At 68.2% G+C, this 55514-nt stretch carries 59 protein-coding genes (1 of these 59 running past the window's edge); 32 read left to right on the plus strand and 27 right to left on the minus strand.

The window, feature by feature from the left end; translation table 11 throughout:
- The first annotated feature begins 489 nt into the window (after positions 1–489).
- Positions 490–1176, plus strand: a complete 687-nt coding sequence (nucS, locus tag NGR01S_RS25225) for an endonuclease NucS (protein ID WP_063041051.1) — start codon at positions 490–492, stop codon at positions 1174–1176.
- A 10-nt stretch (positions 1177–1186) separates the two neighbouring features.
- Positions 1187–1492, plus strand: coding sequence for an Rv1322 family protein (locus NGR01S_RS25230; RefSeq protein ID WP_063041053.1), 306 nt, complete (start codon positions 1187–1189; stop codon positions 1490–1492).
- Between the two features lie 420 nt (positions 1493–1912).
- Here the strand turns inward: NGR01S_RS25230 and NGR01S_RS25235 are convergent, their stop codons facing one another.
- Both NGR01S_RS25235 and mce read right to left on the minus strand, forming a co-directional pair.
- The gene (locus tag NGR01S_RS25235) at positions 1913–2929 is read right to left on the minus strand and encodes a coiled-coil domain-containing protein (protein ID WP_039822873.1); all 1017 of its coding nucleotides are present in this window, start codon (positions 2927–2929) and stop codon (positions 1913–1915) included.
- Between the two features lie 86 nt (positions 2930–3015).
- Positions 3016–3489 (minus strand): methylmalonyl-CoA epimerase, encoded by a 474-nt coding sequence (mce, locus tag NGR01S_RS25240; RefSeq protein WP_039822866.1) that lies wholly within the window; start codon positions 3487–3489, stop codon positions 3016–3018.
- Between the two features lie 418 nt (positions 3490–3907).
- Here mce and NGR01S_RS25245 point away from each other — a divergent pair, with 418 nt between their 5' ends.
- The 3 genes from NGR01S_RS25245 (at position 3908) to NGR01S_RS25255 (ending at position 6443) form a co-directional block, all read left to right on the plus strand.
- Complete coding sequence (locus tag NGR01S_RS25245; protein ID WP_063041055.1) at positions 3908–5086, plus strand: acetyl-CoA C-acetyltransferase; 1179 nt, start codon at positions 3908–3910, stop codon at positions 5084–5086.
- A gap of 78 nt (positions 5087–5164) precedes the next feature.
- Positions 5165–5533 carry a DUF3817 domain-containing protein gene (locus NGR01S_RS25250; RefSeq protein WP_063041057.1) on the plus strand — a complete coding sequence of 123 codons (369 nt, stop codon included), beginning with the start codon at positions 5165–5167 and terminating at the stop codon, positions 5531–5533.
- Positions 5534–5594: 61 nt separating this feature from the next.
- Positions 5595–6443 carry a tetratricopeptide repeat protein gene (locus NGR01S_RS25255; protein WP_063041059.1) on the plus strand — a complete coding sequence of 283 codons (849 nt, stop codon included), beginning with the start codon at positions 5595–5597 and terminating at the stop codon, positions 6441–6443.
- Positions 6444–6903: 460 nt separating this feature from the next.
- Here the strand turns inward: NGR01S_RS25255 and glgB are convergent, their stop codons facing one another.
- Positions 6904–9060, minus strand: coding sequence for a 1,4-alpha-glucan branching protein GlgB (gene glgB / locus NGR01S_RS25260; RefSeq protein ID WP_063041061.1), 2157 nt, complete (start codon positions 9058–9060; stop codon positions 6904–6906).
- 7 nt (positions 9061–9067) lie between these two features.
- Entirely contained in the window at positions 9068–11071 is a 2004-nt protein-coding gene (locus NGR01S_RS25265) for an alpha-1,4-glucan--maltose-1-phosphate maltosyltransferase (RefSeq protein WP_063041062.1), read from the minus strand.
- A 116-nt stretch (positions 11072–11187) separates the two neighbouring features.
- On the opposite strand from NGR01S_RS25265, the gene NGR01S_RS25270 reads away from it, so the two are divergent.
- The 4 genes from NGR01S_RS25270 to NGR01S_RS25285 all read left to right on the plus strand — a co-directional run bounded on the left by NGR01S_RS25270 (position 11188) and on the right by NGR01S_RS25285 (position 16972).
- Positions 11188–11727 (plus strand): hypothetical protein, encoded by a 540-nt coding sequence (locus NGR01S_RS25270; RefSeq protein WP_245664765.1) that lies wholly within the window; start codon positions 11188–11190, stop codon positions 11725–11727.
- 260 nt (positions 11728–11987) lie between these two features.
- On the plus strand, positions 11988–14528 hold the full coding sequence (gene glgP / locus NGR01S_RS25275; protein WP_063041065.1) for an alpha-glucan family phosphorylase: 2541 nt from the start codon (positions 11988–11990) through the stop codon (positions 14526–14528).
- A gap of 440 nt (positions 14529–14968) precedes the next feature.
- Positions 14969–16330 carry an NCS2 family permease gene (locus NGR01S_RS25280; RefSeq protein WP_063041068.1) on the plus strand — a complete coding sequence of 454 codons (1362 nt, stop codon included), beginning with the start codon at positions 14969–14971 and terminating at the stop codon, positions 16328–16330.
- A gap of 99 nt (positions 16331–16429) precedes the next feature.
- Positions 16430–16972, plus strand: a complete 543-nt coding sequence (locus NGR01S_RS25285; RefSeq protein WP_063041070.1) for a DoxX family protein — start codon at positions 16430–16432, stop codon at positions 16970–16972.
- A 10-nt stretch (positions 16973–16982) separates the two neighbouring features.
- On the opposite strand, the gene NGR01S_RS25290 is transcribed toward NGR01S_RS25285, so the two are convergent.
- Positions 16983–19025 (minus strand): ATP-dependent DNA helicase, encoded by a 2043-nt coding sequence (locus NGR01S_RS25290; protein ID WP_063041073.1) that lies wholly within the window; start codon positions 19023–19025, stop codon positions 16983–16985.
- A 126-nt stretch (positions 19026–19151) separates the two neighbouring features.
- On the opposite strand from NGR01S_RS25290, the gene NGR01S_RS25295 reads away from it, so the two are divergent.
- The 3 genes from NGR01S_RS25295 (at position 19152) to NGR01S_RS25305 (ending at position 20972) form a co-directional block, all read left to right on the plus strand.
- Positions 19152–20027: an oxidoreductase gene (locus NGR01S_RS25295; RefSeq protein ID WP_063041075.1), complete on the plus strand. Its 876-nt coding sequence runs from the start codon at positions 19152–19154 to the stop codon at positions 20025–20027.
- Between the two features lie 73 nt (positions 20028–20100).
- Positions 20101–20607, plus strand: coding sequence for a hypothetical protein (locus tag NGR01S_RS25300; protein WP_063041077.1), 507 nt, complete (start codon positions 20101–20103; stop codon positions 20605–20607).
- A 65-nt stretch (positions 20608–20672) separates the two neighbouring features.
- A complete protein-coding gene (locus NGR01S_RS25305; RefSeq protein ID WP_245664774.1) occupies positions 20673–20972 on the plus strand; it encodes a DUF3817 domain-containing protein in 300 nt (99 codons plus the stop codon).
- 15 nt (positions 20973–20987) lie between these two features.
- Here NGR01S_RS25305 and rdgB read toward each other — a convergent pair whose 3' ends face one another.
- The 10 genes from rdgB to clpS form a co-directional block, all read right to left on the minus strand.
- Positions 20988–21596: an RdgB/HAM1 family non-canonical purine NTP pyrophosphatase gene (gene rdgB, locus NGR01S_RS25310; protein ID WP_063041081.1), complete on the minus strand. Its 609-nt coding sequence runs from the start codon at positions 21594–21596 to the stop codon at positions 20988–20990.
- Complete coding sequence (gene rph, locus NGR01S_RS25315) at positions 21596–22369, minus strand: ribonuclease PH (protein ID WP_063041236.1); 774 nt, start codon at positions 22367–22369, stop codon at positions 21596–21598. The genes rdgB and rph overlap by 1 nt, the downstream gene beginning before the upstream one ends.
- Before the next feature lie 44 nt (positions 22370–22413).
- Complete coding sequence (locus tag NGR01S_RS25320) at positions 22414–23178, minus strand: cyclic nucleotide-degrading phosphodiesterase (RefSeq protein WP_063041083.1); 765 nt, start codon at positions 23176–23178, stop codon at positions 22414–22416.
- Positions 23179–23247: 69 nt separating this feature from the next.
- Positions 23248–23967 carry a rhomboid family intramembrane serine protease gene (locus NGR01S_RS25325; RefSeq protein ID WP_084481697.1) on the minus strand — a complete coding sequence of 240 codons (720 nt, stop codon included), beginning with the start codon at positions 23965–23967 and terminating at the stop codon, positions 23248–23250.
- Between the two features lie 70 nt (positions 23968–24037).
- On the minus strand, positions 24038–25000 hold the full coding sequence (locus tag NGR01S_RS25330) for a PLP-dependent cysteine synthase family protein (protein ID WP_063041085.1): 963 nt from the start codon (positions 24998–25000) through the stop codon (positions 24038–24040).
- A 4-nt stretch (positions 25001–25004) separates the two neighbouring features.
- Entirely contained in the window at positions 25005–25283 is a 279-nt protein-coding gene (locus NGR01S_RS25335; protein ID WP_063041087.1) for a MoaD/ThiS family protein, read from the minus strand.
- Positions 25284–25333: 50 nt separating this feature from the next.
- Positions 25334–25756 (minus strand): M67 family metallopeptidase, encoded by a 423-nt coding sequence (locus tag NGR01S_RS25340; RefSeq protein ID WP_063041089.1) that lies wholly within the window; start codon positions 25754–25756, stop codon positions 25334–25336.
- Positions 25757–25951: 195 nt separating this feature from the next.
- Positions 25952–27013: a P1 family peptidase gene (locus NGR01S_RS25345; protein WP_063041091.1), complete on the minus strand. Its 1062-nt coding sequence runs from the start codon at positions 27011–27013 to the stop codon at positions 25952–25954.
- Positions 27010–27579 carry an oxidative stress transcriptional regulator AosR gene (aosR, locus tag NGR01S_RS25350; protein ID WP_063041093.1) on the minus strand — a complete coding sequence of 190 codons (570 nt, stop codon included), beginning with the start codon at positions 27577–27579 and terminating at the stop codon, positions 27010–27012. The genes NGR01S_RS25345 and aosR overlap by 4 nt, the downstream gene beginning before the upstream one ends.
- A gap of 21 nt (positions 27580–27600) precedes the next feature.
- On the minus strand, positions 27601–27963 hold the full coding sequence (gene clpS, locus NGR01S_RS25355; RefSeq protein WP_063041095.1) for an ATP-dependent Clp protease adapter ClpS: 363 nt from the start codon (positions 27961–27963) through the stop codon (positions 27601–27603).
- A gap of 240 nt (positions 27964–28203) precedes the next feature.
- Here clpS and NGR01S_RS25360 point away from each other — a divergent pair, with 240 nt between their 5' ends.
- The 3 genes from NGR01S_RS25360 (at position 28204) to NGR01S_RS25370 (ending at position 30508) form a co-directional block, all read left to right on the plus strand.
- Positions 28204–29454, plus strand: a complete 1251-nt coding sequence (locus tag NGR01S_RS25360) for a nicotinate phosphoribosyltransferase (RefSeq protein WP_245664776.1) — start codon at positions 28204–28206, stop codon at positions 29452–29454.
- Between the two features lie 27 nt (positions 29455–29481).
- Positions 29482–30057, plus strand: a complete 576-nt coding sequence (locus NGR01S_RS25365; RefSeq protein WP_063041099.1) for a nicotinamidase — start codon at positions 29482–29484, stop codon at positions 30055–30057.
- 103 nt (positions 30058–30160) lie between these two features.
- Positions 30161–30508: an MmcQ/YjbR family DNA-binding protein gene (locus NGR01S_RS25370; protein ID WP_063041101.1), complete on the plus strand. Its 348-nt coding sequence runs from the start codon at positions 30161–30163 to the stop codon at positions 30506–30508.
- Between the two features lie 93 nt (positions 30509–30601).
- Here the strand turns inward: NGR01S_RS25370 and NGR01S_RS25375 are convergent, their stop codons facing one another.
- The gene (locus tag NGR01S_RS25375) at positions 30602–30925 is read right to left on the minus strand and encodes a DUF4288 domain-containing protein (protein WP_063041103.1); all 324 of its coding nucleotides are present in this window, start codon (positions 30923–30925) and stop codon (positions 30602–30604) included.
- A 392-nt stretch (positions 30926–31317) separates the two neighbouring features.
- On the opposite strand from NGR01S_RS25375, the gene NGR01S_RS25380 reads away from it, so the two are divergent.
- Both NGR01S_RS25380 and NGR01S_RS25385 read left to right on the plus strand, forming a co-directional pair.
- On the plus strand, positions 31318–31977 hold the full coding sequence (locus tag NGR01S_RS25380; RefSeq protein ID WP_063041105.1) for a PadR family transcriptional regulator: 660 nt from the start codon (positions 31318–31320) through the stop codon (positions 31975–31977).
- Positions 31978–32206: 229 nt separating this feature from the next.
- Positions 32207–33415 (plus strand): FAD-dependent monooxygenase, encoded by a 1209-nt coding sequence (locus NGR01S_RS25385; protein ID WP_063041107.1) that lies wholly within the window; start codon positions 32207–32209, stop codon positions 33413–33415.
- Positions 33416–33466: 51 nt separating this feature from the next.
- Here NGR01S_RS25385 and NGR01S_RS25390 read toward each other — a convergent pair whose 3' ends face one another.
- From NGR01S_RS25390 to NGR01S_RS25400, 3 genes are all read right to left on the minus strand, one after another.
- Complete coding sequence (locus NGR01S_RS25390; protein ID WP_169811967.1) at positions 33467–33691, minus strand: hypothetical protein; 225 nt, start codon at positions 33689–33691, stop codon at positions 33467–33469.
- Between the two features lie 35 nt (positions 33692–33726).
- Positions 33727–34515 (minus strand): HNH endonuclease family protein, encoded by a 789-nt coding sequence (locus NGR01S_RS25395; RefSeq protein WP_063041111.1) that lies wholly within the window; start codon positions 34513–34515, stop codon positions 33727–33729.
- Between the two features lie 563 nt (positions 34516–35078).
- Positions 35079–35663, minus strand: a complete 585-nt coding sequence (locus tag NGR01S_RS25400; protein ID WP_245664766.1) for a phosphate signaling complex PhoU family protein — start codon at positions 35661–35663, stop codon at positions 35079–35081.
- Between the two features lie 198 nt (positions 35664–35861).
- On the opposite strand from NGR01S_RS25400, the gene NGR01S_RS25405 reads away from it, so the two are divergent.
- From NGR01S_RS25405 to NGR01S_RS25445, 9 genes are all read left to right on the plus strand, one after another.
- The gene (locus NGR01S_RS25405; RefSeq protein WP_063041113.1) at positions 35862–36257 is read left to right on the plus strand and encodes a nitroreductase/quinone reductase family protein; all 396 of its coding nucleotides are present in this window, start codon (positions 35862–35864) and stop codon (positions 36255–36257) included.
- 274 nt (positions 36258–36531) lie between these two features.
- Positions 36532–37419 (plus strand): MlaE family ABC transporter permease, encoded by an 888-nt coding sequence (locus tag NGR01S_RS25410; RefSeq protein ID WP_063041240.1) that lies wholly within the window; start codon positions 36532–36534, stop codon positions 37417–37419.
- Entirely contained in the window at positions 37419–38285 is an 867-nt protein-coding gene (locus tag NGR01S_RS25415; RefSeq protein WP_063041115.1) for an MlaE family ABC transporter permease, read from the plus strand. The genes NGR01S_RS25410 and NGR01S_RS25415 overlap by 1 nt, the downstream gene beginning before the upstream one ends.
- A 6-nt stretch (positions 38286–38291) precedes the next feature.
- Positions 38292–39284, plus strand: a complete 993-nt coding sequence (locus NGR01S_RS25420) for an MlaD family protein (protein WP_063041117.1) — start codon at positions 38292–38294, stop codon at positions 39282–39284.
- Positions 39281–40285 carry an MlaD family protein gene (locus NGR01S_RS25425; RefSeq protein WP_084481699.1) on the plus strand — a complete coding sequence of 335 codons (1005 nt, stop codon included), beginning with the start codon at positions 39281–39283 and terminating at the stop codon, positions 40283–40285. Before NGR01S_RS25420 ends, NGR01S_RS25425 begins: the two co-directional genes overlap by 4 nt.
- A complete protein-coding gene (locus NGR01S_RS25430; protein WP_063041119.1) occupies positions 40273–41343 on the plus strand; it encodes an MlaD family protein in 1071 nt (356 codons plus the stop codon). The genes NGR01S_RS25425 and NGR01S_RS25430 overlap by 13 nt, the downstream gene beginning before the upstream one ends.
- Positions 41343–42443, plus strand: a complete 1101-nt coding sequence (locus NGR01S_RS25435) for an MlaD family protein (protein WP_063041244.1) — start codon at positions 41343–41345, stop codon at positions 42441–42443. The genes NGR01S_RS25430 and NGR01S_RS25435 overlap by 1 nt, the downstream gene beginning before the upstream one ends.
- Positions 42440–43504: an MlaD family protein gene (locus NGR01S_RS25440; protein ID WP_084481700.1), complete on the plus strand. Its 1065-nt coding sequence runs from the start codon at positions 42440–42442 to the stop codon at positions 43502–43504. The genes NGR01S_RS25435 and NGR01S_RS25440 overlap by 4 nt, the downstream gene beginning before the upstream one ends.
- Complete coding sequence (locus tag NGR01S_RS25445) at positions 43501–44457, plus strand: MlaD family protein (RefSeq protein ID WP_063041121.1); 957 nt, start codon at positions 43501–43503, stop codon at positions 44455–44457. The genes NGR01S_RS25440 and NGR01S_RS25445 overlap by 4 nt, the downstream gene beginning before the upstream one ends.
- A 34-nt stretch (positions 44458–44491) precedes the next feature.
- Here the strand turns inward: NGR01S_RS25445 and NGR01S_RS31640 are convergent, their stop codons facing one another.
- Complete coding sequence (locus NGR01S_RS31640) at positions 44492–44722, minus strand: hypothetical protein (protein ID WP_169811968.1); 231 nt, start codon at positions 44720–44722, stop codon at positions 44492–44494.
- Positions 44723–44746: 24 nt separating this feature from the next.
- Here NGR01S_RS31640 and NGR01S_RS25455 point away from each other — a divergent pair, with 24 nt between their 5' ends.
- Complete coding sequence (locus NGR01S_RS25455) at positions 44747–45796, plus strand: LLM class flavin-dependent oxidoreductase (RefSeq protein ID WP_063041125.1); 1050 nt, start codon at positions 44747–44749, stop codon at positions 45794–45796.
- A 29-nt stretch (positions 45797–45825) separates the two neighbouring features.
- Here NGR01S_RS25455 and NGR01S_RS25460 read toward each other — a convergent pair whose 3' ends face one another.
- From NGR01S_RS25460 to NGR01S_RS25475, 4 genes are all read right to left on the minus strand, one after another.
- Complete coding sequence (locus NGR01S_RS25460) at positions 45826–46632, minus strand: hypothetical protein (protein WP_063041127.1); 807 nt, start codon at positions 46630–46632, stop codon at positions 45826–45828.
- A gap of 81 nt (positions 46633–46713) precedes the next feature.
- Positions 46714–47427, minus strand: a complete 714-nt coding sequence (locus NGR01S_RS25465; protein WP_063041129.1) for a VIT1/CCC1 transporter family protein — start codon at positions 47425–47427, stop codon at positions 46714–46716.
- A gap of 122 nt (positions 47428–47549) precedes the next feature.
- Positions 47550–48458 carry an alpha/beta fold hydrolase gene (locus NGR01S_RS25470; protein ID WP_218020825.1) on the minus strand — a complete coding sequence of 303 codons (909 nt, stop codon included), beginning with the start codon at positions 48456–48458 and terminating at the stop codon, positions 47550–47552.
- Between the two features lie 24 nt (positions 48459–48482).
- A complete protein-coding gene (locus NGR01S_RS25475) occupies positions 48483–49187 on the minus strand; it encodes a metal-dependent hydrolase (RefSeq protein WP_063041133.1) in 705 nt (234 codons plus the stop codon).
- A gap of 420 nt (positions 49188–49607) precedes the next feature.
- Here NGR01S_RS25475 and NGR01S_RS25480 point away from each other — a divergent pair, with 420 nt between their 5' ends.
- Entirely contained in the window at positions 49608–50159 is a 552-nt protein-coding gene (locus NGR01S_RS25480; protein WP_157107434.1) for an Rv3235 family protein, read from the plus strand.
- Between the two features lie 466 nt (positions 50160–50625).
- Here NGR01S_RS25480 and NGR01S_RS25485 read toward each other — a convergent pair whose 3' ends face one another.
- Positions 50626–51024: a VOC family protein gene (locus NGR01S_RS25485; protein WP_245664767.1), complete on the minus strand. Its 399-nt coding sequence runs from the start codon at positions 51022–51024 to the stop codon at positions 50626–50628.
- 140 nt (positions 51025–51164) lie between these two features.
- On the opposite strand from NGR01S_RS25485, the gene NGR01S_RS25490 reads away from it, so the two are divergent.
- Positions 51165–51761, plus strand: a complete 597-nt coding sequence (locus NGR01S_RS25490) for a TetR/AcrR family transcriptional regulator (protein ID WP_063041137.1) — start codon at positions 51165–51167, stop codon at positions 51759–51761.
- Positions 51762–51864: 103 nt separating this feature from the next.
- Positions 51865–53067: a cytochrome P450 gene (locus NGR01S_RS25495; RefSeq protein ID WP_063041139.1), complete on the plus strand. Its 1203-nt coding sequence runs from the start codon at positions 51865–51867 to the stop codon at positions 53065–53067.
- A 45-nt stretch (positions 53068–53112) separates the two neighbouring features.
- Here the strand turns inward: NGR01S_RS25495 and NGR01S_RS31790 are convergent, their stop codons facing one another.
- On the minus strand, positions 53113–53346 hold the full coding sequence (locus NGR01S_RS31790) for a hypothetical protein (protein ID WP_174551749.1): 234 nt from the start codon (positions 53344–53346) through the stop codon (positions 53113–53115).
- 3 nt (positions 53347–53349) lie between these two features.
- Here NGR01S_RS31790 and NGR01S_RS31645 point away from each other — a divergent pair, with 3 nt between their 5' ends.
- The gene (locus tag NGR01S_RS31645; protein WP_084481703.1) at positions 53350–53715 is read left to right on the plus strand and encodes a hypothetical protein; all 366 of its coding nucleotides are present in this window, start codon (positions 53350–53352) and stop codon (positions 53713–53715) included.
- Between the two features lie 24 nt (positions 53716–53739).
- Here the strand turns inward: NGR01S_RS31645 and NGR01S_RS25505 are convergent, their stop codons facing one another.
- A complete protein-coding gene (locus NGR01S_RS25505) occupies positions 53740–54393 on the minus strand; it encodes an AIM24 family protein (RefSeq protein WP_063041142.1) in 654 nt (217 codons plus the stop codon).
- Between the two features lie 347 nt (positions 54394–54740).
- On the opposite strand from NGR01S_RS25505, the gene NGR01S_RS25510 reads away from it, so the two are divergent.
- Positions 54741–55514 carry the 5' portion of a WXG100-like domain-containing protein gene (locus NGR01S_RS25510; protein ID WP_063041143.1) on the plus strand. The gene runs 2991 nt beyond the window's last position, so 774 of the gene's 3765 nt are visible here — the first part of the coding sequence; the start codon lies at positions 54741–54743; its stop codon lies beyond the right edge, outside the window.

A 55514-nucleotide genomic window follows, 5' to 3' on the forward strand; every position in this document is an offset into this window, starting at 1 on the left:
TTTCCCTCTAGGGGCCCACAAAGTGGGCCCCTAGAGGTATTTCAGAGATGACCTTCCGGGACATATGGCCTCTGATTCGGCCCGAAGCGGTGTCGCGATCCGACTCGGCCCCGTGCGAGATTCGTGCGCTGGTGCCGAGAGCGGTGGGCCCACTGCCCGGCGAACGATCCTTGCTCGCCGGCCGGGGCGGGAACACGGCCCCGGACATACCCCTTCGAATGCCGCCTTCTGTAGCTCTAGTGCAGTTCCCGGGCCTTCGGCTTCCACTCCTCTATCAGGGCACGGCGACGTATCTCGAATTCCCGACGGTCTTTCTCCGGCCACGTATCGGTATCCATGTCCAGGCCGCGGGTCGCTACGAACGCCACCCAGCCGATCGGCGGGGCGAGGCTCTGGGCGTCCAGCGCGCAGAAGAGTCCCGGCGGCCCGGCCGCGGCATGAGGCCGGGCCGTCGCGGATGGGTGATGGACAAGGCCTAGACTCTGCCGGATGCGACTCGTGATTGCACGGTGCCAGGTGGACTACGTGGGGCGGTTGACCGCTCACCTGCCGATGGCCCGTCGGCTGCTGATGATCAAGGCGGACGGGTCGGTGCTGGTCCATTCCGACGGGGGTTCGTACAAGCCGTTGAACTGGATGAGCCCGCCCTGCTGGCTGGACGAGCGGCAGCCGGACGCGGCTGCCGCGCAGCTGAAGGCGCTGTGGGTGGTCAGCAACAAGGCGGGGGAAGAACTGCGGATCGGTGTCGAGGAGATCGAGCACGATTCCATCCACGAGCTGGGGGTGGACCCCGGGCTGGTGAAGGACGGGGTGGAAGCGCATCTGCAGGAACTGTTGGCCGAGCATGTGGAAACCCTCGGTGCCGGATACAGCCTTGTCCGGCGGGAATACATGACCGCCATCGGGCCGGTGGATCTGCTCTGCCGTGACGCCGACGGACGCACCGTGGCCGTGGAGATCAAGCGCCGGGGCGAGATCGACGGGGTCGAACAGCTCACCCGGTACCTCGAGTTGCTGAACCGCGACCCGTTGCTGACGCCGGTCGCCGGGGTGTTCGCGGCGCAGCAGATCAAGCCCCAGGCGCGCACGTTGGCCGAGGATCGCGGGATCCGCTGCCTGACCCTGGATTACGACGCCCTACGTGGGACCGAGAGCAACGAATTCCGCCTCTTCTAGACTTGGGGTCATGCCACGACGAAATCCGCGCAGTGCGCGCTCCCGCGCGGAGCCGCCGCGGATCGGTGGCGGATTCGGTGATGTCTACCGCCGGACGGAATCGGGGCCGGACGGGGACGAGTACGTCGTCCGTACGGTGCCGGGGGCACGTGCGGTGAAGCGCTACCGCTGTCCGGGCTGTGACCACGAGATCATGCCGGGGGTGCCGCATGTGGTGGCCTGGCCGGTCGGCAGCGGCGAGACCGACCGCCGGCACTGGCACGGCGGTTGCTGGAACGGCCGGGGGACCCGGGGGATCACCCGGCGGTGGTCCTAGCGGCGTACCTGCGCGGCCGAGCCCTCCGCGGCCGGCCGAAGCGGAACTCCCGCCGACGGCACGATCTGTCTGTGCCTGTTGCTCGGCGCGGCCACCCATGCCGCCGCGTTCGAGAGCGTTTTCCATGCCTCGCAGCGCCGGACTCACTCGGCTCCGGCCGGCAACGGTGCCTCGAGGACCATCGCAGGGTGCCCGTCGCAAGCCGCCAACGCCCTTGTTCGGTGTCTCGAGTAGCAAACAGCCCGTCGTCGAGAGAGTTCCGAGGAGGGCGGTGGGAGCCGGCGGCGCGTGCGCCACGGAGCGCGGCTCATGTTTCCTCCGCCCGGCCCCGGACTCCGGATATGAGGAAGGCCGCCCCGGTGGGAGCGGCCTTCGGATCTTTCGGTGTTCCGGTGTCGCCGTGTACGTTCCGACAGCAGCTCAGTGGCTGATGTCGGCGTTCTCGCGTTCTTCCTCGAGGATATCGTCGGAATCGTCCTCGGAGCTCACCTCGGGGATGGCCTTCTGACGCGGGCCGTTCACAGACTTGTTGTTCTGACCGCTGCCGATGGACTTACGCGGTTGCTCGGGCACACCGTCGAGCAGTTCGCTCTCCCGGTTCACGGCCGCGAGCATGGCCGGCACCGAATCGAGCTGGCCGCGGATACCGAGCAGCTGGGCCAGGACCCGGCCGCGCAGTACGCGCATCTCCTCGGCCAGTTCCTTCGCATGCGCGATCTTGCGCTCGGAGGTCTGGGTCGCCGAGGTGATGAGGCGGTTTGCCTCGTCGGTGGCGTCCTTGATCCGCTGGGCGGCCTCGGCGCGGCTGGTGGCCTCGAGCTCCTCCATGGCGCGGGTCAGTTTGGTACGCCGCTCGGCCATGGTGACCTCGAAGTCCTGCTGCGTGGCCTTGCGCTTGGCCTCGGACTCCTTGGCCAGGCGCTCGGCGTCGGCCTGGGCGGCATCGATGATCTTGGCGGATTCGGTACGAGCATTCGCCAGCGTCTGCTCGTACTCTATTTCCAGCGCTTCGCGCTTTTCCTTGGTTTCGGCCAGCAGGGATTCGTATTTGCCGCGCATTTCGGTGGCCTGCTGCTCCGCGATGGAAACCATCTCGGCGGCTTCGGCCTGGGCGAGCGCGCGAACCTCGGACGCCTCGTCCGAGGCCAATCGCAACATGCGGGAGATGCGGTCGCTCATCCCCTCCGCGGTGGTCGGCGGTACGGACAGCCGGTCGACTTCCTTGCGGAGCTCGTCGATTTCGTCGCGGGCGTCTTCCAATTGACTGGCGAGGTTCCGCGCCTGGGCGGCGGCGGCGTCGCGGTCGGTGGCGGTAACCCGCAACTCGGCATCGAAGCGGTCGAAATAGTTACGCACCTCGTCTTGCGCATAACCCTTGCGCACAACGGTGAAGGGCAGCGCAACGAAGCGATTGCGATCGGACTCGGGTGACGACATGGCCAACAAACTACAGCCTGAGACCTGCGCATGGTGAGCCGACCGGGAATGTTATCGGAGCGTCTCCTTACAGCCCGATCTCGAGACTAGTGCGTAACATTCGGATCCGGTTCCAGTAACTCGACCAGCACACCGCCAGCATCCTTCGGATGGACGAAATTGATACGGGAGTCGGCGGTTCCGCGTCGCGGCGCCTCGTAGAGAAGGCGCATGCCGCGATCGCGTAGATATGCGGAAACGGCTTCGATATCGGTGACCCGGAAGGCCAGCTGCTGCAGGCCCGGGCCGCTGCGATCGATGAACTTCGCGATGGTGGAGGTTTCGTCCAGCGGCGCCAGCAACTGCAGAGCAGTCGAATCGTCCTCGGCGGCGGGCGCGGACAGCATCGCTTCCTGAACGCCCTGTTCCTCGTTGACCTCCCGGTGGGTTTCGACCAGGCCAAGGTTCTCCGCATACCAGGCGACGGCGGTATCCAGGTCGGGAACTGCGATACCGACGTGGTCGACCGCGACGATGTAGTCGGCGGGAATGAACTCTGATGACGGGGTAGCGGTGCTCACCCTTCGAAAGTAGCGCGTTCCACCGTGCCGCGGTCGCGTACCCGCCCGGATCGGGCTCAAGAGAGGGCGGCCGCCCTCAAATCTCGACGAGGTGTGCCGCGCATCCCTGCACGCCGATCCGGGGGGACCGCAAGCTACCGTGGAGTAGTCCGCGTCGCGCGTCGCTTTCGGGTGACACGCGGTTCGCGGGGTCGAATCGCGCACGTCCCGGGCCGAAACCCGGGAGCCGGGCGAGGCCGTTCCCGGGTCGGTCACCTCTGTGGTCGGCGCCCGCCCCAGTTCCGGAACGCCGGAGTGGGGAACCGGGGTCGCGAGGATCCCGACCCTGCCGAAGGCGGGGCAGATGAACACAGCCCGGGGCCCGAGGGCCCCGGCCCCGCGCCGCCGTAGGCGACGCAACAGATACAGGAGGCTCGTCGTGACCAACTCTGTGATCGTGGCCGGTGCGCGTACCCCGATCGGCCGGCTGCTGGGCGGTCTGAAGGATTTCAGCGGATCGGATCTGGGTGGGTTCGCGATCGCCGCGGCGCTCGAGAAGGCCGGCGTCCGGGGCGACCAGGTCGACTACGTGATCATGGGCCAGGTGCTCACCGCGGGCGCGGGACAGATTCCGGCCCGGCAGGCCGCGGTGGCGGGCGGTATCCCGATGGATGTACCCGCGCTGACGCTGAACAAGGTGTGCCTGTCCGGGATCAATGCGATTGCGCTCGCGGATCAGCTGATCCGGGCCGGGGAGTACGAGATCGTGGTGGCCGGTGGGCAGGAATCGATGAGCCGCGCCCCGCATATGCTCGAGAAGAGCCGCGAGGGATTCAAATACGGTGACGTGACCCTGCGTGATCACATGGCCTACGACGGGCTGCACGATATCTTCACCGACCAGGCGATGGGCGCGCTCACCGAGCAGCGCAACGACGCCGACCCGATCACCCGGGCCGATCAGGACGCGTTCGCCGCGGCGTCGCATCAGCGGGCTGCCGCCGCCTGGAAGAACGGGATCTTCGACGACGAGGTGGCGCCGGTGGAGGTGCCGCAACGCAAGGGGGATCCGGTCGTGGTGCGGCAGGACGAGGGGATCCGGGCCGACACCACCGCGGAATCGCTGTCCAGGTTGCGTCCGTCGTTCCGTAAGGACGGGACGATCACCGCCGGGTCTGCTTCGCAGATCTCCGACGGTGCGGCCGCGGTGGTCGTGATGAGCAAGGCCAAGGCGGAGGAGCTGGGGCTGAGCTGGATCGCCGAGATCGGTGCGGCGGGTGTGGTGGCCGGCCCGGATTCGACCCTGCAGGACCAGCCGGCCGATGCGATCGCCAAGGCGTGTGCCAAGGAGGGTATCGCCCCGGCCGATCTGGATCTGGTGGAGATCAACGAAGCGTTCGCGGCGGTCGGTATCGCCTCGACTCGCAAGCTGGGGATTGATCCGGCGAAGGTGAACGTCAACGGCGGCGCCATCGCGGTCGGGCATCCGCTCGGGATGTCGGGTGCGCGAATCGTGCTGCATCTGGCGCTGGAACTGAAGCGTCGCGGCGGCGGGATCGGTGCGGCGGCGCTGTGTGGTGGTGGCGGTCAGGGCGACGCGCTGATCGTGAAGGTATAGACCGCCCGGTTTGTCTTGTGTGACCGGTGTGACCGGTTCGACTACGACACCGTGTAGTGGCTAGTGCACAATGGGCGCATGAACTTCCTTGGTCTGGGTACCGTTGCCGGCAGGTTCCGCTTCTTCGCAGTGCTCGAGGCACTGTCCTGGCTGGGCCTGCTGGTGGGAATGGCGTTCAAGTACCTCCCCGCGGAGGGTAACGAGATCGGCGTGAAGATCTTCGGCCCGATACACGGCGGCATCTTCGTCCTGTTCTTGCTGGCGGCGCTGCTGGCCGCGCGGGAGCTCGAATGGAACTGGAAGACCACGGTGCTGGCGCTGCTGTCCAGCATCCCACCGTTCTTCACGGTCGTCTTCGAGGTGTGGGCCGTACGCACCGGCAAGCTGGGCGAGCTGAGTGCGGCCGGCGCCACCGAGTCCCCGCAGACCCTCGCGGCCTCCTCGTGACAAACTGGAGCCTGTGACTCGACCAGCATCCCGTCGTCCTTCACCCGCCGCAGCCGCCGCCATGTCCGGGGCGGTGGATCTGTCCGCCCTGAAGCAGCCGCCCGCGGGTGCGCCGGCCGCTACGGGCGACCATACGGTCACCGAAGCGGATTTCGAGACCAAGGTGCTGCGCCGCTCCGCCCAGGTACCGGTCGTGGTGGCGCTGTACTCACAGCGCAGTCCCGGCAGCATCGAACTGGTCCAGCTGCTGGAGCGGCTGGTGGGTGAGGCCAACGGCACCTGGGATCTCGCCGCCGTCGAAGCCGAGAGCAATATGCGGATCGCGCAGGCCTTCGGCGTCCAGGGCATCCCGACGGTGATCGCGGTCGCGGGCGGACAACCGCTGGCCGATTTCCAGGGCAACCAGCCCGAAGCACAGGTCTCGCAATGGCTGACCGCCGTCGTGCAGGCGGTGGAGGGCAAACTCGAGGGCGACTCGGACGCGCCTCAGGAGCAGCCCGCCGATCCGCGGTTCACAGCAGCGGAGGCACTGCTCGAACAGGGCGAACTGGCGGGTGCGGAATCGGCCTATGAGTCGATCGTCGCCCAGGAGCCCGGCAATACCGAGGCCAAGGCGGCACTGCGGCAGGTGAAGTTCCTGCGCCGGGCGCAGGAAATCCCGGAATCGGCGATCGCCACCGCCGACGCGGACCCCGGCAATGTCGCGGCCGCGCTCGATGCCGCCGATGTGGAACTCTTCCAACAGCAGCCCGAGGCCGCGTTCGACCGGCTCATCGCCCTGGTTGCCCGGACCGCCGGTGACGAACGCACCACGGTCCGGACCCGGCTGCTGGAACTGTTCGAACTTTTCGACCAGGCCGAGCCGTTCGTGGTGGCGGCCCGCCGCAAACTGGCCACCGCGCTGTACTGAATCTATGGCGCCGCCTCCGGCGGCGGGGTCGAGGCCCCCTCGGTCCCGCCGTTCAGGCCTCGGGACTCGCGGCTTCGCCGCATGCGATGTGCGGTGGACCGTCCATAGAATGCGACCATTGAGCACCTTCGGCCAAGGGCGGGACGGGCCTCGACCCTTTCCGGGCCTCATAAGACTCGGCACCGAGCGGGGGCTGCCGTTCGTGAAGGCGATCCGAAACAGGGGTGGCCGAGCGGTCGAGTCGGCAGCCGGTCCGGACATCGCATGCCGACGTAACCCGCCTGCGTCGATTTCGGCGAGACGACCCATTTCTGCCTCCCGGTCCCGGTGCATTCCATTTCTCGACCGGTGTTGGCCCTGGGAACTCGGTATCAGAGGCGCGACCCAATAGCTATGGACGCAATGAAGGCGGCCGGGGCCCCGCCAAGTCATCGCTGATCTCCGGGGAACGTGTGGCTGGTCAGGGGCGCGGGATCAGCCAGATGACACTGAGTGGGCCGAGTGTGAGGGCGGCCGAGGCAGGACGGTCGTGCCGGCTCACCGGGTCGGCGTGGACCGTGCCGAGGTTGCCGGAGCCGGTGCCGCCGTACTCGAGCGCGTCGGTGTTCAGGATTTCCGTCCACTGCCCGGCGGCGGGCAGGCCGATGCGGTAGTCACGGTAGGTGGTGCCGGAGAAATTGCAGACACAGGCGACCGTGCTGCCGTCGGCGCCGTGGCGGAGAAACGCCAGGACATTGGACTCGCGGTCGTCGGCGGTGATCCACGAGTGGCCGCCGGGGGTGGTGTCCTGGCTCCAGAGGGCGGGATGATCGCGGTAGGTCCGGTTGAGGTCGGCGACCAGCAGCTGGATACCGCGGTGTAGCGGATTGTCGAGTTCATGCCAGTCGAGACCGTGGTCGTGCCACCATTCGCGGTAGTGCCCGAACTCCTGGCCCATGAACAGCAGTTGCTTGCCCGGGTGGGCCCACATGTAGGCGAGCAGCGCGCGGACCCCGCCGGCTTTGGCGAACTCGTCGCCAGGCATCCGAGTCCACAGTGTGCCCTTGCCGTGCACGACCTCGTCGTGGCTGATGGGCAGGACATAGTTCTCGCTCCACGCGTACATGAGCGAGAAGGTGATCTCGTTGTGGTGCCAGGTGCGGTACACGGGATCCCGGCCCAGATAGCCGAGGGTGTCGTGCATCCAACCCATATTCCATTTCATGGAGAAGCCGAGCCCGCCGACCTCGGTGGCGCGGGTGACGCCGGCCCAGGTGGTGGATTCCTCGGCGATGGTGACGACACCCGGATACGAGGCGCGCAGGCTGTCGTTGAGTTCGGTGAGGAACGCGACGGCCTCCAGGTTCTCGCGGCCGCCCTGGACATTGGGTTCCCAGCCGCCGCCGGGCCGGGCGTAGTCGAGGTACAGCATGGCCGCGACCGCGTCGACCCGCAGGCCGTCGATATGGAATTCCTCGACCCAGAACCGGGCGTTGGCGACCAGGAAGTTGCGTACTTCGGGCCGTCCGTAATCGAACGCGTAGGTGCCCCATTCGGGCTGTTCGCCGCGGCGCGGGTCCGGGTGCTCGTATAGGGGGGTGCCGTCGAACCGGGCCAGGGCCCATGCGTCGCGCGGGAAATGCGCGGGTACCCAGTCGAGGATGACGCCGATACCGCCGGCGTGCATATGGTCGACGAAGGCGCGGAAATCATCCGGGCTGCCGAAGCGTGCGGTCGGGGCGTAGTACGAGGTGACCTGATATCCCCAGGAGCCCCCGAAGGGATGTTCGGCGACGGGGAGCAGTTCGACATGGGTGAAACCGAGGTGGCGTACGTATTCGCTGAGTTCGGTGGCGAGTTCGCGGTAGCCCAGTCCTGGACGCCAGGACGCGAGATGCACTTCGAAGACACTGAACGGGGCCCGCGCCGGATCGGTGTGGCCGCGGGCGGTGAGCCAGCCCGAGTCGGTCCAGCGGTGCTCGGCCGAAGCGACGACGGACGCGGTGGCCGGGGGGACCTCGGTGGCGAAGGCGACCGGGTCGGCGTGATCGGCGATCCGTCCGTCGGCCCCGTGCACCCGGTACTTGTAGCGATCGCCGGGCGCCGCGCCGGGTACGAAGACCTCCCACACTCCCGACGCCCCGAGCGAGCGCATCGGCCAGGTACCACCCTGCCAGCGGTCGAAATCGCCGAAAACGGTGACGCCGCGGGCGTTCGGCGCCCAGACCGCGAAGGAGACACCGGTGACTTCACCGTCGAGACCTCGATAGGTGCGCGGATGCGCGCCCAGTACCTCCCACAGTCGTTCGTGCCGGCCCTCGCCGATGAGGTGCAGATCCAGCTCGCCGAGGGTGGGCAGGAAACGGTAGCCGTCGGCGGTCACGGTGGCCGGTCGGCGCGGATGCACGGTGACGATCCGGTAGTCGAGGATCTCCGGGTACGGCAGCACGGCCGTGAAGAGTCCGTGCCCCAGCGGGTCCAGCGGATGATCGACCCCGCCGACCAGCACCGACACCGACTCCGCGGTGGGTCGCAGCACCCGTACCGCGGTGCCGTCGGGGTGTGGGTGCGCGCCGAGCACTGTATGTGGGTCGGGATGGGTGCCCGCGGCGAGAAGCAGCAGGTCGCGGCGATCCATCACGGCGTCACCGGAACCCGCGCCGGTACGCCAGGGCGGCTCGGGCGTGATGGGGTACCGGGGGCAGCGCGATGATGTGGGAGACCGCGTGCGCGGGATCGAGCCGGATGTAGTTGGTCTGCGCCCAGTGGTACTGCTCGCCGCTGATCTCGTCGTGGACGACCGGGTGGTCGTGCCATTCCCGGCCGACGGCGGGCAGGTCCAGCGACAGCATGCCTTGTTCGGCGGTGAAGGGGTTCAGGTTCACCACGACCAGGACGGCGTCGCCGGTGGCGGGGTCGGTCTTCGAATACGCGAGCAGGTTGTCGTTGTCGATGTGGTGGAAGTGCAGGCAGCGCAACTGCTGGAGCGCCGGGTGCCGGCGGCGGATCTCGTTGAGCCGGGTGAGTAGCGGCTCGAGAGATTCGCCGCGGGCGCGGGCCTCGGCGAACGGGCGCGGTCGCAGCTCGTACTTCTCCGAATCCAGGTACTCCTCGCTACCGGCGCGTACGGCCCGGTGCTCGTACAGTTCGTAACCCGAGTACACCCCCCAGCTGGGGCCCAGGGTCGCGGCCAGGACCGCGCGGATCGCGAACATACCGGGACCCCCGTGCTGCAGGCTCTCATGCAGGATGTCGGGTGTATTGACGAAGAGGTTGGGCCGGGCTTCGTCGGCTTTGGCGGTGAGTTCCAGACCGAATTCGGTGAGCTCGTGTTTATGCGTACGCCAGGTGAAGTAGGTGTAGGACTGGCTGAATCCGCGTCGCGCGAGACCGTAGAGCCGCGCGGGATAGGTGAACGCCTCGGACAGGAAGATCACGTCCGGATCCGTGCGGCGCACCGCGGCGATCAGCCACTCCCAGAAATCGGCCGGTTTGGTGTGGGGGTTGTCGACCCGGAAGATCTTCACGTCGAGCCCGACCCAGTACCGCACCACCCGCAGCACCTCGGCGTACAGGCCGTCCGGGTCGTGATCGAAATCGAGCGGATAGATGTCCTGGTACTTCTTGGGCGGGTTCTCGGCGTAGGCGATGGTGCCGTCGGGCAGCGTGGTGAACCATTCCGGATGCGCGCTCACCCACGGATGGTCGGGCGCGCACTGCAGGGCCAGATCCAGTGCGACCTCGAGACCGAGCTCTGTCGCGGTGCGGACGAAGGCGGTGAAATCGGCCTCGGTACCCAGTTGCGGGTGGAACGCGTCGTGACCGCCCTCGGCCGAACCGATAGCCCACGGTGACCCGACCTCGCCGGGGCCCGCGGTGAGCGCGTTGTTGCGGCCCTTGCGGTTCACCAGGCCGATGGGATGGATCGGCGGCAGGTAGATAACATCGAACCCCATCGCCGCGATCCGGGGCAGTGCGTTCGCGGCGGTCGCGAAGGTGCCGTGCACCGGGGTTCCGTCGGCATCGCGCCCACCGGTCGAGCGGGGGAAGAACTCGTACCAGGACCCGGTGCGGGCCCGCGAGCGTTCCACCAGCACCGAATACTGCGGCCCGCGCGTGAGCAGTTCCCGCAACGGCGTCCGCCGCAGGATCTCGGCGACTTCGTCGGTGAATGCCGGAGCCACCCGCGCCGGGAGCGGGTCGGTGCCGCGGAGCGCGGCCGCGGCTGCCCGCAGCCGCTCGAATTCCCGCTTCGGCACCGCCTGCGCCGCCCGGTCCAGCAGCCGGGCCCCGATTTCCAGATCGTTGGCCAGGTCCGCCGCGCTCTGCCCGACCGCCAGTTTCGCCTCCACCGCCGAACGCCAGGTCGCGATGGAATCCGCCCACCCCTCGACCCGGAAATGCCACAACCCGGGTGCCGTGGGCGTGAAGACACCGTTGAAGACATCGGGTTCGTAGTCGGGGGTCATCGGGACCCGCACCGACCGCGACGAGCCCGGCGCACGCACCGCCAGAGAGGCGCCGACCGCGCCGTGCCCGTCCCGCCACACCACGGCACGTACCGGGAAAACCTCCCCGACCACGGCCTTCGCCGGGTAGCCGCCGGGGACGTGCGGGGCGGTGTCATCGATGGCGATGCGGCCGGTCATCAGATATTCGGCGCGGATACTCTCCCGTTCACGGGGGAGGGAAAGCGCCGTCCTCCTTTCCAGAGGTGTGGTGGTGTCGGGGCAACGTGTCGGTGGGTGTCGCTGGCTTGTTCGGCATGGACGAAGTGGTGCGCTACAGCTACCGGCTGCGGCCGGGGCGCATCGCCGAACGTGCTCTGTTCGATGAGTGGCATCGGTGCCGGTTTCTGTGGAACGAAGCCGTGCACCAACACAAGCCCGGCAGCAAACCGACGTTCGGGAAGCTCGGCAAGCAGCTGACGGAGACCCGGAAACACTCGTCGTGGCTGCGAAATGGCTCGCAGGAGCAGCAGACGCTGCGCACGTTCGCCCGTGCCCTCGACTCCTCGTTCCGGGGTGAAGGCCGGGGGCGTCCGAGAGGCAAAGCCCGCAAGAAGACATTGCCGTCGCTGGAATACACCCGGCGCGGGTTCGGGCTGCGCGGCGGCCGGTCGGTGTTGGCCAAGGGCATCAGTATTCAGGTGGTGTGGTCGCGCGAGTCGCCGTCCGAACCGACGAGTGTGCGCACCACCCAGGATTCGTGGGGGCACCGGTACGCCGCGTTCGTGGTGACCCGTGAGGACAATGTAAGACAAGTGGATCACCTCCTCCGGGATGGTGGTGCGGTTGCAGTCTGAGCCGGAAATCTCCTGCCTTCGGACATGAGGGACGTTAACCGCACTACGTTATTGGCAACGACTGCGGTAGTGGGAACCGGCGCGAGCGAAGTCGGCGGCGTGCCTCTTCTGCCTCCTCCGGATGGTCTACCTCCATGGTCGTGGCCCGCCCCCGATTCTGGACCGACGGAGCGAAGGAGCGCAGGAGGGAACAATCGGGGTCACAGGGCCCCGACCCGCGCGCCGAAGGCGCGCAAATATACACAGCTAAGCTCGGGCGGATGAAGGCACTGCGTCGGTTCACCGTCCGCGCCCACCTGCCGGAGCGGCTGGCCGCGCTGGACGAGCTGTCCACCAATCTGCGCTGGTCGTGGCACGGTCCGACCCAGGATGTATTCGCCGCCCTGGACCCGCGCCGGTGGGCGGAGACCGGGCACGATCCGGTACGGATGCTGGCGGAGGTGCCACCGCAGCGGTTGGACGGACTCGCCGCCGACGCCGATTTCTGTGCGCGCGTGGATGCGGTGGCCGCGGATCTGCGGGCGTATCTGGATCGCCCGGTCCCGGATCCGGGGGTGCGGGGGATCGCCTACTTCTCGATGGAGTTCGGGGTGACCGAGGCGCTGCCCAACTATTCGGGTGGGCTCGGAATCCTGGCCGGGGACCATCTGAAAGCGGCATCGGATCTGGGGTTGCCGCTGATCGGGGTGGGGCTGCTCTACCGGTCCGGGTATTTCCGGCAATCGCTGACCGCCGACGGCCGGCAGGTCGAGCGATACCCGGCACTGGATCCGCAGGAGCTGCCGTTGCGGTTGCTGGCCGCCGACGGCGCGCCGGTGCTGGTGCACGTGGCGATGCCGGACCGGCGCGTGCTGGCGGCACGGATATGGATCGCGCAGGTGGGGCGGGTGCCGTTGCTGCTGCTGGACTCCGATATCGCGGCCAACGATCCGGACCTCCGGTCGGTGACCGACCGGCTCTACGGCGGCGACCAAGGACACCGGATCGAGCAGGAGATCCTCGCCGGTATCGGTGGTGTGCGGGCGGTCCGGGCCTACACCGCGGCGACCGGGCTCCCGGATCCCGAGGTTTTCCATATGAACGAAGGACACGCGGGTTTCCTGGGGCTGGAGCGGATCCGGGAGTATCTGGCCGCGGGCCACGATTTCGATACCGCGCTGGCGGCGGTGCGCGCCGGGACCGTGTTCACCACGCATACGCCGGTGCCGGCCGGAATCGACCGTTTCCCGCTCTCCCTGGTACACCGGTATTTCGGCGGGTCGTCCGGGGAATCGGAATCGCCGCTGCTGCCCGGGATCGCGGTGGATCGGATCATCGCGCTGGGCCGGGAGGACGATCCCGCGGTGTTCAATATGGCCCATATGGGTTTGCGGCTGGCGCAGCGCGCGAACGGCGTCTCCCGCCTGCACGGCGCGGTGAGCCGGAGCATGTTCGACTCGTTGTGGCCCGGTTTCGATGCCGCCGAGGTACCGATCGGTTCGGTGACCAACGGTGTGCACGCGCCCACCTGGGCCGCCCGGGAATGGGGCGACGGGCTCGATACCGGCGACCGGCCGCGGATCTGGGAGGCGCTGGGTGAGCTGGCGCCGGAACGGCTCTGGGAGATCCGCGGGACGCTGCGCGCGAAGCTGGTCCGGGAGGTGCGGCGGCGGTTGCGGGAGTCGTGGCGGCAGCGGGGCGCGGCCGAGGCCGAACTGACCTGGGTGGATTCGGTATTCGACCCCGAGGTGCTGACCATCGGCTTCGCCCGCCGGGTCCCGACCTACAAGCGGTTGACCCTGATGCTGCGCGATCCGCGGCGGTTGCGTGATCTACTGCTGGACCCCGACCGGCCGGTGCAATTGGTGGTGGCGGGTAAGAGTCATCCCGCGGACGAGGGCGGTAAGGCGCTGATCCAGCAGGTGGTGCGGTTCGCCGATGATCCGGCGGTGCGGCACCGGATCGTGTTCCTGCCCGACTACGACATGTCGATGGCCCGCTACCTGTACTGGGGTTGTGATGTGTGGTTGAACAATCCGCTGCGGCCGTTGGAGGCGTGCGGCACGTCCGGGATGAAATCGGCCCTCAACGGTGGGTTGAACCTGTCGATCCGGGACGGTTGGTGGGACGAGATGTTCGACGGTGAGAACGGGTGGGCGATCCCGACCGCCGACGGCGTGTCCGACGACGAGCGCCGCGACGATCTGGAGGCGAGCGCACTCTACGAGCTGATGGAGCGAACGGTCGCGCCGCGTTTCTACGAGCGCGACGCGACCGGCATTCCCCGCCGCTGGGTCGAGATGGTGCGCCACACGCTGCGCGTTCTCGGGCCGGAAGTGCTCGCGGACCGGATGGTGCGCGAGTACACCGAGCGCTATTACCTGCCGACCGCTACGACGGCGCGGCGGGTCACCGCGGAGAATCTGCGGGGCGCCCGGGAGCTCGCCGAGTACCGCAGGCGGCTGGAGAACGCATGGCCGAGCGTACGGGTGGCGCAGGTGGAGGCGGCCGGTCTTCCGGACACTCCGGTAATCGGGGCGCCACTGTCGTTGACCGCGCGGGTGGACCTCGGTGGTCTCGGACCGGACGATGTGACGGTCGAGGCCGTCCTCGGGCGGGTCACGCCCGAGGACGAGCTGACCGACATCGGTACCGTCACGATGTCCTGTACCGGGGCGGAGTCCGGCGACTCCACGCTCACGGTCTTCACCGTCGAGACCTCGCTGCCGTGTGCGGGTACGGTCGGCTATACGGTCCGGGTGCTGCCGGCCCACGATCTGCTGGCCACACCCGCGGAGCCGGGCCGGGTGGTCAACGCCTGACGGTCCGCGTCGGCGAATGAGCGCGACCCGCCTCTCCGCCGCCGGCTCCGGCATGGACGGGCCGGGTATGCCGCCGGGAGCGCCCGCCGCCGGCTCCGTCGCGGGGCACGCGTCCGGATACGCGGAGTCGCGTCTGTCATGTCGGCCCCGCCGGGGTGCCTGTGGTCCGCGAGCCGGGGCCACACCGTCGGGGTGCTGGCGACTTCGTCGTAACAGGTATCGGATACCGTTCCACACTGGCGCTGCCGGGCGCCGGACCTCCCGCTGGGTACTGCGCGCTCACCAGTAGGGGGACATATGGGCTGTCGCCTCTTCCGGTTCGGTTCGGCGCGTACGCGCCGGGTGCCGGCCGGAGCGGTGCCCGGCGAGTTCCTGCCGGACTCCGGTCCGCTTCCCGTCCGCGCGTGGGCGGGTGTTCTATCCAGCCGACTGGAGGTCCCATGGCCACCGATCTTCTGACCCGGACCCGCGGGCGGATCGATACCTACTTCGCTGTCGGGGTGCACGGGTCGACCATGCGCCGCGAGCTCATGGCGGGCACGGTGACGTTCCTGGCCATGTGTTACGTGCTGGCGGTCAACCCGTCCATCCTGGGTGACCAGGGCGCGCTGGGCGATCAGGGCATCCCGACCCAGGCGGTGTTCACCGCGACCGCGGTCTCGGCGGTGGCCGGGTGCCTGGTCATGGGGTTGTGGGCCCGGTATCCGATCGCGCTCGCGCCGGGGATGGGCCTGAACGCGTTCTTCGCGTTCTCGGTCGTGCTGGGTATGGGGATTCCCTGGCAGGTCGCGCTGTCGGGCACCCTCCTCTCGGGTGTGATCTTCCTCGTGCTCGCGTTGACCAGGATCCGGGAGAAGATCCTCAACGCGATCCCGCTGCAGCTGAAACTGGCGGTCGCGGCCGGGGTCGGCGTGTTCGTGGCGTTTCTCGGGCTCAAGAACGCCGGCATCGTGGTCGACAGTGATTCGACGCTGGTGAAGCTCGGCGATTTCACCCAGGGCACGACGGTGCTGGCGCTGTTCGGCCTGGTGGTCACGGTGATCTTTCTGGTCCGCGGCTGGCACGGGGCGGTGCTGTACGGCATCGTGCTGACCGCGGTGGTCGGGATGGTCGCCGGTCTGGTGGATGTGCCCGACGGTGTCGCGGCGCTGCCCCGGGGGCTGGACCAGACCTTCGGGCAGGCGATCACCCATCTGCCCGACGCGTTCACCGCGCAGATGATCGTGGTGGTGCTGACCATGCTGTTCGTCGATTTCTTCGACGCCTCGGGCACGCTCATCGGGGTCGCCAACCAAGCCGGCCTGCTGAACAGCAAGGGGGAGCTGCCACGGGCCGCGAGCGCGTTGTCCGCCGACGCCGTGGGCACCATGGCCGGTGCGGTGATCGGTACCTCCACCACGACGGCGTATGTCGAATCGACGGCCGGGGTGTCCGCGGGCGGTCGAACCGGATTGACCGCGGTGGCGACGGCCGCCTGGTTCGCGGTGGCCATGTTCTGCTATCCGATCTTCTCGGTGGTGGCGGCGTCGGGGGCGGTGACCGCGGCCGCGCTGATCGTGGTCGGGGTGCTCATGGCCCGGTCGCTGGGGGATATCGACTGGTCCCGGCTGGAGTTCGCGGTCCCGGCCTTCATCACCATCGTGATGATGCCGTTGACGTACTCCATCGCGAACGGGCTGGCCATGGGAATGATCTTCTACCCGGTGGTGATGGTGGCCCGCGGCCGGATCCGTGAGGTGCATCCGGTGATGTGGGCGCTGACCCTCATTTTCCTCGGATACTTCTTCTTCCTGGCGGAATAGTCTGAGAGCGGGCCGGGTCGGCAACCGATGAATTGAATAGGGGGACCCCGGTCCGTTTGTTTCCGTGGCCAACTATCCGGATAGCAAGGAGGGGTTCATATGACAGTCGAGTCGACGTTGGACCGCACCGCGGTACCGGCGACCGGAAACCGCACCCTGTCCACCGATATCGGCCTGCTGATCCTGCGGGTGGTCTTCGGTCTGCTCATCGCCTCACACGGCAGCCAGAAACTCTTCGGCTGGTTCGACGGTCCGGGCCTGACCGCGAACAATGCCGCTTTCGAGAAGATGGGCTTCAACCCGGGCAGCTTCTTCGGCACGCTGGCCGGGCTCAGTGAATTCACCGGTGGTCTGCTGCTGGCTCTCGGTGCGCTGTCCCCACTGGGCGCGGCCATCGTGCTGGGTACCACCATCGTCATCATCAATACGACCTTCAGTGGCGGGCTGCTCACCGGCAAGGGGTACGAGCCGGGTCTGCTCTACGCCGTGGCGGCGGCGGCCCTGGCGTTCACCGGCCCGGGCCGTTTCTCGGTGGACGGCAACCGTCCGTGGGCGCGCGGCGGTGTGGTGTGGGGCCTGGTCGCGGTCGCGGTGGCCGCGGTCGCCGCGGTGCTCGTCCTGACCTTCGAATCGGTGCTCTGAGCTGGTCAGATCAGACGGTCGCGGCGGCGGAGAGCCGGCGCAGTGCCTTCTCCACGACGGCCGGATCGGCTGTCTCCCAGTAGGGGGGCAGGGAGGCGCGCAGGAAACCGCCGTAGCGCGCGGTGGCCAGCCGTGGATCGAGAATGGCGACGACGCCGCGGTCGTCGACGCTGCGCAGCAACCGTCCGGTGCCCTGGGCCAGGAGCAGGGCCGCGTGGCTCGCGGCGACGGTGAGGAAACCGTTGCCGCCGCGCGATTCCACGGCGCGCTGCCGTGCCGCCAGCAGCGGATCGTCGGGCCGGGGGAACGGGATACGGTCCAGGATCACCAGACTCAGCGAGGGCCCGGGCACGTCGACGCCCTGCCAGAGCGAGAGGGTGCCGAACAGGGAGGTTTCCGGGTCGTCAGCGAATTTGCGTACCAGGGCGCCGGTGGAATCCTCGCCCTGACACAGGATCGGGGTGTCCAGGCGTTTGCGCAGGACCTCGGTGGCCGCCTTGGCCGCCCGCATGGACGAGAAGAGCCCGAGGGTGCGTCCGCCCGCGGCCCCCACCAGGCGCTCGATCTCGTCGAGGTAGGCCGGGGGCAGGCCGTCGCGGCCCGGCGCCGGCAGGTGTTTGGCGACGTAGAGGATCCCGGATTTGGCGTGATCGAACGGCGAACCGACGTCGAGCGAGGACCAGCGCACGGTATCGGCGTCGCTCGGTGCCTCGGCGCTGTTGGCCATCGCCGGATCGACGCGGCTGTTCGATTGCGGGGGCAGGCCCCAGGTGCGGGCCAGACCGTCGAAGTTCCCGCCGATCTGTAGCGTCGCCGAGGTGAGGACGACCGTTGCGGCGCCGAACAATTGGCTGCGCAGGAGCCCGCCCACGGCCAGCGGCGCCATCCGCAGGGTGCGCCGGGTGACGCCGCGGATCTCGTCGGCCGACAGCCACACCACATCGCGGCGGACCGCCGGGTCGGGTTCGTCGAAGGCGGTGAGCGCGCGGACCGCGCTGTCGTGGATCTCCTCCACACCGGCGATGGCCATGTTACGGCCGGCGGCGGCCTCGGGATCGTTGCCGCCGGAGCCCTGCGGATTGAGCGCGGTGCGGGCGTTCCAGGCGGCGTCCCGGACGAGGGCCAGCACCCCGGCGATGCCCTCGGGCAGCGTGTCCCAGCGGGTCGGCGGCAGTTCGTCGAGCGCGGTGTGCCAGGCCTCGGCGGCCTCCTCGAGCCGGTCGACCTCCCGCTCGTCGATGAGTTTCGCGCAGCGCCGGGCCGCGGTGCCGATGGCGGTGGCGGACAATTCGGCGGTCGCGATCCCGGTGACCCGGTCGACGAGTTCGTGTGCCTCGTCGACCACCACCAGATCGTGTTCGGGCAGTACCTGCACACCGCTGATGGCGTCGATGGCCAGGAGGGCGTGATTGGTGACGACGATATCGGCCTGCGCCGATTCGGCTCGTGCCCGTTCGGCGAAGCAGTCCTGCCCGAACGGGCAGCGTGATTTGCCCAGGCATTCGCGCGCGGACACGCTCACCTGCCGCCAGGCGCGGTCGCCGACGCCCGGGGCGAGTTCGTCGCGGTCGCCGGTCTCGGTATCGGAGGCCCATTCGTTGAGCCGTTTCACTTCGCGGCCGAGCCGCGAGACCGCGAACGCGTCGAACAGTTCGGCCTCGGCGGGCTCCTCCGGGACGGCGCTGTTGATCTTGTTCAGGCACAGGTAGTTGTTGCGGCCCTTGAGGATCGCGAACTCCGGCGTGCGGCCCAGCGGTTTCGTGAGCGCCTGGGCCAGGCGAGGGAGGTCCCGGTCCACCAGCTGGCGCTGGAGTGCGATGGTCGCCGTGGAGATCACCACCGTGCGTCCGGTCCGCACCGCGTACCGCAGGCTGGGCACCAGATAGGCGAGCGATTTCCCGGTGCCCGTCCCCGCCTGGACGGCCAGATGCTCTTTGTTCTCGATGGCGTTGTCCACCGCCGCGGCCATCGTCATCTGACCCGGGCGTTCCTTACCGCCGAGCGCGGTCACAGCGGTCGCCAGCAGTTCTGATACGGGCGGGAGTTCGGGCACTCGGGCAGCCTACTGCGCCGCACCGACAGCTGTGCGCCCAGTCGCGGCCCGGCCTGTCCTGCCCGCTCGGCACCGCAGGCGCGGACCGCCCTTCCCCGCAATCTTACTCAGAAGTAAGGTCTGACCATGGCGTGGAAACCTGATGAGATACCCGACCAGCGCGGACGCATATTCGTCGTCACCGGCGCCAACGGCGGACTCGGAGCCGAGACCACAAAAGTACTCGCCGGCAAAGGGGCCACTGTCGTGATGGCCTGCCGCAACACCGAGAAGGCACAGGAGGTCGCCGATGCCATCGGTGGCGACCTCCGGATCCGCCGACTGGACCTGGCCGACCTGTCCTCGATCCGGGAATTCGCCGAGCAGACCGGGGAATTCGATGTGCTCATCAATAATGCCGGTCTGATGAACGTGCCGTTCTCGCGGACCGTGGACGGTTTCGAAACCCAGTTCGGGGTGAATCATCTCGGCCATTTCGCGCTGACCGGGCTGCTGCTGGACCGGATGCGCGACCGGGTGGTGACCCTGGCCAGTATCGCCCACAAGCAGACCCCCAAGTTATGGGTGGACGACCTGAACTACGAGAACCGCCGCTACCAGCGCAACCTCGCCTACGCCCAGGCCAAACTGTCGAACCTGATGTTCGCGCGCGAACTCCAGCGCCGGCTGGCGGCGGCCGGCTCGTCGAAACGTTCCTACGGAGTGCATCCGGGAGTTTCGGCCACCGAACTGTTCACCCGCACCGAGACCCCGCTGGACTGGGTGAGCAAACCGGTTATCCGGCTGGTCGGGCACGCACCGGCGAAAGCGGCGCATTCGACGCTGTTCGCGGCCACCACACCCGATGCCGATCCCGATACGTACTGGGGTCCGACCCGGTTGTTCCAGTCGCAGGGCCCGGTGGCGGCGTCCCCGTCCACCCGCCTGTCCAAGAACACCGACCTGTGGCAGCGGCTGTGGGCCGAGTCCGAGCGGCTGACCGGGGTCGTCTACAAGTTCTGACCGGCGACGATACGGCTGCCGCGATACCCACCTCACACTACGGCCCGTGTAGTAGACGGGTACCGTGGTAGCCGTGTCCGCAACACCTCGCCGCACCGTGCACCGCCCGGCCCTGGTCCTGCTGGTGGTCGTGCTGGCACTGACCGCGCTGGCCCTGGGCTGGTGGCAGTGGGAGCGGTTCTCCTCGGCGAGCGGCACCGCGCAGAACCTCGGGTACGCGCTGCAGTGGCCGCTTTTCGCCGGGTTCGCGTTGTTCGCCTACTTCCGGTTCGTGCGGTTGGAATCGGAGACCGCCGGCACCGAATCGTCCGGCGTGACCACCGAGGGCGCGAATACGCCGGATACCGAGTCCGGCCCCTCGCGCACCCGTATCGGACTGTTCGCCGGCCGACGTGGTGCCGCGGCGGCCGGCCCGCGGGAGATCCCGGCCGGTTTCCTGCCCGAACGCCCGCGTGCCGCCCGCGACGACGATCCGGTGCTCGCCGAATACAACAGCTACCTGGCCCGTTTGCACGCCGCCGACGGCGCTGCGGGCAGTCCGGCGGGCCCGGCCCGCGATACCGAGAGGAGCGCGGGTTGACCGCGAGCGAAAACGCCACCACAGCACCCGAGGCCGGCGCCGCCGCGCCGGCCGGCGACCGGCGGATCGCGGGGGCGCTACTGCGCTACCGCGTCCTGGCCTGGGTCACCGGTCTGTGGCTGCTGTTCCTCACCGCCGAGATGATCGCCAAGTACGGCTTCGGCGTCGATACGCCCAGCTGGATCGCGGTGGTCCACGGTTGGGCGTACTTCATCTACCTGATCCTCACCGCGGACCTGGCGGTGAAGGTGCGCTGGCCGATCAAACGCACCGTCGGCACGCTGCTCGCGGGCACGGTCCCGCTGCTGTCGTTCTTCGTCGAACACCGCAACACCCAGCAGGTCAAGCGGGATTTCGGGGTCTGACCGCCCGGCGCCGGCTCAGCCCGCCAGCGCGGCGAGCGCCGGCAGGAGCTGGGCCAGCGCGCGGCCGCGATGGGACGCTCCGTCCTTCTGTGCCGGGGTGAGCTGGGCGGCACTGAGTTCGCCGCCCTCGGGGCGGAACAGCGGGTCGTAACCGAAACCGCCGTCGCCCTGCGGCTCCCGCGCGATGGTGCCCGGCCATTCGCCACGCACCACGATCTCCGCGCCCGCCGGGATCACCAGCGCGCACGCGGAGACGAAACGCGCGCCGCGGCGTTCGTCGGGTGTATCGGACAACTGCGCCAGTAACAGCGCGTTGTTGGCGCCGTCGTCACCGTGTCGGCCCGCCCACCGCGCCGACAGCACCCCGGGCATACCGTTGAGCGCGTCCACCGCGATACCGGAATCGTCGGCTATACAGGGCAACCGTGTGGCGCGGGCGCCGTCGCGCGCTTTGGCCAGGGCGTTCTCCTCGAAGGTCGCCCCGGTCTCCGGAGCTTCCGGATACTCCGGTACATCGTCGAGGCCCACGATCTCCAGCCCCGCGACTCCCGCCTCGTCGAGGATGCGGCGCAGTTCGGTCAATTTCTTGGCATTGCGGCTGGCGAGCAGAACCCGACGCGTCATCACTTCTTCTTCGAGGTCTCGGTGGCCTCCGGCAGTACGCCGGGATAGGGCAGGGCCAGCGCTTCCTTCTGGACGGCGAACAACTGTTCGCATCCGGCCAGCGCCGAATCGAGCAGCTTGTCGAGGGTGGACCGCGGGAAGGTGGCGCCCTCACCGGTGCCCTGGATCTCGACCAGGGTGCCGGTATCGGTGGCGACCACGTTCATATCGACCTCGGCCCGCGAATCCTCCTCGTAGGGGAGATCGAGCCGGACCCTTCCGTCCACCACACCGACACTCACCGCGGCGATGGCGCAGGAGATGGGTTGCGGATCCGCCAGCGCACCGGCCGCGCCCAGATAGGTGATGGCGTCCGCGAGCGCCACATAGGCACCGGTGATCGCGGCGGTTCGGGTGCCGCCGTCGGCCTGCAGCACATCACAGTCGACGGCGATGGTGTTCTCACCGATGGCGGCGAGGTCGATACAGGCCCGCAGGGATCGGCCGACCAGCCGGCTGATCTCCTGGGTGCGCCCGCCGACCTTCCCTTTGACCGATTCCCGGCCGCTGCGGGTGTGGGTAGCGGCCGGCAGCATCGCGTATTCGGCGGTGAGCCAGCCGAGGCCCGAATCGCGGCGCCACGGCGGCACCCCCTCGGTAACACTGGCCGTGCACATCACCCGGGTCTGCCCGAACTCCACCAGCACCGAACCCGCCGGGTGCGTGGTGAAGCCTCGAGTTATCCGTACCTCGCGGAGTTCGTCGTCCGCCCTGCCATCGGCTCGTCTCGACACGGGCTCAGCGTAGTGGGGTACCCGTGCCCGGGACATGCCTGGGTCTACACGTCGAACGACTCGCCCGGGGACACCGCGTGGACAGGCCCGGTGAACTCGGCCTTGGCCTCGGCGATGACATCTTCTCGGGAGGTCCACGGCGGAATATGGGTGAGCAGGAGTTCCCCGACGCCGGCCTCCGCGGCGATACGGCCGGCTTCGGTACCCGAAAGGTGCACGCCCGCCGGGCGATCGGCGGGATCGTGGGTCCACGACGCCTCCGCGAGCAGGACGTCGGCACCCTGCGCGAGTTCCTGGACCGCCGGACAGACCGCGGTATCGCCGGTATAGACGAAGGTACGGCCGGCGGGGGTGACGATCCGCAGACCGTAGGACTCCGGCGGATGGAACATCCGCCGCGCGGTGAGGGTGTGGCCGGGACCGAACTCCACCGTCTCGTCCTCTTTCCACGGGTGGAAATCGATCACATCGGACCAGTCGTCGCATTCCCCGCCGACCTCGGCCGAGGCGTTACCGATCCGCAGCGGGGCGTCCGAGGGGCCGCGGACGATCGCCCGCCCGGCGGGGGGAATCGGGTGGTAGCGCCGCCACACCAGCAGCCCGGGAAGGTCGAGGCAGTGATCGGCGTGCAGATGGGTGAGGAAGATCGACACCTCGCCCGGATCGGCGAATCGCTGCAGCGCACCGAGGACGCCCGGTCCGAAATCGATGACCACCGGCGACATATCCGGACCGGTGAGCAGATAACCCGACGCGGGGGAATCCGGGCCGGACACACTGCCCGAGCACCCGAGGACGGTGAGGCGCATGTCACCATGCTGCCACGAGGTTTCCCGACTCAAGACCGCATCCCCCGAAAATACTGGCCGCGCCCACGGTCACCGGGGTGAGGCGAGTGGCCCGGTGTTGAGTTGACGGCGGTGTCGACGTTCATCACTGGAGAGTACCCACCCGGCGAACAGTCCACCCATAGCGCCGAAAAGGTGTCCCTGCCAGGAGATTCCGTCCTGGCCGGGGAGTACGCCCCACAGCAGCGAACCGTAGAGGACCAGCACCGCCAGCCCCAGCACGATCTGCCCGATCCGCCGGGCGAACCAGCCGCGGCAGATGAGATAGGTGAGCCAGCCGAAGACCAGTGAGGACGCGCCGACGTGCACGGTGTTCTCGCCACCGGTCAGCCAGGTGCCCACCCCGGCAACGATCCAGACGATCGCGGTCGCGGCCAGTCCGCGGCGGATACCGGTGGCGAGGGTCAGGAACCCGAGGATCAGCACGGGCAGGGTGTTGCCGATCAGGTGGTCCCAGCCGTGGTGCAGCAGCGGCGCGAAGGCGATCCCGTCCAGGCCGTCGACCTCGCGGGGTTCGATACCCAGCGTCCGGTCGATGGACGAGTCGATCGCCATGTCGACGAACTCGATCAGGTACAGCACCATCAGGAACGCGACGGTCAGGACCCCGGCCCGCGACCAGGTGCGACGGGTGGCGGCGAACCCGCCGGAACCCGGGCCGCCGGAAACCGGCCCACCGCCCGCCGGAGGCCGGAGCGCGGCGATACGGTCGGGGTCGAACGAAGCGCCCAGCGGCCCACCACCGGTCATGACGATTTCCTCCTCGCACGCGCCACCGCTCCCGGCGCGCTGCTTCCGAGGGTACCGAGTTATCGCGCCGTCAGGCCCAGAGCTGGCCGTCGAGGCGTTCCTCGGCTTCTTCGAGGGTGCCGTCGTAGGCGCCGGTGGACAGGTACTTCCAGCCGCCGTCGGCCACCACGAAGGCGATATCGGCGCGGCGGCCCGCGGCGACCGCCTTACGGGCGACCCCGAGCGCCGCGTGCAGGATGGCGCCGGTGGAGATACCGGCGAAGATGCCCTCTTCGAGGACCAATTCGCGGGTGCGGCGCACGGCGTCGTAGGGGCCCACCGAGAACCGGCTGGTGAGGACCGACTCGTCGTACAGTTCGGGAATGAAGCCCTCGTCGATATTGCGCAGACCGTAGACGAGTTCGCCGTAGCGGGGTTCGGCCGCCACGATCTCGATGTTCGGGACCTTCTCGCGCAGGAACCGCCCGGTGCCCATCAGGGTGCCGGTGGTGCCCAGACCGGCGACGAAATGGGTGATCTCGGGCAGGTCGGCGAGGATCTCCGGGCCGGTGGTCTCGTAGTGGGCGAGCGCGTTGGCGGGGTTGCCGTATTGGTACAGCATCACCCAGTCCGGGTTGGCGGCGGCGATCTCCTTGGCCCGGGCCACCGCCTGGTTCGAACCGCCCGCCGCCGGTGAGTCGATGATCTCGGCACCGAACATGGTGAGCAACTGGCGGCGCTCCACCGAGGTGTTCTCCGGCATCACACACACCAGGCGGTATCCCTTGAGTTTCGCCGCCATGGCCAGCGAGATCCCGGTGTTGCCGCTGGTGGGTTCCAGAATGGTGCAGCCCGGGGTCAGCCGGCCGTCTGCCTCGGCCTGCTCGATCATGCGCAGCGCGGGACGGTCCTTGATGGATCCGGTGGGGTTGTGGTCCTCGAGTTTGGCCCACAGCCGTACCGGCTGCTCACCCTCCCACTGCGGGGACAGAGTGCGCAGACCGACCAGCGGGGTGTTCCCGAGGGTCGCGATCAGTGACTCGTAGCGTGCCACGGAATTATCGGGCCCCGCCCGCGACGGCCGGCAGGATCGTTACGGTCGATCCCTCGCCCACGGTGGTTTCCAGGCCGCCGGAGAACCGCACATCCTCGTCGTCGACATAGATATTGACGTACCGGTTCAGCTTGCCTTCGTTGAGTAGCCGCTCGGCCAGTCCCGGGTGGTTGGCCTCGAGGTTCTCGATCACCGCGGCGAGTGTGGACCCCTCGGCCGCGACGCGCTTCTCGCCTCCGGTGTGGGTACGCATGATGGTCGGGATGGACACGGTGACCGGCATGGTGCTGCTCCTCGCTAGTACTCGGTGTGTGGGTCGGAAAACTTTGGCGGTCAGGCGGTTTCGTACGCCTCGACGATCTGTACCGGCTCCTCGGTGACCTCGCCGTCGACGATCCGGTAGCTGCGCAGCTCGTGCCGCGCGGCGTCGCGGGTGGAGATCAGCACGTAGTGGGCGCCGGGCTCGGAGGCGTAGGAGATATCGGTACGGCTCGGATAGGCCTCGGTCGCGGTATGCGAGTGGTAGATCACCACCGGCTCCTCGTCGGCGTCGTCCATGGCCCGCCAGACCTTCAACTGTTCGCCGGAATCGAAACGGTAGAAGGTAGGCGACCGCTCCGCGTTCATCATGGCGACGAAACGCTCGGGCCGGTCCGACCCTTCGCGCCCCGCGATGATGCCGCAGGCCTCGTCGGGATGGTCGGCGCGCGCGTGCGCGACCATCGCATCCACCAGGTCGGCCCTGATCACGAGCACAATCGAACCCTTCCAACTCTTGGCACGGCCATCACCGACCGGTCACAGCCGACAACTGCCGAGGATATTCGGGTATTCCCGGCACCCCACACGGCCCCCTGTTCGCGCCGCGCGCACCTCCGCGTGATCCGGGACGGGTCACCGTCGCGGCAGGGGTCACCGGGGCTCCGGCCCGCCGCCCCGGGGGGGCGGCGATCAGGCACCGAACAGGTCGCTGTACGCCGGGATGCCGGCCACGGAGTGGGCGGTGCGGATGGCGTCGACCACCGCGCGTTCGACGCAGACCGCCGCCGCGGTGCCCAGCGCGTCGAGCACCGCCAGATCGGCCGGGAACGCGGCAGGCAGGCGGGGCCCCTCCGGCGGTGTCGCGGTGCCGGTGGCCAGCGCGAAGAAGGTGTCCCCGTCGAGCGGGGAATGGGCCGGGCGGACCGCCCGGGCCAAACCGTCGTGGGCGACCGTGGCCAGTCGGCGGCAGCCGGCCGGATCCAGGGGGGCATCGGTGGCGACCACGCCGATCGTGGTGTTGAGGACGGTTCCCTTCACCGCCAGCGCGTTCGCGGCCGCGAGTTCCTCCGCCGTACCGGGACGTAGGCCGAAGTACTCGGGTCCGTCGGTACCCGCGCCCCACGGTATGCCGGTGCGGGGGTCGAACACCGATCCGACGGGGTTGGCGACGACCAGCGCGCCCACCGTGAGTCCGGCGGCGATGCCCTCGTCGAACCGGATACTGGCGCTACCGATACCGCCTTTGAGCGCGCCTGCCTGGGCCCCGGTCCCGGCGCCTACGCAACCGCGCAGGAAATCGGGTCCGGCGGCGTCGGCCGCGTGATAACCGAATGCGGCGGTGGGGCGGGTGTTCCAATCGCCGACCGGAAGGTCGAAGATCACGGCGCCGGGCACGATCGGGACCACGCGGGCGGGGTCCTCGGGCGACATGGGCAGCCCTTCGCCGTGTTCCTCCAGCCAGCGCATGACCCCGTCCGCGGCGGCCAGTCCGTAGGCGCTGCCGCCGCTGAGCAGGATCGCGTGTACCTGCCGGACCGTGTTCGCGGGATCGAGCAGATCGGTCTCCCGGGTGCCGGGGCCGCCGCCGCGGACATCCACCGCGGCGACCGCGCCGCCCGGCGCGCGCACCACGGTGCAGCCGGTGGCCGCACCGGAGCCGCGGGTCGCGTCCGGGTCGAGTACCTCGTGGTGGCCGACGAGCAGACCCGTCACATCGGTGAGCGCGTTCCGCGCGCCGGGCGCGGCGGTCACGGGGCCATTGCCTGCAGCAGAGAGTCCTGCATCCAGGTGAGCCAGTGATAGACGTCCAGATGGGGCGCGCGCGGATCGTCGGGCGGGAACTGCTCGGGCGTGCCGGCGTCGATTTCCAGCACCACGCCGAGGGCCAGCCGGACATCGGTGAGCGCGGTGAGCCAGGAATCGGCCTCTTCCGGAGTGATCACGATCTTGCCGCCGTCCTCGGGGAGGGTGTTCAGCACCACTCCGGCGGCGGCCAGTTTCGCATCGATGATCTCCGGCTCGTGCAGTCCGCGCAGCGCGCTGTTCAGATCGGCTCGTTCGGCATCGGGGGAGCCCGGTTCGGCCCGATGGAATTCGGGCAGCAGCCGGGCCAGTCGCGGGTCGTCGGGCGGCGTGGTGTTGCCGCTGCGCAGACCGGTGAGAGCGGCGAGCTCGTCCTCGGGGGCCGACGATGCGCGTTCACCCAGCAGACCCGAAACCGCTCCGACCAGCGAGCGCAGCACGCTGGCTTCACGCGCATCCATCTCCGACCGCAGTTTGAGACCGCTCAATGAGTTCTTCCGGCTCCATTTACGCACGTCGCTACGGTAACCGTCCGATCAGTCGTCTCGTTGCATGGTGGCCCACAGGCCTGCCGCGTGCAGGCGGCGGACATCCTGTTCCATTTTGTCCCGCGATCCCGACGATACGACCGCTTTGCCCTCGTTGTGCACCTTGAGCATCAGCTCGGTCGCCTTGGCTTTGCTGTAGCCGAACAGCTTCTGGAAGATGTAGGCGACGTAGTGCATGAGGTTGACCGGATCGTCCCAGACCACGGTGACCCACGGCCGATCCTCGGCCTCGAGGATCTCGGTGTACTCCACGGCCTCCGGTGTCGCCTGAGCCGCCGACAACGTGACACCCGAGGTGCCGAGGAGGACCTCTGTCGTCGATGAGCGGGGTGCGGTGTTGCACAAGGCCATGAATTCAAGAGTACGACGCGTGGAGTAATTCACAACACCCGGAGCAGCAACGATGCCGACCGTCCGGGCCTGCCGGGGTGCCGGGGACGCCCCGCGCGACACCGCCGTGCGGGTCCGGCGCCCGGCGCTGCCTCCGGCGGCCTTCGCCGGGGCGCGCACGGGCTGTTTACAGTGACACCCGTGGACCTGCGCGACGCGGCCGGTAGCACCGCTCTGCTGACCGACCAATACGAGCTCACCATGCTGGCCGCCGCTCTCGCCGACGGTTCCGCGGCGCGGCGGTGCACCTTCGAAGTGTTCGCCCGGCGTTTGCCGCACGGTCGCAGATACGGCGTCGTGGCAGGTACCGGCCGTTTCCTCGATGCGCTGGACCGATTCCGGTTCGGCGAGGCGGAGCTGGAGGTCGCCGCCGGGTTCCTGGACGCGGATACCATCGCCTGGTTGCGCGATTACCGGTTCACCGGCGATATCGACGGCTATCCGGAAGGGGAGCTGTACTTCCCGGGTTCGCCCATCCTCTCGGTGACCGGAACCTTCGCCGAATGCGTGGTGCTCGAGACGCTGGCCCTGTCGGTGTTCAACCACGACAGCGCGATCGCCGCCGCGGCCGCCCGGATGGTGAGCGCCGCCGACGGGCGCCGGATGATCGAGATGGGTTCGCGGCGCACCCACGAGCAGGCCGCACCCGCCAGTGCGCGGGCGGCCTACCTGGCCGGTTTCCACGCGACCTCCAATCTGGAGGCGGTCCGCCGCTACGGTGTGCCCGGCGCGGGCACCAGTGCGCACGCGTTCACCTTGGTACACAGCGGTGCCGACGGCGAACACGAGATCGAGGCATTCCGCAGTCAGGTGGCGGCGCACGGCACCGGCACCACCCTGCTGGTCGACACCTTCGACATCACCCGCGGCGTCGCGCTCGCGGTCGAGGTCGCGGGGCCGGACCTGGGCGCGGTGCGTATCGACTCCGGTGATCTCGGCGTCCTGGCCCGGCAGGTGCGCCGGCAACTGGACGACCTGGGCGCGGTGAAAACCCGGATCGTCGTATCCGGGGACCTGGACGAGTACGCCATCGCGGCGCTGCGCGCCGAACCGGTGGATGCCTACGGGGTCGGCACCCAGCTGGTCACCGGTTCCGGGGCGCCGACCGCCGGAATGGTCTACAAGCTGGTCGAGGTCGAGGGGGTGCCGGTGGCCAAACGGTCCAGCCACAAGGAATCGCGCGGTGGCGCCAAACGCGCGGTGCGCCTGGCCCGTGGCACCGGCACCATCGTGGAGGAGATCGTGTACCTCGCGACCGCCGACCGGCCGGCGCCCGACGGATACGAGGTGCGCGATCTGTCGGTTCCCCTGGTGCGCGGTGGTGCGGTAGCGGACCTGCCCGGGCTGGCCGAATCCCGGGATCTCGTCGCCCGCGGCTTGGTGAGTCTGCCGTGGGAGGGACTCAAACTGTCCGTCGGTGACCCGGCGATTGCGACTACATTCCTGGTCTGACCGGGCGTACGCGAGGAGACTGGAACTATGAAACGCGCGCTGATCGTGGTGGATGTGCAGAACGATTTCTGCGAGGGCGGTTCGCTTGCCGTATCGGGTGGCGCCCGCGTCGCGGAGTTGATCAGCGAATATCTGGCCGAGAACCGGTACGACGCGGTGGTGGCCACCCGCGATTACCACATCGACCCGGGCGCCCATTTCTCCGAGACACCCGACTATGTGGACAGCTGGCCGCCGCACTGCCGGGTCGGCACCCCGGGCGCCGATTTCCACCCGAATCTCGCTACCGCCGCCGTGCAGGAGGTCTTCTCCAAGGGCGAGTATTCGGCCGCCTACTCGGGGTTCGAGGGTGCCTCGACGGCCGGGGAAACGCTGACCGAGTGGCTACGCGCCCGCGATATCGGCGCGGTCGATATCGCGGGTATCGCCACCGACCACTGCGTTCGGGCTACTGCGCTGGACGCCGTCACCGCCGGTTTCACCACACGGATCCTGCTCGGCCTCACCGCCGGGGTCGCACCGGCGACCGTCGCGAAAGCTCTGGACGAACTGAACGGGGCGGGGGTCGAACTCTCCGGAGCCGTGGTCGGGGCCGACGCCTGAGGCCGATGTCACGGTCTTCGGCTGCCGCGGCAGCCGAAGACCGAAGGGGCGAAAGGTTTGACGGCGGGTGAACTTGTCACCGGCGCCGGGCAGAATCACGGTCATGACCGCCACCGGGGACGATGTCCGCTCCTATGCCCTGGCCCTCCCGGCCACGACCGAAGAGTTCGCCTGGGGTATGCCGATCTTCAAGGTGGAGCGCCGGCTGTTCCTCACCCTGCCCGAGGACGAGACCTCCATGGCGGTGCGTTGCCCGATCGTCGACCGGGACGAACTGGTGCAGGCCGAACCGGACAAGTTCTGGATTGCCGGGCACGAGGCCGGCAACCCGTGGGTCCGGGTACGGCTCGCGGCACTTGACGACCTGGACGAAATGCGGGATATCGTGCTGGATTCATGGCGGTTGGCGGCGCCGGAGAACCTCGCGGCGGGGGCGATGGGGGTTTCATAGGACCGAGGTGTCCAGGGCGTGCTACCTGTCGGCAACTGGGCGGTGGTCGTAAACCGGTCGACGACCGATAGTCATCACGGGATTGTCGGAAACTCAGTCGTCGAGCATTGGCTCCCACTTCGAGTAGGACTCGAAGTCATAGAAGTGGCGTGAGTACAGGCCACCGCCCTCGGCCAGGTCGTCGATCAATGCGGCCACGACGTCGATCACTGCCGTCGGAGTGACGGTCACGTTGTAGCCGGCTTCGTTCTTGTAGGTCTCCGCGTCGCTCCGGAAGTTCTTCTCGGCGAGTTCTCGCGCTTCCGCTTCGGTGTCCGCGTACAGAAGGGTTACATCCTCTCTGTACAGGGGCACGTAGTCCGGATCGTCGGAGGTGAACTCGAACAGTGTGATGGCGATGTAGGGGCTCTTGGCCACTGAGCACTCCTTGCCTTACTTTTTGAACCGATTGTCGTTCATCAGCTTCCAACCCTTCTTCTGGACCGCGCTGCTGCCGCCTTTGATGTCGCCCAGGGTCGACTCGAGCAGCTCAGACGGGAACTTCTGGCGAATCCCACTCCTACGGCATCGCGAGATGCAGGGAGGGAGCACCAGGGAAGTTCGACGAGGAGGCCCGTGCTCGGGCGGTGCGGATGTATCAGAACCGGATCCGTGAGCACGGTGACTCGATGGCCGGCGCGCGCCGGCATGTCGGAGCGTTGCTGGACATCTAGAGCGGCGCCTCACAGTTGGTCGGCACGCGATGTCCGGTTCGAACTTGCCGTCCATATACTCGCGCACGTATATTCGTGGGCGAGTGAGGAGGGTGTATGGCGAAGAAGCGCAAAGTGGGCAATCTGCTCGCGCTTGCGGTGCTCGCGGTGATGCAGGACGAAGCCATGCACCGGTATCAGATCGCGGCGCGGCTGCGTGAGTACGGCAAAGACCGGGACATCGATATCAAGTGGGGATCGCTGTACACGGTTGTGCAGAACCTGGCGAAGGCCGGTTTTCTCGAGGTGGTGGGTAGTGAGCGCGAGGGGGCGCGGCCGGAGCGGGTGATCTATCGGATCACCGCGGCCGGACGTCGCGAACTCGTCGACTGGACCCGGGAGCTGATCGCGGAACCGGAACCCGAGCGCGGCCGGTTCGTCGCGGGTCTGTCGATTCTGGCGGTGCTGCCGCCGGAGGATGTGGCCGAACTGCTGGGCCGTCGGCTGGCCGCGCTGGACGAGCAGATCGCGCAGGTGCGCACGGAGTTCGCCGAACTCGCCGGTACGCTGCCCCGGCTCTTCCTGATCGAATCCGAGTACGGGCTCGCCGTGCTCGAGGCCGAAGCGGAGTGGACCAGGGCGTTGCGCACCGAGCTGATCGAGGGCACCTTTCCCGATCTGGCGGAATGGCGGGCCTGGCACCGGAGCGGGCCGGGCGTGGACAGCGCGCGTGCACGCGCCTACGTGGAGGGGGCTGATAGCACGACGGATCAGTGAAACCAACCGGGCCCGATGGAGGTGCGGCAACACCACCATCGAGCTCGGATCACCGTCTCGGACCGTGCCCGCGCGGACGCACACCCGGCCACGAGTTTGGCAGAACACAGGATAACCGGGTGGGTGGACGACGGGGTGGTTCGGCAAGGAAACGGTCCGGACCACGAGGGTTTCGGACCGTGCCGCCGCGGGTCGGCGGCATCGATTCGAACTCCCGAGGAGTACTCCCATGTCCGCAACAGCGACCGCCCTGGTGATCGGCGGCGGAATCGCGGGGCCCGTGATGGCCACCGCACTGCGCAAAGCGGGTATCGCGGCCCGCGTCTACGAGGCCCACCCGAGCCCCACGTACACGATCGGCAGCGGCCTGGCTCTGGCACCGAACGGTGTCGCCGCCCTGGATGTGATCGGAGCAGGCGACGCGGTCCGCGATATCGCGGTACCGGTTCCGCGGATGGCACTGTCGGTCGGCGGAAAGTTGCTGTCCATGCCCGTGCTGGGGGATCAGCCGCCACTGCAACTGGTCGATCGTGGCGGACTGCACCGGATCCTGCACGAGCGGGCGGTCGCCGCCGGGGTGCCGGTCGAATTCGGTAAGCGGCTGGAATCGGCGGAGCAAACCGCCGACGGCGTGCTCGCCCGGTTCACCGACGGCAGCACCGCCACCGCCGATGTACTCATCGGCGCGGACGGTATCCGCTCCACCGTGCGCGGGCTCATCGATCCGGCGGCGCCGGGCCCCGAATACACCGGGATGCTCGGGTTCGGCGCGACCGTGGACTGCGCGGTCGATATCGAACCCGACACCATCGTTTTCGCCTACGGCTCCCAGGCCTACTACCTGTACTGGAGTGCCGGTCCCGGCCGGATCGGCTGGGGAGCGAACCTGCCCAGCAAGGAATATCTCTCGCTCACCGACGCGCGCCGGATCCCCGCCGAACACTGGCTGGAGGTGTTGCGCGAAACCTACGGTGACGACGCCCCGGGTGGTCAACTGGCCCGGGCCACCACCGCCGACCAGCTGGAAACCGTGGGGGCGTTGCACATCATGCCGCCGGTGCCGCACTGGCACCGGGGGCGAATGGTGCTGGTGGGCGACGCGGTGCACGCGCCGTCGAACAGTTCCGGTCAGGGTGCGTCGCTGGCGATCGAGAGCGCGATCGAACTGGCTCGGTGCCTGCGGGACATTCCCGAACCGGCCGACGCGTTCGCGGCCTACGAATCGCTGCGCCGCGCCCGGGTGGAAGATGTGGCCGCTCGCGCGGCGAAGATCAACCACAGCAAGACACCCGGACCGGTGGCGCGCAAGATGATGCGGTGGCTGATGCCCGTGCTGGCCCGCACGGTGATGAAACCGGAGAAGACGGTCGCCATCGAGCAGCGTTATCGGATCACCTGGGACGAGCCGGTGCACCGCGCCCCGGCCTCGGTTCGGTAACCGACGGCCCGGCGGCGAGGGTGTCTCGCCGCCGGGCCGTTCGGACGGGCGTCAGCATTCGAAGGGGATCGTATTTCCCGCGGCGTCGCGAGCCCCGATACCCTCCGCTATCGCTTCCTCGAGCTCCGCGACCGATTTCCAGGTGCGCGGCTCGTCGTCGTCCAGATTGCCGATCGTGTACCAGTCGTCGGTGTCCCGGTAGCGGACGAGACCGAATCCCTCGGGATCGATGGTGATGTCGAGATCGCCGGAGATGGTGCCGGCTTCCCGGGTCATCACCGCGGCCGAGGCGGGTAACTCGATGACTTCGGCTATTTGAACTCACCCCGTTCGACGCAGTCGTTCACCGCGGTGCGCAGTGCGGTCTGTTCCTCTGGGTCAACGCTCAGGCCGTACTTTAGCTTGACCTGGACATAATGCGAGACATAGCCACACCGGAAACTTCCCGGCGGCAGATAGTGCGCCGCGTCCTGATCGCCCTTGGAACGGTTCGCCGACGGATCGGAGGCGATGAGGTTCAGCGCGTCGTTGGCGATCCGGCGCCGGGTGTCGGTGTCGAGATCCTTGGCGCCCGAACGCCAGGCCTCGGCGAGCGGCACGATGTGCTCGGCGTCGACGCTCTTGGCCTCGACGATGAACTTGTAGGGCTTGAGCTGCCCGGTCTTGCGGTCCATGACGCCGTAGGCGTCCTGCCAGCCGCCACCTGTGCCGATCTTCAGATCGCAGGTCTTCGGGTCCAGGGTGACCTCGCCGGTGGCATCGCGCAGCATCATCACCTCGCGGGTGGTGCATTTGAGGTACTGAGCGAATTCCGGGCCGAAGCCGTGTTCGGGCTCGTTGTTGTCCCAGTGCGGGAACTTATCCCGGCTGTACCCGGCCATCCCGACCTCGGCCTGCACCGGCAGCTTGTCGAGTGCGGACCGGATTTCGGCGGCGGTACCGGCGACCGATTTCGCGGCGCCGGCGGCGGGATCGGTCGGGCTGGGACTGCAGCCCTGTAGGAGAAAGCCCGCGACCAGGACAATCGCGATCAGTACGGGGACGACGAGGGCGGCGAGCCTGCGGGCCGGAGCGGGCAGGGCAGAAAGCAGCGAGTTCATCGCCGGACCTCCGCGAATCGATGGGCGAGGGGCGCGCGGCCCGCTTCGTGTTCATATGTTGTGCGCTTCAACGAGATTCCTTGCCGAGGTACCGGGATGTGCCGAGCGTCAAGCTACCGGCCGGTCAGCTAACCGAAAGCTACTGCCCGGTGTGAGATTCGGCATACCTGGGCGGGAGTACCCGATGGGGGAGCGGGGTATTCCTCTTCCGTCTGGAAGGGCACCACCCCCGAGTCGCCGTGCCGGCGCCGACTCGGGGGTGGGCGTGTCACGAGCGAGGGCGCTGAATCCGGCGCGGGTCGCGGGCCGGTTGTCCGGACCGGCGGTCACGACGCACCGCGGGGCTTGATGAGGGGGAGACCCGAGGTCTTTCCGCACCGGTACGCTCGCCGTGACGTTCTGGGGGCCGGATGCGATCCGGCCGGTTCTCGATATGAAGCTGTAGGTGTCCGGCAGGTGGCCGGTATTCCGGCACCGGGGTTACGCCGATCCGCCGTCAGGTGAAAAGCATAGGGAATTCCCATGATTGGGAGCGAGCGGGGTGGCAGCGGTGGGCCGCTGCGTCATTCCGCGATATCGGCGGCCCCGTCGTCGGCGCGGACCTGGGCGGTCGGTGGCACACCGGTGTCCAGGAAATGGATCAACCGCTCGATACGCTCGGTGTGGTCCAGGGTCCGGGTCAGTTTGTGACCGATGAGGGCCAGCGTGATCGTGGTTTCGGTGTCGGCGTCCCCGGTCGAGGAGAGTGCGCTGTGCAGGTTCCGGTTCAGCGTCTGCATGATGTCCACGCCGGTGTCATCGGTGGTGGTGTGCCGGCCGCGGGTGACGGCGCGCAGGGCCCGGGCGGTGCATTCGGCGGCGAGGTCGGCCATCTGTGCCAGCACGTCGAGAATCGGCGGCGGGGCGATGGGGTCCGGATGGGTCCGGTACACCTGGTCGGCCACCCGGCTGAACAGTCGGCCGATCCGGGACAGTTCACCGGCGATCTGGATCGCGGTCACCACATGGCGTAGATCGCGCGCGACCGGGGCCTGTAGCGCCAGGAGTACGACGGTGCGCGCCTCGCACGCGCCGTACATCGTCTGGAGTCGTTCGTCGAGGGCGGAAGACCTCGTAGGTCGCGGCGAGGTCGGCCCCGACGACGGCATCGGTCACACGTTCGGCCGCTTCGTGGGTGATACGGCACATCTGGGTCAGATCCGCGGTCAACGCGACGAGCTCGTTGGTGAACTGAGTTCGCACGGGGGAATTGTCGCCCATGGCGCGCGCTCGGTCGAATGAACCGACGATTCGTTCGGCCGTTGTTCGGCGGGTGGATCGGGGGTGTCCGGTGTTACCGTCGCCACATGACCGATAGGCGGCGTATCAAACATCGTATTGCCACCACTTTCCAGCGGTATGTGGCCAATCCGCTGAACCGGAAGCGGTCGGCGCAGCAGTTATTGGAGACCACCGGCCGGGTCAGTGGGGAGCCCCGGGTCGTACCGGTCGGCGGCCGGCGGATCGGAGACGAATTCTGGTTCGTTTCCGAGTTCGGTGACCGCTCGGATTATGTGCGCAATATTCGCGCAGACAACCGGGTCCGGGTGCGATTGCACGGCGAATGGCTGCCCGGCACCGCGCACCCGCTGCCCGATGACGACCCGGTGCGCAGGTTGGCTTCGTTACCGCGTGGCAACAGCGCCGTGGTGCGGGTCATGGGTACGGATCTGCTGACGATTCGCGTCGATTTGGACGGCTGAGGATATTCGCCGGCTTTTGTGCGAATCGCACCGGTTATCGTCGGCGAAACGCGTTCTTGTTCTTTCCGGATTTTGCGGTGACGGATGGCGGCATCTTCGAAAATTGATGCGTGTGGCGGCTTGGCCGTGTCCACTGTCACACCGGGGCGGATTTGTCCGTCACCCTGCGTAACGATTAGCTTCCTCTCCGTTGGCATCGATGCCGGACCGGAGAGACCACACGCATGAATTTCGCAACAATCCGTCCCGCGAGAGCGGCAGCCGGAACTCGGCCATGAACTCCGAGCGCCAGACCGCGGCGATCGATTCCGTGGCCCGATCCGATTCCGCGGAGCTTTCGCGAAAACCTTCCGCGCGAGAAATCGTCCAGCACAATTTCTCGGGCACCATTGTGTCCTCGCTGCGTACCTTCGGTCGCGCGGTCGGTATGGCCCGGGAATCGGTCACCGGTGCGGCGTCGGATGTGGTGCGCGGCCGGTTCCAATGGCAGGAGATGCTGATCCAGGCGTGGCGGCTGGTCACGGTCACCGCCTTCCCGGCGATCCTGATGGCGATCCCGTTCGGGGTGATCGTCTCGGTGCAGGTCGGCAATCTCATCCACAACCTCGGCGCCGATTCCCTGCTCGGCGCCACCGGCGGCCTCGGCGTCATCAAACAGGGCGCGCCCATGGCCACTGGATTCCTGCTCGGCGGTGCGGGGGCCGCGGCCATCGCGGCCGATCTCGGCGCCCGGACGATCCGCGAGGAGATCGACGCCCTGCGCACCATGGGGATCAGCCCGGTGCACCGGCTGGTCATCCCGCGGATGGTGGCGATGCTGCTGGCGGCGCCGCTGCTCAATATCCTGGTGATCTTCGTCGGTGTCATCGCCGGATACCTGGTCGCGATCGGCGGCCAGGGCGTGACACCCGGCTCCTACTGGGCGACCTTCGGTTCCTTCACCACCGCCGCCGACGTCTGGGTCTCGCTGCTCAAGGCACTCATCTTCGGATTCCTGGTGGTGATCATCGCCTGCCAGCGCGGTCTGGAGGCCAAGGGCGGGCCGCGTGGTGTCGCCGACGCGGTGAACGCCGCGGTGGTGCTGTCGGTGGTGTCGATCGTCATCGTGAACCTGGCAGTGACCCAGGTGACCGCCATGTTCCTCCCGACCAGGCTGGCGTGATGGCCGCGACCTCCTACGCCCCGAAAGGGTTCGGCCTGCCGGCGCGGTACTTCCGGCGTGGCAGCCGGATCCTGGGGGCGGTCGATTCGCTCGGCTTCGTGGTGGTGTTCTGCTGGCAGGTGCTGTCCTCGATCCCGCTGGCACTGAAGCGCTATCGGGGCGAGACCCTGCGTGTCATCACCAATATGACCTGGGGCCGCGGTTCGGTGATCGTCGGCGGCGGGACCGTGCCCATGATGATCGTGCTGGGTCTGGTGATCGGCGCGTCGATCGGCGTGGAATCGTTCGCCACCCTGGACATGCTGGGTATGGGCCCCGTCACCGGTATCGTCTCGGCCTTCGCGACCACGCGTGAGCTGGCCCCCATCGCCGCCGCGGTGGGATTCGCCGCGCAGGCCGGCTGCCGGATCACCGCGGAGATCGGTTCCATGCGGATTTCCGAGGAGATCGACGCCATCGAGGCACTGGGCCTGCGGTCGGTACCGTTCGTGGTGACCACCCGGGTCATCGCCGGGGCGATCGCCATCGTGCCGACCTTCCTGATCGCGCTGATCGGTTCGTATTTCGCCTGCCGCGGCCTGATCACCCTGGTGCACGGCCAGTCCGCCGGCGTCTACGACCACTACTTCTTCCAGTTCATCGCCGGATTCGACATCGTCGCGGCGACGGTGAAGGTCGCCGTCTTCGGCACTGTGGTGATCTGTGTGCACAGCTATTACGGCTTCTTCGCCACCGGCGGTCCCGAAGGTGTCGGTATCGCCTCGGGCCGGGCCGTGCGCGCCAGTTTCGTCGCCATCATCGCCCTCGACATGGTGCTGACCCTTCTGCTGTGGGGATTCGACTCGGCGATCAGCTTCACGGGATAGGGACAGATGCCGAAGTACGGAATGCCCGGGGTCGCCGCCGATCCGCGCAGTGCGCGGCGGGTCGGCGCGGTCGTGGTCGCGGTCGTGGTGGTGCTCGCCCTGGCCGGTTACGGGTACCGGGCGCTGACCGCGGACGACGGATTGCGGATCGCGCTGCGCACCGAACAGATCGGGGACGGTGTCGTGGCCGGCACGCTGGTGCGCATCGACGGCGTCCAGGTCGGTTCGGTCACCGACATCGCGCCCGCCGGCCGGGGCACCCAGGAGATCGGGCTGCGGCTGGACCGCGACCGCCTGCACGGCATCGACGACAGCATGCTGGTCGACTACGCGCCCGCCAACCTGTTCGGTATCAGCGAGATCGAACTGCGGCCGGGTGCCGGTGGCACGCCGCTGGAATCCGGTGCGGTGGTCGATCTGACCGGCCGCCGGGCCGCCGAGGTCTACGACGCGACCATGGGCGCGCTGCTGCGCAGCCTCTCACAGACCGGTGCCACGGTGTTCACGCCCGATATGGCCATGGTGATCTCGCAGGCGGCCGCCGATGTGAAGGCGTTCACTCCGCTGGCCGAGGCGCTGATCACCGCGGGCCGGGTGATCGCCGACCATCAGTCCATGCCGGCGAACGAACTGGTCGGGCGGCTGGGTCCGGCATTCGAGGGCGGCGGCCGGTTCGCCGGCGCCACCATCGAGGTGCTCGACCAGATTGTCGATATCGATGTGCTGCGCGCCGATCGCGCCGATTACGACGCGGGCGTGCAGGCGCTCACCGGCGATATCCTGCCGAGCCTGGCCGCCACCGCACACAGCGGCGGGCAGCTGTCCGGGTACACCGATATGCTCGCGCCGACCCTGAACCTGCTGGCGCTGGCGGTGCCGGACCCGCAACAGTCCGCCGCCGATCTGCGCACGCTGCTGACCCGCCTCGGACTCGCTTTCGAGGACGGCCCCGACGGCCCGGTGCTCGACCTGGACGTGCAGCTGGGAGGCGCGCGGTGACCGCCCGCCGCGCCGCCTGGCGGCTGGCCCTGTTCGCCGGGGTGATGGGCGTGGTGCTGGCCTTGGTGATCGGTGCCATCGAACGACCCGTGGACGGCGAGACCGAAACCCATCACGCGCTGTTCACCGATGCCAACGGCCTGAAGACCGGTGACGACGTCCGGATGTTCGGGGTGCAGGTCGGCAAGGTGGAGGCCGTGACCCTGGAGGGCGATCGGGCGAAAATCCGCCTGACCGTCACCACCGAAACCCCGGTCTACGACAACAGCACCCTGGCCATCCGGTACCAGAACCTCACCGGCCAGCGCTATATCGACCTGCAACAGCAGCCGAACGCCGGCACCCGTCTCGCCGCCGGATCGACCATCGGCCCGGAACAGACCATCCCGTCGTTCGATGTGACCAGCCTGTTCAACGGTCTGCAACCCGTGCTCGCCACCCTCTCGCCGGAGGCTCTCAACCAGCTGACCGAGAGCCTGCTTGCGGTGATCGAGGGCGACGGCGCCGGTATCGGGCCCGCTCTGGACGCCATCGGCACACTGAGCGAATACGTGGGCGACCGGCAGCAGGTGATCGGCACCCTGGTCCGGAACATGTCGGATCTGTCCGACCGGGTGGGCGGTCGGCTCTATCATCTGGTTCCGCTGCTGGCCCGGCTCACCGATATCTTCCAGGCGTTGCAGCGCAATGTCGGCGGGCTGGCCGATTTCGCGATGAGCGCGCCCTCGGTGCTCGAACCGGTGGATCGGCTGCTGGCCGCGGCGGGGCTGAGCCCGGAGATGGGTCCCGATATCGATGCCATGATCCGGAATCTGTTCCCGGACCCGCAGCAGGCCGTCGACGTCTTCGGCCGGCTACCCGGATTGCTGGCCGCGGTGGACACCTCCTTCCCCCGGACCCCGGTGGGATTGCGGCCGGAGTGCAGTAAGGGGACGGCCGAGGTACCGGCGCCGGTGCGGATCCTGGTCGGCGGACAGCGGGTGGCGATATGCAACGGGTGAACCTCGAGACCTGGACGGCGGCATTGGGCCGCTGGTTCGACCGCGACCAGCCGATCACCGACGAACCGACAAAACTGCGCACACAGTTGCGGCTGGGCGTGATCGGCGTGTGCGCGGTGGCGGTGCTGGCGGTCGCGGTCGGGACGCTGTACGTGGTGCCGCTCGGGAAGCGGACCTACACCGCCGAACTCGGCGAGGCCCAATCGGTGAAACCCGGCGACGACATCCGCCTGGCGGGGGTGCCGGTGGGCGAGGTGAAGTCGCTGGATCTGCGACCGGACCGCGTACTCATGCGTTTCACCGTCGACCGGGACGTGTTCATCGGCGACCGCAGCTCTCTCGATATCCGGATGCTGACCCTGGTCGGCGGCCACTACGTGGCGCTGTTCCCGGCGGGCAGCGAGGAACTGGGTGACGAGCCGATTCCCGCCGACCGGGTCCGGTTGCCCTACAGCCTGATGGAAACCTTCCAGGACGCCACCATGCCGCTGCGGGAAACCGACGGCGACACCCTGCGCCGTAATCTCGCCGCGCTCGACACCTCCATCGGTGCCGCGCCGGAGTCGCTGCGCAGCGTGCTGGACACGGTCGGCAGTTATCTGGACGCCATCGAACGCCAGCGCACCCAGGTGTCGAATGCCATCGCGACCGCGGACGAGTACGTCACCATGTACGACGGCGCGAAAACCGATCTGGGCAGGCTGATGGACAATGTCAACCTCATGGAAACGGTCCTGCTGGGCAAACGCGCCGAGCTGCGGCAGGCGCTGGCGCTGCTGAGTTCGGTGGTGCAGCGGGTGAGCGCGTTGGCGCCGACCTGGGACGACACCCTGCGGCCGAAGGCCCGGCAGCTGGCCGACGCCCTGCCCCGCCTGCAGGAGTACGGCGACCAGTTGGAGCCGATGATCGCCTCGGCGCAAAGCCTGGGCGCGAAGCTGCGCGAGCTGACCGGTCCGGACGGCGGGGTGCGGATCGATCGGTCGGGGACCACGGTGACCGCTCCGGAACCGGATCCCGGTGCGCTCCTCTGTGTCCCGCTGCCGGGGAAGGCGTGCTGATGGTGCGGAAAGTGCTCGGATCCCCGGCGCTCATGTCGATCGCCGGTGCGCTGGTGCTGGTGCTGGTGCTGGCGGCGGCCTATGTGATCGCCTTCGAACCGCTGAAGCAGACCCGCGCGTATTGCGCGCTCATGCCGGACAGTATCGGCCTCTACCAGGGCAATCAGGTTTCGATGCGGGGTATCGCCGTCGGTACGGTGACCGGTATCGCGCCGGAGGGTGCGAAAGTGCGCGTCGACTTCGAGGTCGACGCCGACCATCCGCTCTACGCCGATTCCGGGGCCACTACGGTGTCCAACACCGTAGTGGCCGACCGCGAATTGGCGCTGCTGTCGAGCGGGAAGACCACCGACGAATGGGATCCCGGGCAGTGTGTGACCAAAACGCTCACACCGAAGAGCCTGTCCCAGACCGTCACCGCGCTCGCGGAACTATCCGACCAGATCGGTGGTACCGACACCCGACCCAACGCCCTGGCCGGTGGGCTGGACGCGCTCGATACGGCCTCGGCCGGCACCGGGCCTCAGATCAACCATCTGATCGATCAACTGGGCCGGGTCCTGGAATCACCGGACGCCGATATCGCCCACCTGGCCGGTATCTTCGACGCCTACGCGTCGGTGTCCAACAAGGTGGCCGAGCACTGGGGTGATCTGAAACTGATGCTCACCCGGCTGGCTCCGACCCTGAACCAGGCGCACACCGAACTGCTCACCCCCGGTATCGCGCTGTTCGAAGGGCTGGGCGAAATCCTGCCGGTGCTGGGCGATCTCACCGTAATCCTGAGCGATCCGCTCATGGCATCGCTGGACGGCCTGGTGCCGCTGGTGAAGCTGCTGCGCGCGAACGTCGGGTCACTCGGCGATATCGTGCGCACCACGCCGGTGCTGGTCTCGGCGTTCCGGACGATCACCGATCCCGCGACCGGCGCGCCCGGCCTCACCTACGCGCCGCCGCGGGTGGCCGTCCCGCAGGCGAACGCCGAGCAGGTGTGCGCGGCGGTGAACGCCATGTCGCCCGGCCGCTGCGCCGGTGCGGCCGGCGGCATGGTCGATCTGGACCTCACGCGGCTGGTGCTGGGATCGGTGGGTGCCCGATGACCGCGCGGATCACGGTGGATATCACCCGCCTGCGGCGGGGACTGGCCGCGTTCGGCCTGGTGGCGGCGCTGGGCGTGTCGGGCTGTGCGTTCGACCCCTCCGATATTCCGGTGCCCGGCGCCACGGTCGCGGGGGACAGCTACCGGTTGCGGATCGAATTCACCAATGTGCTGAACCTGCCCGCGCGGGCCAAGGTGATCGCAGGCGGCGCCCAGGTGGGCAATGTGGAGAAGGTCGAGGTGATACCCGGTGACACGGCGGGCCCGGGATACGTGGCCGTCGATATCGAGGTCGAGGATTCGGTCGAGCTACCGGCCACCACCGTCGCCGAACTCCGGCAGAACACCGTGCTCGGCGATATCCATATCGCGCTGACCACCCCGCCCGACGGATACGGCACACTGCTGCGCCCCGGCGACACCATCACCCGGGATCACACCCGGCCACCGGTGCAACTCGAGGACACCATGGCCGCCATCGCGTTCTTCGTGAACAGCGGATCGGTGGGACAGTTGCAGGACATCGTGAACCGCGTCAATTCGGTACTGCCCCAGGATCCGGCGGAGACGAAGCGGATCGCGCAGGTTCTCGCGACCGACGCGGTGGATCTGGCGGCGCATCTGGACCAGGTGGACCTGCTGCTGTACGGCGTCGCGTCGAATGCCGAGGTGATGCACGGGATCCAGGACGAACTGGACAATATCCTGCGCCCGGAGTCGGTCGGACAGATGAACGCCGCCACCGAATCCATTGCCGGGGTGACCGAGATCTTCGGTGGGCTGGGCCCGGTGGGCGGATCGCTGACCTGGCTGGCGCCGTTCGCGCGGTCGGGCGGCGCGGCCGCGACGGCACTGGTGCCGCTGGTGACCGGCGGACCGCTGGACCTGCGGCAGCCCTCGAACCTGAACCTGCTGGTCGCATTGCTGCGGGACAAGGTCATCCCGTTCGTGGAGAACGGACCGCAGGTGAACCTGCGCTCGGTGCGCGCCGGCGATATGTCCGCGGACGACCAGGTGAACCGGATCATCGAAACCCTGCGCATGATCGGAGCCGTGCGATGAAGATCGGGCCACTGGCCTCGCTGGGCGGTATCGCGGCCATCACCGTGCTCGGCGCGAGCTACCTGACTTTCGGTGTGGTGCGTGTGGACCCGTTCACCGAGTACTTGAACGCCTCCCTGGTTCTCGACGATTCGGGCGGGCTCGGCGTCGGTTCACCGGTCCTGCTCACCGGTATCGACGTCGGCCGGGTGACCTCCGTGGACCGTGTCGCCGACGGAGTGGAAGTCGGTTTCCGGGTGGACGATTCGCATCGCCTGCCCACCGATAGCGTCGTCACCGTCGAACACCTGTCGGCGCTCGGCGAACCCTATGTACAGTTCGCGCCCAGGACCGGGGCAGGCCCGTACCTGCGTGACGGGCAACGGCTGGAATCGGAGGACGTGCGCAGCCCGCTGTCGATCCCGGAGGCCGCCCGGATGGTGACCCGGACCATGAACCAGCTCGATCCGGCGACCATGGGTTCGCTGGTGCGGACCCTGCGCGATGCCCTGCACGGCACCGACGCGGTGCTGCCCGAACTCACCCGCGCCGCCGATCTGCTGGCGGCCACGATCATGTCTCGGGAACCGCGTATCGCCGAACTGCTAGACAATTTCGAGACCGCCGCCGCGGACAGCGCCTGGTCCGGCCCGGCCACCTCCGCGGCGGCCACCGAATTCACCCGGTTCGCCGAAGTACTCGACGATTTCGTCGAAGCGGTGGGCCGGTTCACCGGCGCCGAGGGCTCACCGGAAATGTATTTGCGCGACGACGGCCTGGTCCCGCTGCTTCAGCGCCTGCGCGAGTTCCTCGACGAGGCCGGCCCCGAGCTGGCCGCCCTGCAACCCGGGCTCGTACCACTCACCGACGCGCTGAACGGCGCCGTGCCGCAACTCGATATCGGCACCCTGATCGGCCAGGCACTGCAGAGTACTACCGACGATTCGGTGCGAGTGCGGGTCGGGGTGAAGTAACCGCGAGCGCTGGGCTCGGGGACGGTCCGGCGTTTCAGTCCACGAAGATTTCCGCGCCCTCGTAGGTGGGATTCTGTCCGCCGCCGGTCGCCGCGGCCACCACCTCGGCATACATCGGCCAGAGATGGGCGACGACACCTTTACGTGCCGCACTGTGGTCTTTGTCGATGACGGCGGCCACGATCCGCGCGTGATCGTGGGTGGACCGCCGTTCGGCTCCTTCCCGGGAGAGCAACTGCTGCCGGAACTCCTTGAGCCCGGGCACCAACGTCCGGTAGAGAAACCCACCATGACGGAACCGCTGACTTTCGGCGCCCCGATCGCCATCCACCCCGACGCCGACCCGCTCGACGACATCGTCTGGGCCGACCGGCAGCCCGCGGCGTCCGCCGCCTGGATCATCGACCACCTCCAGGGATGGTATCCGCGTGGCGCCCCGAGCACCGCTCTCGCCGACCCGCACCACACACTGGAGGCGCTGACCGTGGTGGCCGCCGGGGCGGCCACCACCCGCCGGGTGGATCTCGGAGTCGCCGTAACCGATCCCGTCCGCCGGACGAGTGTGGCCCTCGCGCATACCGCCGGCACCATCGGACGGCTGGGTGGCCGGCGCCTGAAACTCGGTATAGGCGCCGGTGATCCCGGCCAGCTGCGCCCGTTCGACCTGCACCGGAGCCGGGAGCGGACCGGGCGGTTGCACTATGTGCGGCCCGCCGTCGAACAACTGCACGCGCTCCGGATGCCCGGCTCACCGTGGCCGGACGCCGATCTACCGGTCGCGCAGCGCCCCGGCTACGACCTCTACATCGCCGCGCACGGCCCACGGATGCTCGAACTCACCGCCCGATACGGTGACGGCTGGATCCCGTCCTCTCTCACGCCCACCGACTACGCGGAGAAACTCTGCCTGCTCAGGCACCACGCGAGGGAAGCCGGCCGCGACCCGCGCTCGATCACACCGTTGCTCTTCGTCTGGACCGCGCTGGCGAGTACCCGCGCGGAGAGCCGGGCTCTGCTCGACCATCCCACCGTCCGCGGGGTCGCGCTCTATCGCGGCCGGGCCGCGTTCGAGACAGCGGGCGCACCCTATCCGTTGGAACACGGCTACATACCGCACGAGATCCCGGCCGCCGACGTCGACTCACTGCTCCGGCGGATACCCGACGAGATCGTCGAACAGGCCGTACTGCACGGTTCCCCTGCCGACGTGCGATCACGCCTCGACGAGTACCACCGGGCCGGTTGTCGACATGTGATCCTCTACGACATAGGGCGGTTCACCGAGAACGGTGGTACCGAGCGGTTCCGCGAGGCGTTCACCGCGATCGCCACGCGGTGACCCGTGCTGACCTGCCGCGATCCGCGGGCTCAAGGATATTCCGGCCGATCGCTGTTCGCGCGATCGAGGATGGCCTGGGCCTGGTTGTCGACATCGCCCAGCGCCGAGATCAGGTCCAGCGCGCCGAGTTCGACAGGTGTCTCCTCGGCCATCTGCCGTAGTTCGGCCAGGACGGAATCGATATCGTCCTCGGGCGGGCGGCGTCGTCTCGGATCGGGGGCATCGATCGGCTGCCAGGCGATGGCCTGTTGCCACCACGGATCACCGGTCGCCCAGGCCCAGATCGTCTTGCGCACCAATATGGCATCGTCGGTGTAGAGCTGGAAGAATGCGTCGAGATCGCGATGTTCGAGCTCGAATATCTCCTCCGGTAATCGGCGCGCCCGGATATGGCACATGGGGGCGCGGATCACCTTCAGCGCCGGGTCGCGCGGATCCGGCGGAGTCTCCAGGATCTCGTCGAGAATGCTCTCGGTCAGATAGGGCAACCGGAAATCACCCGTGGTCACCGGGACCCGGGCGGCGCCCCGTGGATTGTAGAAGCGGCGGGTGGCGACATCGAGGACGGCCAGATCGCGGTCGGCGGTGAGGGCCAGCAGCGCGCGCAGGCAGTCGAAACGATCATCGACGGTGGCCTCCAGCAGTGCCCCGCGGGCGTCCGGGCGGCGGTGCACCCGCAATCCGGTTCCGGAGCGGTGGATCAGCGTGCACACGACGCCGACCGTTTGCAGCGGCGGGGTCGGCTCGGGTGCACCGGCCAGGGACCGATAACGCTCGTAAGCCTGTGCGGCCGATTCGATCCCGGCCGCGGGCAATACGGCGAAAAGAGAATTCACCCGCCAAGTACAGCAAAATATGCGAACCGCCGCTGGTTCACTTGACAGAAATATCTCTCCGGCAACCGAATTCGCGGCAGATCAGATGCCGGTGACATTCGCGAGCTGGCCGATCCCGTAGGTGACCCCCATCGCCAGCGCGCCACCGATCACCACCCGGGCCATGGCCCGCGGCCGGCTGCTGCCACCGAGCCCGGCACTGATCGAACCGGTGAGGGCCAGCGCCAGCAGCACCGCGACCATGGTGACCGGTATCCGGGCCGACTCCGGCGGGAGGAGGATCGCCAGCAGCGGCAGCAGCGCCCCGACAGTGAACGAGACGGCCGAGGACAGTGCCGCATGCCACGGAATGGTCAGCTCGTCGGGGTTCAGTCCCAGCTCGGCCTCGGCGTGCGCGGCGAACACATCGTAGGCGGTGAGCTCCTCCGCCACCTTGCGTGCGGTTTCCGCGGACAACCCCTTGGCGTGGTAGATGGCGGTGAGTTCGTCGAGTTCGTCGGCCGGGTCCTGCTCCAGCTCCCGGCTCTCCTGCTCCAGCAGCGCTTTCTCCGTATCGCGCTGGGTGCTCACCGAGACGTACTCGCCGACCGCCATGGAAATGGCCCCCGCGCTGATGCCCGCGATACCCGCGGTGAGAATCGCGTCGGTATTCGGCGACGCGGCCGCGACCCCCACCACTAGCCCCGCGGTGGACACGATCCCGTCGTTGGCGCCCAGCACTCCGGCCCGCAGCCAATTGAGTTTCGCCGCCAGTCCGTTCTGCGGGAGGTACTGGTCCTCCGCTGCCTCGGTCATAGCCGCACACTATGCGAATATGTGCAGGTGAGGCCAGGCGGGGTGGCCATAGGTCACGCGCGTAGGGACTGGGCCGCAGGAGGGTCGAGGGCTGCTTGTCTGCCGGCCATTCGGTGATCCGTTCAGGCAGCGGCCTTGATCCAGTCGTCGACGCGCGTATTGAACCATTCGGGGTACTGCAAGGGAAGGCCATGGCCGGCTCGGTCGTGGATGACCAGTTCGCTGCGAGGATTGTCGTGGTGGAGTTGCCGCATCGCTCGCTGGACTGCTCGTGGCTCCTTCGCTCCCGCGAGCAGCAGCGCAGGGCCGGTGAACTGGCGCCACGTCGACGGTGTCCGGAACTGCGCGTTCGCTGACGTGAGCGCGACGAGGCTGTCCTTGGGCAGCGTCTTGGATGTGCGGATGTAGTCGTTCAGGAGGTTGTCCGGGATGAAGAGCGACTTCGCCTGCAGCTTCGCGAACCATGTCCGTCGAGCCAGTGGAGCGGTGAGACCGACGAGCCAGTTACTCAATCTCGGCAAGGGTATGCCCTCGGTCAGGGCGCTGGTGACGACGACTCGGGCGACCAGATCGGGGCGGGATGAGGCGAGTTCGAGGGCGACCTGCGCACCGAATGAGAATCCCACCACGGTGATGTCCGTGCCGGCGGGTAGATGTTCGAGATGCGCGGCGAGTTCGGAGACCACCGCCGCGCTGGTGGTGAATGGGATGGCACTGCTCCGATCGTGGCCGGGGAGATCGGGGACCAGAATGCGATAGCGGGATCCGAAATAGGCGATCTGTGCGTCCCACATCCACCCCGCGACGCCGCCGCCGTGGATGAGGAGCAGAACCGGCTGCGACGCATCCCCCCTATCGCTGAGGAACATCCCGTTTGAACTCACGCCATCAAGGCTACCGAAGTGCGTATTCCGGCAACGAATGCATGAACTCGTCATCCTGCGTCCGGTCCCGGGTGGGCGTGCGCCGAACCGCGCCAGACCTCGCCGTGCCATCGAATCCTGCACCCGGAAAACAACGTCCACTCCCATGGTGCCGAGTTTATGAAGCAGTGGCTAGCCGGGCACCGCGTACACGTACAGCAAACCGACCGTGACCAGGCCCATCAGCGGGGTCAGTACCCAGGTCTCCACCTTGTTCCCGGTCCGGGAGATGATCGGCAATGCCAGCCGGGGCTTCAGCGGCCACAGCAGCGGACACCCACGGTCGGTGAGGCAGTCGCCGACGATATGGATGAGTGTTCCCAGGCCTATGGCGAACGGTAGCCAGTAGGGCGCGTCGGGTAGCCAGCGGTCCATCAGTACGGTGCCGCCGCCGGCCAGGAGCACACACAGGCCGTAGGCACGCAGTGAATCGCCCTTCGGCGTCAGGTGCAGGGCCCGTACCCCGAAGGCGAGCATCACGAAGATCATGCTCAGGGTGAAGTACCGGCCGAGATGGTGTACTCCGGCCCAGGTCGCCCAGCCGGCGAGCAGGATGAACAGCAAACCGTGTGTGCCCTTGCGGTGTCCGCCGGACACCACCGAAACCCCCCTCGCGACCGCGTTGCTCACCGGTCCGAGTGATTGCGCGATGGTGCCGTTCGGGTGGTCGATATCAGGAAGCAATGCCGCGCCCGCCGTGATCAACGCTCCCAGAACGAGTTCGAGCGCGCTGATATCCACTGGCCCCTGCACCACCTCCATCACGGGAGTCGGGACGATGGTGGCGGCGGTGACGAACGCGAGCGCGCCGCTGGTGGCGTGGGAATGGCCGAGCACTAACTCTCCCGATATCTGAAAAGCGAACGAACGGTAGCGTTCAAGTTAGCAATCGATTCCGACACGCCGGACCCCGCGCGGGGCGCGCACGACTCGCCGGCCCGGGAACACGCCGCCTCGACCAGGTTTCCGCTGGGAGATCTGATGACCATCTGTACTGCCGCGCCCGGAGATGCGATGCTGTGGGAAAGGAAACGTCGTGGGGGCGATCCGTTTCGCAAAGGGGGCGTAGAAATGTGTGATCTTCAGCCGGTTCTCCATCGGGTGCCGGGATACGAACCGCCGGTGCGCCGGTCGTGTGCGCGAGCCGGTGCCCCTCCGGGGGGCGACCGGGTGGGCGCCGAAGACCCGGCCGCGGAATATCGACCGCGGGCGGCTGCCTCCGGTGCCGCGGTTCCGCCACCGGCCTCTCCCGGAGAGGTGGTCGCCGAGCCCGTCCGCGGCCGGTCCGCGACAGTGCTCGATTCCGGTCCGGCCTCGGCACCCACCCCGCCGAGGACCGCCGAAGTTCCCGCTACACGCCCGGAGTCCCGCGCTCGGAGCTGTGCGTCCCGCTCGGATCGGAATGCGCTCCGGCGCAACCACAGTGCCCCCGCGGGCGTCCGGCGTGCCCAGCGGGCGGGGCACGCCACGTCCCGAAATACGGAACCCGCCGGTGTCCGGGCCTTCGCCACGACCTCGGTCCGGATCCTGCTCGAGGTACTCGACCGCCGGCGCCCGGTCGCCCAGCTCACCGCTCTGTGCACCCCCGGGCTGGTCAGTGCCATCGGCACTCTGGTGGCGGGCGATCACGCTCCGGGTCGGACCCTCGGGTCGGCGGTGCCCGGCACTGTGCGGTTGTTCCAGGTGGAGGAGTGGGCGGCGGAGATGGTGGCCACCTACCAGCGCGGTCCGCGCCGCCTGGTCCTCGCCGGGCGGATCGAGCGCGGGAGCAACACACCCTGGAAGGTGACCGCGCTGCGCGTCCTGTGAAGTCGCCCATGGCCTGTGCCGGGTTCGGGCAGCTCCGGCCGGTCGAAAGCCGGATGCGCCGTTCACGCGTTTCGGACAGGTTGGCGGGGAAGCGTAGCGCGCAGCCCGGTCCTTCAGGTCCGGGTCAGCGCATCACGTGTGTCGTTGGTCGACAGTAGGTTTGGATTCGGGTCTGGGGTATCGGGCCGGCCGCGGACGACCCGGGTGCGGCGGTCCCTACCCGGTGGAAGGGGCTGAACCTGCTCGGTTTCGCCCTCAGGGAGGCACGATCGGCGTTGCGCGGGTAGTCGCTCGGGCGGATGGTCGAGGGAAGTATTCGGGCGGGCGTGCGCTACGTGCCGAAGTCGTCCGATGCTCTCGCGGGTAAGCGCACTCCCTGCGGACCTCTTCGATATCGCCGTCTACCTCGCCGCCGCCGCGGACGCCTGCGCGATGCGCTCGGCGAAGCGGGGCGTATCGACGCGGTTCAGGGACGGTGGGCTCGGATATCGACCGGGCGACCGTCCGGGTCCTGGGCCGTCATCGTCCACTGGGTGGGGAGTGTCTCGATGGGCCCGGCCGGGAGCCCGGCACCCATGATCCGCTCGCGGACCTCGCACAGCTGGGCGTAGGTCGCCAGGCGCAGGCCCCAGCCGGCCCGTCCGAGCGGGTCGAGGCCGGTGGCCGGCCCGGTCGTGGTCTCGACGATCGCCAGGTGGTCGGCGCCCCCGACGTCGAGGACCGCGATATGGGGGTCGGTGCCCGCGGCGGGACGCTCGAAGACCAGCCGGGCACCGAGCACTCCGGTGTAGTACGCCACGAGCTGGTCCAGGTCCGTCGTGGACAGCGTCAGATGGTTGATCCCGAGGAGTTCCGGCATGGTCATCCGAGCGTAGAGCCCTGTCCGGCCCGCGTCCAGGGTGTGCTGCGACGGGGCGGTGTGCGGGGGCGTTGCTGGGCGCCCGCTTTGTCCGATCCGGTGTGGCTTACGCTGCTCTTCCAAATGGCACGCGGAGCGGAGGGTGCATGGTCAGCGGAAACGAGTTGGTCGGTCGTCGACGGGATGCCTCGGCCACGCGGGCCGCGATTCTGGCGGCGGCTCAGGAATTGTTCGCCGAACGGGGGTACGAGCGTGCCACCGTACGCGATATCGCCACCCGGGCCGGGGTCAACCAGGCGTTGCTCTTCCGGTACTTCGGGAACAAGGACGAACTCTTCCGGGCGACGATGACCGATCGCGGACGTTCGGTGCTCGACGCCGGTCCGGTGGACGGGTTGCTGTCGCGGTTGCTGGAGCGCGCGCTGGAGCCGAGTGAGACCGTCTCGCCCGGTAATTGGTTACAGGCCGCGTTACGTTCCAGCGGACACGAGGAAGGCGTGTCGGTGATCCGGCGCGAGTTGGGGGAGGAGTACATCCGGGCGTTGGCGACGCTCACCGACGACGGCGACGGGGAGTTGCGCGCGGATCTACTGCTGGCCTGGTTGCTCGGGATCGGGCTGGTTCGTTCCGTACTGCACCGGGAGCCGTTGCGCAGTGCGGACCCGGCGCAGGTCGCCGGTCATGTGCTGCGGGCGGCGGAGGTGCTCCTGGAGCGTAACGACCCGAGATTCCCTCCGGCGTAATGCTGTTACGTCGTTGACGTCGACTCCGGTAAACCCTTACCCTATCTAAGTAAGCAATCGCTTACAAGGCTGGAGCCGCCGGGCGTCGGGAAAGGGAGACCGTATGACCGTGAACACCGAGGTACGTCGGTACCCATTCGGAGAACCGGTTCGCCTCGATATGGACCCGCTGTTCGCCGAACTGCGCCGTGAAGAGCCGGTCTGCCGCGTCGAGCTGCCCTACGGCGGCGAAGGCTGGCTGGTCACCCGATACGAGGACGTCAGACTCGTCCTCGCCGACCCCCGGTTCAGCCGCGCCGCGACCGTCGGCCGAGAGGATCTGCCCCGGGCCACGCCCGCGCCGGTTCGTCCCGATTCGCTGCTGAGCATGGATCCGCCCGAGCACAGCCGGTTGCGGAAACTGGTGGCGAAGGCGTTCACCAGCCGCCGGGTCGCCGAACTGCGTCCGCGTACGCGCGAGATAGTCGATGAGAAACTCACCGTGCTCGAGCGCGCCGGTGCGCCCGCCGATCTGGTGGAGGGTTTCGCGCTGCCACTACCGGTCACCGTGATCTGCGAGATGCTCGGGGTGCCGCCGGGTGACCAGCACCGTTTCCGCGATTTCTCCGACGCGATCCTGTCCACCACCGCCTACACCCGGGAACAGATCGAAAGTGCCCGGGATTCGCTGGAGACCTACCTCGCCGAGGTGGTCGCCGAGCGTCGGCAGCGCCCCACCGACGATCTGCTCGGCGCGCTGGTCGCCGCCCGTGACAACGAGGACCGTCTCAGCGAACGGGAACTGGTGAACCTCGGTGTCGGTTTGCTCATCGCGGGCCATGAGACCACCGCCAACCAGATCGCCAACTTCACCTATGTGCTGCTCACCCAGCGCGAGTACTGGGAGCTGCTGCGCGCGGAACCCCAGCTGATCCCGGGCGCGGTGGAGGAACTGCTGCGCTACGTGCAGCTCGGCGCCGGTGCCGGACAGCCCCGAGTGGCCACCGAGGATGTGGTGCTCAGCGGCGTGACCGTACGGGCCGGAGATTCCGTTTTCGTGAACACCCAGGCCGCCAACCGCGATGAGAACGTTTTCGACGATCCCGAATCCCTGGACCTCACCCGGCAGCGCAATCCGCACGTGGCCTTCGGCTACGGCGCCCACCACTGCCTGGGCGCGCAACTGGCGCGCGTCGAACTCCAGGTCGCACTGGAGGCGCTGCTGGAACGTTTCCCGTCGTTGCGGCTGTCGCTGCCGCTCGACGAGATCCCGTGGAAATCGGGTCTGCTGGTACGCGGCCCGAAACAGCTTCTCGTGCAGTGGTGAAGCCCCGATCGGAAACGCCGGCCGGCGGCGCGACGAGCGGACGGGTCAGGTATTCCAGCCGCGTTCGTTGCGCTGCCGGTAGTACTCGTCGTCCGCGTCGGCTTCGTCCCAGGCCGGGGCGCGGCGCATACCGGGGGCGGATGCCGCGCCCGGCCGGACGGTGGCGACCGCCTGCTGGAGACGCCGCGTGATCTCCTCGGGCGGGCCCGGGGTGAGCGTGAATTCCTCTTTCGTGTGGTTGATCAGAAGATAGCGGCCGTCCTGCGGCAGATAGTCCATCCAGTGGAAACCGTGCGGGTTGCCGGTGGGCCGGGAGTCGATCGCCGGGCCCGCGAACACCCCGAGCTCACCCATCGGCCGGAGAACCGGCACATTCCCGAGCAGGTCCGGGTCGCGGTCGGGCAACTGCCCGGTTCCGACGACGTCATTGCGGCCGCGATCGCGGACGCGCGGGGCCGGCAGCGGTGGGCCGTGGTCGGGCGGCATCTCAGGGAACTGGGCCCGGTGCGTATCCACCTGCCCGCGACCACGCCGGATCGGTGGCACGTCACCGCGGGTCTGGACGTCTCGCTGTGGACCGCGGCGCTGGCGCTGGACGATGCCAACCATCCACACCTGCTACGGCTGCGGGCCGCGTCGGAACCGTGAGCGTGGATCGCGGCCGGGGAGCGGTCAGGCCTCGCTGGGCTGGACGATGACGAAACCTTCACCGTCGAGCCGCAGCTGGAACGCCTCGCCGGAGCCGCCGCGCACCATCGATCCGAACGACTGCGACCGGTTGAGCGAGGTCTGCAGATGCGCACTCCAGCCGACTACGGCATCGGTGTCGACGAAAACCGGGGCCTGCGGGTGCACCGGAATGATGATCGGCGTTCCCGCGCAGACCAGACCGAGCCGCCCCTGCCCGGAGAACACACAGTTGAACAGCCCGCCGCCGGCCATCCCGACGCCCTGCACCATGCGGATGTCGTAGTGCAGACTTGAATCGAACACCAGGACATTGCGGCCATTGAGGGTGAGCGCGTCGCCGGGGGCGAGGTCGACGGTGAAGCAGTTGCGGTCGAAATGCGCGAACCAGGCCTCACCGTGCCCGCGGACCGTCATCAGCGGCACACCTTCACCGGTGAGCGCGCGCTGCAGAAACTTCCCGACGCCCTGACCCTTCTTCTCGAAACGCAGATCCCCACGGAAGGCGACCATCGAGCCCTGCCGGGCGAGGCATTCACCGTTCACCGCGTATTTCAGGGATTTGGCGCTCTGCGCGGTCAGGCCGGGGGCGGTGGCGGGCTGCGCCGTGTTCTCGGCGGCGAACAGTTCACTCTGCACGATGCGATCCTCTCCTGGCACCCACGGACGATCGCCAGCCTATTGGACTTACTCCGTGGAGCCGATGGCATGGGTCGTACCGGCTGTCGACGGAGCATCGCACCACGTCGACGGCTTCGTTCTGCGCCCGGTTCGCCCGGCACACGCCCTACGCGCCCTCTGGTCCACCCGCCGTATCCGAGAATTTCCCGGATCGGGGGAACCGGACCGTATTCGGTGACGTCGGATATGGGTGATGAAGCTGTTGTCGAGGCGGAGGGTGGGACGATGCGCCGCTCGCGGATCGAATGGGGGAGCGGGCGTCACTCCGTACCGGAAAAGGCGTTCACCTCGGCGGAAGTGCGCTGATGGGTATCGAGATCCCGGAATCGCTGCAGTGGGTGGCGAAGTATGTGGTGGGGGCCGGTGACTGGCCGGAGGGCGACGAGACCGCGATGCGCCGGGTCGAGTCGGCGTGGACGAAACTCGCCACCGACCTACGTGACCTGGATGCCGACGCCAACTACGCGATCGACCAGGTGCTGGCCTCGATCGAGGGCGATACCGCCCAGGCCATCGCGGACCGCTGGACACAGCTGGGCCACGGGCAGGGGGCGTTCGACGGCCTGATCGCCCATATCGAAACCCTCGCCGACGAGATCGGCGACGGCGCGGCGGATATCGAACAGACCAAACTGGTGATCCTGGCCGGCCTGGCGATCTTCGCGGTCGAGATGGCCGTGGCTTTGGCCGCCGCATCCACCGGTATCGGCGCGCCGGCGGCGGCCGCGGAGGCGGCCGCCGCGCAGGTCGCGACCCGAATCGCGATCCGCACGGCGATAAAACAACTGGTCCAGCGCATTCTGTCGAAGGCCGCCCTGAAAGCGGCCGCCCGTGCGGCGGTGCGCGGGGCCTGGGAGGCAGCACTGGAGGAGACGGCGCTCGATCTGGGCACCAAGGCCTTGCAAGTGGCCACCGGCCGCCGCGACGAGATCACCACCGAGGACCTGACCGAGGCCGGAAAGAACGCGCTCACCGCCGCGGCCGGCGGTGCCGTCACCGGCGCGATGGGCCCCGACGGATTGACCAGCAGAAATGTCCCCGGCGGCCCGGAGGGCGGGAACCCGCTGGCCAACGCTGCC

This window comes from Nocardia grenadensis NBRC 108939 (assembly GCF_001613445.1).
Classification (GTDB): domain Bacteria; phylum Actinomycetota; class Actinomycetes; order Mycobacteriales; family Mycobacteriaceae; genus Nocardia; species Nocardia grenadensis.

Excerpts from the sequence above, each read along its gene's own strand:
- NGR01S_RS25325 (WP_084481697.1), bottom strand. The coding sequence starts at position 23,967 with ATGACCGGTGGTGGGCCGCTGGGCGCTTCGTTCGACCCCGACCGTATC.
- NGR01S_RS25265 (WP_063041062.1), bottom strand. The coding sequence starts at position 11,071 with ATGACCGGCCGCATCGCCATCGATGACACCGCCCCGCACGTCCCCGGC.
- NGR01S_RS25370 (WP_063041101.1), top strand. The coding sequence starts at position 30,161 with ATGACCGCCACCGGGGACGATGTCCGCTCCTATGCCCTGGCCCTCCCG.
- NGR01S_RS25255 (WP_063041059.1), top strand. The coding sequence starts at position 5,595 with ATGTCCGGGGCGGTGGATCTGTCCGCCCTGAAGCAGCCGCCCGCGGGT.
- NGR01S_RS25440 (WP_084481700.1), top strand. The coding sequence starts at position 42,440 with ATGACCGCGCGGATCACGGTGGATATCACCCGCCTGCGGCGGGGACTG.
- NGR01S_RS25465 (WP_063041129.1), bottom strand. The coding sequence starts at position 47,427 with ATGACCGAGGCAGCGGAGGACCAGTACCTCCCGCAGAACGGACTGGCG.
- NGR01S_RS25485 (WP_245664767.1), bottom strand. The coding sequence starts at position 51,024 with ATGACCATGCCGGAACTCCTCGGGATCAACCATCTGACGCTGTCCACG.
- NGR01S_RS25270 (WP_245664765.1), top strand. The coding sequence starts at position 11,188 with ATGGACGAAGTGGTGCGCTACAGCTACCGGCTGCGGCCGGGGCGCATC.
- NGR01S_RS25410 (WP_063041240.1), top strand. The coding sequence starts at position 36,532 with ATGAACTCCGAGCGCCAGACCGCGGCGATCGATTCCGTGGCCCGATCC.
- NGR01S_RS25420 (WP_063041117.1), top strand. The coding sequence starts at position 38,292 with ATGCCGAAGTACGGAATGCCCGGGGTCGCCGCCGATCCGCGCAGTGCG.
- NGR01S_RS25495 (WP_063041139.1), top strand. The coding sequence starts at position 51,865 with ATGACCGTGAACACCGAGGTACGTCGGTACCCATTCGGAGAACCGGTT.
- NGR01S_RS25285 (WP_063041070.1), top strand. The coding sequence starts at position 16,430 with ATGACAGTCGAGTCGACGTTGGACCGCACCGCGGTACCGGCGACCGGA.
- NGR01S_RS25320 (WP_063041083.1), bottom strand. The coding sequence starts at position 23,178 with ATGCGCCTCACCGTCCTCGGGTGCTCGGGCAGTGTGTCCGGCCCGGAT.
- nucS (WP_063041051.1), top strand. The coding sequence starts at position 490 with ATGCGACTCGTGATTGCACGGTGCCAGGTGGACTACGTGGGGCGGTTG.
- NGR01S_RS25405 (WP_063041113.1), top strand. The coding sequence starts at position 35,862 with ATGACCGATAGGCGGCGTATCAAACATCGTATTGCCACCACTTTCCAG.
- NGR01S_RS25490 (WP_063041137.1), top strand. The coding sequence starts at position 51,165 with ATGGTCAGCGGAAACGAGTTGGTCGGTCGTCGACGGGATGCCTCGGCC.
- NGR01S_RS25430 (WP_063041119.1), top strand. The coding sequence starts at position 40,273 with ATGCAACGGGTGAACCTCGAGACCTGGACGGCGGCATTGGGCCGCTGG.
- rdgB (WP_063041081.1), bottom strand. The coding sequence starts at position 21,596 with ATGACGCGTCGGGTTCTGCTCGCCAGCCGCAATGCCAAGAAATTGACC.
- NGR01S_RS25230 (WP_063041053.1), top strand. The coding sequence starts at position 1,187 with ATGCCACGACGAAATCCGCGCAGTGCGCGCTCCCGCGCGGAGCCGCCG.
- NGR01S_RS25470 (WP_218020825.1), bottom strand. The coding sequence starts at position 48,458 with ATGGGAGTGGACGTTGTTTTCCGGGTGCAGGATTCGATGGCACGGCGA.
- NGR01S_RS25280 (WP_063041068.1), top strand. The coding sequence starts at position 14,969 with ATGGCCACCGATCTTCTGACCCGGACCCGCGGGCGGATCGATACCTAC.
- glgB (WP_063041061.1), bottom strand. The coding sequence starts at position 9,060 with ATGGATCGCCGCGACCTGCTGCTTCTCGCCGCGGGCACCCATCCCGAC.
- NGR01S_RS25360 (WP_245664776.1), top strand. The coding sequence starts at position 28,204 with ATGCTGGCCGCCGCTCTCGCCGACGGTTCCGCGGCGCGGCGGTGCACC.
- NGR01S_RS25385 (WP_063041107.1), top strand. The coding sequence starts at position 32,207 with ATGTCCGCAACAGCGACCGCCCTGGTGATCGGCGGCGGAATCGCGGGG.
- glgP (WP_063041065.1), top strand. The coding sequence starts at position 11,988 with ATGAAGGCACTGCGTCGGTTCACCGTCCGCGCCCACCTGCCGGAGCGG.
- NGR01S_RS31790 (WP_174551749.1), bottom strand. The coding sequence starts at position 53,346 with ATGGACTATCTGCCGCAGGACGGCCGCTATCTTCTGATCAACCACACG.
- clpS (WP_063041095.1), bottom strand. The coding sequence starts at position 27,963 with ATGGCCTTGTGCAACACCGCACCCCGCTCATCGACGACAGAGGTCCTC.
- NGR01S_RS25390 (WP_169811967.1), bottom strand. The coding sequence starts at position 33,691 with ATGACCCGGGAAGCCGGCACCATCTCCGGCGATCTCGACATCACCATC.
- NGR01S_RS25235 (WP_039822873.1), bottom strand. The coding sequence starts at position 2,929 with ATGTCGTCACCCGAGTCCGATCGCAATCGCTTCGTTGCGCTGCCCTTC.
- NGR01S_RS25335 (WP_063041087.1), bottom strand. The coding sequence starts at position 25,283 with ATGCCGGTCACCGTGTCCATCCCGACCATCATGCGTACCCACACCGGA.
- NGR01S_RS25395 (WP_063041111.1), bottom strand. The coding sequence starts at position 34,515 with ATGAACTCGCTGCTTTCTGCCCTGCCCGCTCCGGCCCGCAGGCTCGCC.
- NGR01S_RS25365 (WP_063041099.1), top strand. The coding sequence starts at position 29,482 with ATGAAACGCGCGCTGATCGTGGTGGATGTGCAGAACGATTTCTGCGAG.
- NGR01S_RS25445 (WP_063041121.1), top strand. The coding sequence starts at position 43,501 with ATGAAGATCGGGCCACTGGCCTCGCTGGGCGGTATCGCGGCCATCACC.
- NGR01S_RS25400 (WP_245664766.1), bottom strand. The coding sequence starts at position 35,663 with ATGCCGTCGTCGGGGCCGACCTCGCCGCGACCTACGAGGTCTTCCGCC.
- NGR01S_RS25415 (WP_063041115.1), top strand. The coding sequence starts at position 37,419 with ATGGCCGCGACCTCCTACGCCCCGAAAGGGTTCGGCCTGCCGGCGCGG.
- NGR01S_RS25295 (WP_063041075.1), top strand. The coding sequence starts at position 19,152 with ATGGCGTGGAAACCTGATGAGATACCCGACCAGCGCGGACGCATATTC.
- NGR01S_RS25435 (WP_063041244.1), top strand. The coding sequence starts at position 41,343 with ATGGTGCGGAAAGTGCTCGGATCCCCGGCGCTCATGTCGATCGCCGGT.
- NGR01S_RS25250 (WP_063041057.1), top strand. The coding sequence starts at position 5,165 with ATGAACTTCCTTGGTCTGGGTACCGTTGCCGGCAGGTTCCGCTTCTTC.
- NGR01S_RS25455 (WP_063041125.1), top strand. The coding sequence starts at position 44,747 with ATGACGGAACCGCTGACTTTCGGCGCCCCGATCGCCATCCACCCCGAC.
- NGR01S_RS25380 (WP_063041105.1), top strand. The coding sequence starts at position 31,318 with ATGGCGAAGAAGCGCAAAGTGGGCAATCTGCTCGCGCTTGCGGTGCTC.